The sequence below is a fragment of the Candidatus Nitrososphaera sp. 86-2 genome (assembly GCF_056726185.1).
Genome location: NZ_JBWZON010000001.1, coordinates 1,983,364 through 2,039,259 on the forward strand (window position 1 = coordinate 1,983,364; position 55,896 = coordinate 2,039,259).

Annotated in this window: 60 protein-coding genes (1 of these 60 only partly in view); 29 read left to right on the top strand and 31 right to left on the bottom strand. The window is 50.0% G+C overall.

From position 1 onward, the window contains the following. Both ACYOR7_RS11865 and ACYOR7_RS11870 read right to left on the bottom strand, forming a co-directional pair. Positions 1 to 266, bottom strand: partial view of a diaminopimelate decarboxylase family protein gene (locus ACYOR7_RS11865; RefSeq protein WP_479914049.1) — the 5' portion only. Its footprint begins 1,084 nt before the window's first position; the window shows 266 of its 1,350 coding nt (coding positions 1-266); its start codon is at positions 264 to 266; the stop codon falls past the left edge of the window. A gap of 241 nt (positions 267 to 507) precedes the next feature. Then, positions 508 to 2,679, bottom strand: a complete 2,172-nt coding sequence (locus ACYOR7_RS11870) for a CDC48 family AAA ATPase (protein ID WP_366137504.1) — start codon at positions 2,677 to 2,679, stop codon at positions 508 to 510. Between the two features lie 156 nt (positions 2,680 to 2,835). Between ACYOR7_RS11870 and ACYOR7_RS11875 the strand changes: the two genes are divergently transcribed. Both ACYOR7_RS11875 and pheA read left to right on the top strand, forming a co-directional pair. Beyond that, the gene (locus ACYOR7_RS11875; protein ID WP_294805335.1) at positions 2,836 to 3,441 is read left to right on the top strand and encodes an exosome complex RNA-binding protein Csl4; all 606 of its coding nucleotides are present in this window, start codon (positions 2,836 to 2,838) and stop codon (positions 3,439 to 3,441) included. Positions 3,442 to 3,450: 9 nt separating this feature from the next. Next, complete coding sequence (gene pheA / locus ACYOR7_RS11880) at positions 3,451 to 4,290, top strand: prephenate dehydratase (protein ID WP_294805333.1); 840 nt, start codon at positions 3,451 to 3,453, stop codon at positions 4,288 to 4,290. An 11-nt stretch (positions 4,291 to 4,301) separates the two neighbouring features. Here pheA and ACYOR7_RS11885 read toward each other — a convergent pair whose 3' ends face one another. Genes ACYOR7_RS11885 through folP form a run of 3 tightly spaced genes read right to left on the bottom strand, consistent with a single transcriptional unit; the run spans position 4,302 to position 7,091 of the window. Beyond that, positions 4,302 to 4,751 (bottom strand): hypothetical protein, encoded by a 450-nt coding sequence (locus ACYOR7_RS11885; protein WP_294805332.1) that lies wholly within the window; start codon positions 4,749 to 4,751, stop codon positions 4,302 to 4,304. Positions 4,752 to 4,754: 3 nt separating this feature from the next. Next, complete coding sequence (gene guaB, locus ACYOR7_RS11890) at positions 4,755 to 6,188, bottom strand: IMP dehydrogenase (protein WP_294805330.1); 1,434 nt, start codon at positions 6,186 to 6,188, stop codon at positions 4,755 to 4,757. A gap of 48 nt (positions 6,189 to 6,236) precedes the next feature. Then, positions 6,237 to 7,091: a dihydropteroate synthase gene (folP, locus tag ACYOR7_RS11895; protein ID WP_479914050.1), complete on the bottom strand. Its 855-nt coding sequence runs from the start codon at positions 7,089 to 7,091 to the stop codon at positions 6,237 to 6,239. 73 nt (positions 7,092 to 7,164) lie between these two features. On the opposite strand from folP, the gene ACYOR7_RS11900 reads away from it, so the two are divergent. Continuing rightward, on the top strand, positions 7,165 to 7,533 hold the full coding sequence (locus ACYOR7_RS11900) for a DUF6659 family protein (protein ID WP_479914051.1): 369 nt from the start codon (positions 7,165 to 7,167) through the stop codon (positions 7,531 to 7,533). Here the strand turns inward: ACYOR7_RS11900 and ACYOR7_RS11905 are convergent. Together ACYOR7_RS11905 and ACYOR7_RS11910 are read right to left on the bottom strand one after the other, a co-directional pair. Next, positions 7,514 to 8,545, bottom strand: a complete 1,032-nt coding sequence (locus ACYOR7_RS11905) for a zinc-binding dehydrogenase (protein WP_479914052.1) — start codon at positions 8,543 to 8,545, stop codon at positions 7,514 to 7,516. The two genes, ACYOR7_RS11900 and ACYOR7_RS11905, sit on opposite strands and share 20 nt — an antisense overlap. Next, positions 8,542 to 10,902 (bottom strand): valine--tRNA ligase, encoded by a 2,361-nt coding sequence (locus ACYOR7_RS11910; RefSeq protein ID WP_479914053.1) that lies wholly within the window; start codon positions 10,900 to 10,902, stop codon positions 8,542 to 8,544. The genes ACYOR7_RS11905 and ACYOR7_RS11910 overlap by 4 nt, the downstream gene beginning before the upstream one ends. A gap of 104 nt (positions 10,903 to 11,006) precedes the next feature. Between ACYOR7_RS11910 and ACYOR7_RS11915 the strand changes: the two genes are divergently transcribed. From ACYOR7_RS11915 to guaA, 4 genes are read left to right on the top strand one after another with little or no spacing between them, the layout of a single operon-like run. Next, positions 11,007 to 11,714, top strand: coding sequence for a 6-hydroxymethylpterin diphosphokinase MptE-like protein (locus tag ACYOR7_RS11915; RefSeq protein ID WP_294807383.1), 708 nt, complete (start codon positions 11,007 to 11,009; stop codon positions 11,712 to 11,714). A gap of 4 nt (positions 11,715 to 11,718) precedes the next feature. After that, positions 11,719 to 11,889, top strand: coding sequence for a hypothetical protein (locus ACYOR7_RS11920; protein WP_479914054.1), 171 nt, complete (start codon positions 11,719 to 11,721; stop codon positions 11,887 to 11,889). Between the two features lie 40 nt (positions 11,890 to 11,929). Further along, positions 11,930 to 12,571 (top strand): hypothetical protein, encoded by a 642-nt coding sequence (locus tag ACYOR7_RS11925; RefSeq protein WP_479914055.1) that lies wholly within the window; start codon positions 11,930 to 11,932, stop codon positions 12,569 to 12,571. A gap of 6 nt (positions 12,572 to 12,577) precedes the next feature. Beyond that, complete coding sequence (gene guaA, locus ACYOR7_RS11930) at positions 12,578 to 14,110, top strand: glutamine-hydrolyzing GMP synthase (RefSeq protein ID WP_479914056.1); 1,533 nt, start codon at positions 12,578 to 12,580, stop codon at positions 14,108 to 14,110. 338 nt (positions 14,111 to 14,448) lie between these two features. Here guaA and ACYOR7_RS11935 read toward each other — a convergent pair whose 3' ends face one another. From ACYOR7_RS11935 to ACYOR7_RS11950, 4 genes are all read right to left on the bottom strand, one after another. Beyond that, positions 14,449 to 15,042, bottom strand: coding sequence for a hypothetical protein (locus ACYOR7_RS11935; protein WP_294807374.1), 594 nt, complete (start codon positions 15,040 to 15,042; stop codon positions 14,449 to 14,451). Positions 15,043 to 15,271: 229 nt separating this feature from the next. Continuing rightward, complete coding sequence (locus ACYOR7_RS11940; RefSeq protein ID WP_479914057.1) at positions 15,272 to 15,820, bottom strand: hypothetical protein; 549 nt, start codon at positions 15,818 to 15,820, stop codon at positions 15,272 to 15,274. Between the two features lie 846 nt (positions 15,821 to 16,666). Continuing rightward, positions 16,667 to 18,082, bottom strand: coding sequence for a polysaccharide deacetylase family protein (locus ACYOR7_RS11945; RefSeq protein WP_294807369.1), 1,416 nt, complete (start codon positions 18,080 to 18,082; stop codon positions 16,667 to 16,669). 1,354 nt (positions 18,083 to 19,436) lie between these two features. After that, on the bottom strand, positions 19,437 to 19,967 hold the full coding sequence (locus ACYOR7_RS11950) for a helix-turn-helix domain-containing protein (protein WP_294807367.1): 531 nt from the start codon (positions 19,965 to 19,967) through the stop codon (positions 19,437 to 19,439). Between the two features lie 252 nt (positions 19,968 to 20,219). On the opposite strand from ACYOR7_RS11950, the gene ACYOR7_RS11955 reads away from it, so the two are divergent. Then, the gene (locus ACYOR7_RS11955; RefSeq protein ID WP_479914058.1) at positions 20,220 to 21,680 is read left to right on the top strand and encodes a hypothetical protein; all 1,461 of its coding nucleotides are present in this window, start codon (positions 20,220 to 20,222) and stop codon (positions 21,678 to 21,680) included. A 367-nt stretch (positions 21,681 to 22,047) separates the two neighbouring features. Here the strand turns inward: ACYOR7_RS11955 and ACYOR7_RS11960 are convergent, their stop codons facing one another. Continuing rightward, on the bottom strand, positions 22,048 to 23,388 hold the full coding sequence (locus ACYOR7_RS11960) for an Nramp family divalent metal transporter (RefSeq protein ID WP_479914059.1): 1,341 nt from the start codon (positions 23,386 to 23,388) through the stop codon (positions 22,048 to 22,050). A gap of 244 nt (positions 23,389 to 23,632) precedes the next feature. Between ACYOR7_RS11960 and ACYOR7_RS11965 the strand changes: the two genes are divergently transcribed. Next, positions 23,633 to 23,887 (top strand): hypothetical protein, encoded by a 255-nt coding sequence (locus ACYOR7_RS11965; RefSeq protein ID WP_479914060.1) that lies wholly within the window; start codon positions 23,633 to 23,635, stop codon positions 23,885 to 23,887. Positions 23,888 to 24,365: 478 nt separating this feature from the next. On the opposite strand, the gene ACYOR7_RS11970 is transcribed toward ACYOR7_RS11965, so the two are convergent. Then, positions 24,366 to 24,599 (bottom strand): Lrp/AsnC family transcriptional regulator, encoded by a 234-nt coding sequence (locus ACYOR7_RS11970; protein WP_479914061.1) that lies wholly within the window; start codon positions 24,597 to 24,599, stop codon positions 24,366 to 24,368. A 373-nt stretch (positions 24,600 to 24,972) separates the two neighbouring features. On the opposite strand from ACYOR7_RS11970, the gene ACYOR7_RS11975 reads away from it, so the two are divergent. Then, the gene (locus tag ACYOR7_RS11975) at positions 24,973 to 25,371 is read left to right on the top strand and encodes a hypothetical protein (protein ID WP_479914062.1); all 399 of its coding nucleotides are present in this window, start codon (positions 24,973 to 24,975) and stop codon (positions 25,369 to 25,371) included. Positions 25,372 to 27,912: 2,541 nt separating this feature from the next. On the opposite strand, the gene ACYOR7_RS11980 is transcribed toward ACYOR7_RS11975, so the two are convergent. Next, complete coding sequence (locus ACYOR7_RS11980; protein WP_479914063.1) at positions 27,913 to 29,022, bottom strand: hypothetical protein; 1,110 nt, start codon at positions 29,020 to 29,022, stop codon at positions 27,913 to 27,915. 260 nt (positions 29,023 to 29,282) lie between these two features. Here ACYOR7_RS11980 and ACYOR7_RS11985 point away from each other — a divergent pair, with 260 nt between their 5' ends. From ACYOR7_RS11985 to ACYOR7_RS11995, 3 genes are all read left to right on the top strand, one after another. Then, entirely contained in the window at positions 29,283 to 29,471 is a 189-nt protein-coding gene (locus ACYOR7_RS11985; RefSeq protein WP_479914064.1) for a hypothetical protein, read from the top strand. Between the two features lie 96 nt (positions 29,472 to 29,567). After that, on the top strand, positions 29,568 to 30,761 hold the full coding sequence (locus ACYOR7_RS11990; RefSeq protein WP_479914065.1) for a hypothetical protein: 1,194 nt from the start codon (positions 29,568 to 29,570) through the stop codon (positions 30,759 to 30,761). Positions 30,762 to 30,818: 57 nt separating this feature from the next. Further along, a complete protein-coding gene (locus ACYOR7_RS11995) occupies positions 30,819 to 31,244 on the top strand; it encodes a hypothetical protein (protein ID WP_479914066.1) in 426 nt (141 codons plus the stop codon). Between the two features lie 42 nt (positions 31,245 to 31,286). On the opposite strand, the gene ACYOR7_RS12000 is transcribed toward ACYOR7_RS11995, so the two are convergent. Next, the gene (locus tag ACYOR7_RS12000; protein ID WP_479914476.1) at positions 31,287 to 31,415 is read right to left on the bottom strand and encodes a hypothetical protein; all 129 of its coding nucleotides are present in this window, start codon (positions 31,413 to 31,415) and stop codon (positions 31,287 to 31,289) included. Positions 31,416 to 31,563: 148 nt separating this feature from the next. On the opposite strand from ACYOR7_RS12000, the gene ACYOR7_RS12005 reads away from it, so the two are divergent. Next, on the top strand, positions 31,564 to 31,848 hold the full coding sequence (locus ACYOR7_RS12005; protein WP_479914067.1) for a universal stress protein: 285 nt from the start codon (positions 31,564 to 31,566) through the stop codon (positions 31,846 to 31,848). Between the two features lie 755 nt (positions 31,849 to 32,603). Here ACYOR7_RS12005 and ACYOR7_RS12010 read toward each other — a convergent pair. Beyond that, positions 32,604 to 33,875 carry a J domain-containing protein gene (locus ACYOR7_RS12010; RefSeq protein WP_479914068.1) on the bottom strand — a complete coding sequence of 424 codons (1,272 nt, stop codon included), beginning with the start codon at positions 33,873 to 33,875 and terminating at the stop codon, positions 32,604 to 32,606. Positions 33,876 to 34,210: 335 nt separating this feature from the next. On the opposite strand from ACYOR7_RS12010, the gene ACYOR7_RS12015 reads away from it, so the two are divergent. The 3 genes from ACYOR7_RS12015 to ACYOR7_RS12025 all read left to right on the top strand — a co-directional run bounded on the left by ACYOR7_RS12015 (position 34,211) and on the right by ACYOR7_RS12025 (position 36,155). Further along, entirely contained in the window at positions 34,211 to 34,831 is a 621-nt protein-coding gene (locus tag ACYOR7_RS12015; RefSeq protein WP_479914069.1) for a hypothetical protein, read from the top strand. A gap of 188 nt (positions 34,832 to 35,019) precedes the next feature. After that, on the top strand, positions 35,020 to 35,211 hold the full coding sequence (locus tag ACYOR7_RS12020) for a hypothetical protein (RefSeq protein WP_479914070.1): 192 nt from the start codon (positions 35,020 to 35,022) through the stop codon (positions 35,209 to 35,211). Between the two features lie 422 nt (positions 35,212 to 35,633). Then, a complete protein-coding gene (locus ACYOR7_RS12025) occupies positions 35,634 to 36,155 on the top strand; it encodes a hypothetical protein (RefSeq protein WP_479914071.1) in 522 nt (173 codons plus the stop codon). Positions 36,156 to 36,347: 192 nt separating this feature from the next. Here ACYOR7_RS12025 and ACYOR7_RS12030 read toward each other — a convergent pair whose 3' ends face one another. The 5 genes from ACYOR7_RS12030 to ACYOR7_RS12050 form a co-directional block, all read right to left on the bottom strand. Then, entirely contained in the window at positions 36,348 to 36,719 is a 372-nt protein-coding gene (locus ACYOR7_RS12030; RefSeq protein WP_479914072.1) for a hypothetical protein, read from the bottom strand. A gap of 453 nt (positions 36,720 to 37,172) precedes the next feature. Next, complete coding sequence (locus tag ACYOR7_RS12035) at positions 37,173 to 37,982, bottom strand: hypothetical protein (protein WP_479914073.1); 810 nt, start codon at positions 37,980 to 37,982, stop codon at positions 37,173 to 37,175. A gap of 4 nt (positions 37,983 to 37,986) precedes the next feature. Then, positions 37,987 to 39,438: a hypothetical protein gene (locus ACYOR7_RS12040; protein WP_479914074.1), complete on the bottom strand. Its 1,452-nt coding sequence runs from the start codon at positions 39,436 to 39,438 to the stop codon at positions 37,987 to 37,989. 1,230 nt (positions 39,439 to 40,668) lie between these two features. Beyond that, positions 40,669 to 41,688, bottom strand: coding sequence for a hypothetical protein (locus ACYOR7_RS12045; RefSeq protein WP_479914075.1), 1,020 nt, complete (start codon positions 41,686 to 41,688; stop codon positions 40,669 to 40,671). A 315-nt stretch (positions 41,689 to 42,003) separates the two neighbouring features. After that, on the bottom strand, positions 42,004 to 42,462 hold the full coding sequence (locus tag ACYOR7_RS12050; RefSeq protein ID WP_479914076.1) for a hypothetical protein: 459 nt from the start codon (positions 42,460 to 42,462) through the stop codon (positions 42,004 to 42,006). Positions 42,463 to 42,919: 457 nt separating this feature from the next. Between ACYOR7_RS12050 and ACYOR7_RS12055 the strand changes: the two genes are divergently transcribed. Next, complete coding sequence (locus ACYOR7_RS12055) at positions 42,920 to 43,309, top strand: hypothetical protein (RefSeq protein ID WP_294808597.1); 390 nt, start codon at positions 42,920 to 42,922, stop codon at positions 43,307 to 43,309. A gap of 238 nt (positions 43,310 to 43,547) precedes the next feature. Beyond that, positions 43,548 to 43,928, top strand: a complete 381-nt coding sequence (locus ACYOR7_RS12060) for a hypothetical protein (protein ID WP_479914077.1) — start codon at positions 43,548 to 43,550, stop codon at positions 43,926 to 43,928. 413 nt (positions 43,929 to 44,341) lie between these two features. On the opposite strand, the gene ACYOR7_RS12065 is transcribed toward ACYOR7_RS12060, so the two are convergent. Then, positions 44,342 to 45,016, bottom strand: a complete 675-nt coding sequence (locus ACYOR7_RS12065) for a PepSY domain-containing protein (protein ID WP_479914078.1) — start codon at positions 45,014 to 45,016, stop codon at positions 44,342 to 44,344. Positions 45,017 to 45,416: 400 nt separating this feature from the next. Beyond that, positions 45,417 to 46,043: a hypothetical protein gene (locus tag ACYOR7_RS12070; RefSeq protein WP_479914079.1), complete on the bottom strand. Its 627-nt coding sequence runs from the start codon at positions 46,041 to 46,043 to the stop codon at positions 45,417 to 45,419. A gap of 87 nt (positions 46,044 to 46,130) precedes the next feature. Here ACYOR7_RS12070 and ACYOR7_RS12075 point away from each other — a divergent pair, with 87 nt between their 5' ends. Both ACYOR7_RS12075 and ACYOR7_RS12080 read left to right on the top strand, forming a co-directional pair. After that, on the top strand, positions 46,131 to 46,640 hold the full coding sequence (locus ACYOR7_RS12075; RefSeq protein WP_479914080.1) for a hypothetical protein: 510 nt from the start codon (positions 46,131 to 46,133) through the stop codon (positions 46,638 to 46,640). Between the two features lie 41 nt (positions 46,641 to 46,681). Then, the gene (locus tag ACYOR7_RS12080) at positions 46,682 to 46,843 is read left to right on the top strand and encodes a hypothetical protein (protein ID WP_294804633.1); all 162 of its coding nucleotides are present in this window, start codon (positions 46,682 to 46,684) and stop codon (positions 46,841 to 46,843) included. Here ACYOR7_RS12080 and ACYOR7_RS12085 read toward each other — a convergent pair. Continuing rightward, complete coding sequence (locus ACYOR7_RS12085; RefSeq protein ID WP_294804635.1) at positions 46,840 to 47,205, bottom strand: hypothetical protein; 366 nt, start codon at positions 47,203 to 47,205, stop codon at positions 46,840 to 46,842. The two genes, ACYOR7_RS12080 and ACYOR7_RS12085, sit on opposite strands and share 4 nt — an antisense overlap. Positions 47,206 to 47,267: 62 nt before the next feature. Between ACYOR7_RS12085 and ACYOR7_RS12090 the strand changes: the two genes are divergently transcribed. Together ACYOR7_RS12090 and ACYOR7_RS12095 are read left to right on the top strand one after the other, a co-directional pair. Next, the gene (locus ACYOR7_RS12090; RefSeq protein WP_294804637.1) at positions 47,268 to 47,648 is read left to right on the top strand and encodes a PPOX class F420-dependent oxidoreductase; all 381 of its coding nucleotides are present in this window, start codon (positions 47,268 to 47,270) and stop codon (positions 47,646 to 47,648) included. After that, a complete protein-coding gene (locus tag ACYOR7_RS12095; protein WP_479914081.1) occupies positions 47,649 to 47,966 on the top strand; it encodes a hypothetical protein in 318 nt (105 codons plus the stop codon). 300 nt (positions 47,967 to 48,266) lie between these two features. Here the strand turns inward: ACYOR7_RS12095 and ACYOR7_RS12100 are convergent, their stop codons facing one another. Both ACYOR7_RS12100 and ACYOR7_RS12105 read right to left on the bottom strand, forming a co-directional pair. Continuing rightward, positions 48,267 to 48,566 (bottom strand): hypothetical protein, encoded by a 300-nt coding sequence (locus ACYOR7_RS12100; RefSeq protein WP_294804641.1) that lies wholly within the window; start codon positions 48,564 to 48,566, stop codon positions 48,267 to 48,269. Next, complete coding sequence (locus ACYOR7_RS12105) at positions 48,563 to 48,817, bottom strand: hypothetical protein (RefSeq protein ID WP_294804643.1); 255 nt, start codon at positions 48,815 to 48,817, stop codon at positions 48,563 to 48,565. Before ACYOR7_RS12105 ends, ACYOR7_RS12100 begins: the two co-directional genes overlap by 4 nt. 56 nt (positions 48,818 to 48,873) lie before the next feature. On the opposite strand from ACYOR7_RS12105, the gene ACYOR7_RS12110 reads away from it, so the two are divergent. The 3 genes from ACYOR7_RS12110 to ACYOR7_RS12120 all read left to right on the top strand — a co-directional run bounded on the left by ACYOR7_RS12110 (position 48,874) and on the right by ACYOR7_RS12120 (position 51,595). Then, the gene (locus ACYOR7_RS12110) at positions 48,874 to 49,473 is read left to right on the top strand and encodes a hypothetical protein (protein ID WP_294804645.1); all 600 of its coding nucleotides are present in this window, start codon (positions 48,874 to 48,876) and stop codon (positions 49,471 to 49,473) included. A 28-nt stretch (positions 49,474 to 49,501) separates the two neighbouring features. Further along, complete coding sequence (locus tag ACYOR7_RS12115; RefSeq protein WP_294804647.1) at positions 49,502 to 50,569, top strand: hypothetical protein; 1,068 nt, start codon at positions 49,502 to 49,504, stop codon at positions 50,567 to 50,569. Positions 50,570 to 50,653: 84 nt separating this feature from the next. Next, entirely contained in the window at positions 50,654 to 51,595 is a 942-nt protein-coding gene (locus tag ACYOR7_RS12120) for a cation diffusion facilitator family transporter (RefSeq protein WP_294804648.1), read from the top strand. Positions 51,596 to 51,614: 19 nt separating this feature from the next. On the opposite strand, the gene ACYOR7_RS12125 is transcribed toward ACYOR7_RS12120, so the two are convergent. Continuing rightward, positions 51,615 to 51,806 (bottom strand): hypothetical protein, encoded by a 192-nt coding sequence (locus ACYOR7_RS12125; RefSeq protein WP_479914082.1) that lies wholly within the window; start codon positions 51,804 to 51,806, stop codon positions 51,615 to 51,617. Positions 51,807 to 51,897: 91 nt separating this feature from the next. On the opposite strand from ACYOR7_RS12125, the gene ACYOR7_RS12130 reads away from it, so the two are divergent. After that, positions 51,898 to 52,743: a DNA-methyltransferase gene (locus ACYOR7_RS12130; protein ID WP_294804652.1), complete on the top strand. Its 846-nt coding sequence runs from the start codon at positions 51,898 to 51,900 to the stop codon at positions 52,741 to 52,743. Here the strand turns inward: ACYOR7_RS12130 and cbiT are convergent. Genes cbiT through ACYOR7_RS12145 form a run of 3 tightly spaced genes read right to left on the bottom strand, consistent with a single transcriptional unit; the run spans position 52,727 to position 54,167 of the window. Then, positions 52,727 to 53,311, bottom strand: a complete 585-nt coding sequence (gene cbiT, locus ACYOR7_RS12135; protein ID WP_479914477.1) for a precorrin-6Y C5,15-methyltransferase (decarboxylating) subunit CbiT — start codon at positions 53,309 to 53,311, stop codon at positions 52,727 to 52,729. The genes ACYOR7_RS12130 and cbiT overlap by 17 nt on opposite strands. Before the next feature lie 31 nt (positions 53,312 to 53,342). Further along, positions 53,343 to 53,639, bottom strand: coding sequence for a hypothetical protein (locus ACYOR7_RS12140; protein ID WP_294804656.1), 297 nt, complete (start codon positions 53,637 to 53,639; stop codon positions 53,343 to 53,345). Between the two features lie 54 nt (positions 53,640 to 53,693). After that, positions 53,694 to 54,167, bottom strand: coding sequence for a hypothetical protein (locus tag ACYOR7_RS12145; protein ID WP_294804659.1), 474 nt, complete (start codon positions 54,165 to 54,167; stop codon positions 53,694 to 53,696). Between the two features lie 307 nt (positions 54,168 to 54,474). Between ACYOR7_RS12145 and ACYOR7_RS12150 the strand changes: the two genes are divergently transcribed. Together ACYOR7_RS12150 and ACYOR7_RS12155 are read left to right on the top strand one after the other, a co-directional pair. Then, positions 54,475 to 54,744, top strand: a complete 270-nt coding sequence (locus ACYOR7_RS12150) for a hypothetical protein (RefSeq protein ID WP_294804661.1) — start codon at positions 54,475 to 54,477, stop codon at positions 54,742 to 54,744. 72 nt (positions 54,745 to 54,816) lie between these two features. Beyond that, positions 54,817 to 55,098: a hypothetical protein gene (locus ACYOR7_RS12155; protein WP_294804663.1), complete on the top strand. Its 282-nt coding sequence runs from the start codon at positions 54,817 to 54,819 to the stop codon at positions 55,096 to 55,098. 63 nt (positions 55,099 to 55,161) lie between these two features. Here ACYOR7_RS12155 and ACYOR7_RS12160 read toward each other — a convergent pair whose 3' ends face one another. Then, entirely contained in the window at positions 55,162 to 55,782 is a 621-nt protein-coding gene (locus tag ACYOR7_RS12160; protein WP_294804665.1) for a hypothetical protein, read from the bottom strand. Positions 55,783 to 55,896: the final 114 nt, after the last annotated feature.

The window sequence follows — 55,896 nt, forward strand, 5'->3', positions numbered from 1 at the left end:
AACGTGAGCCCATCCTTCATGAAGGCGCGAACTATGGCTGGCGAAAAGTTGGCCTTGATAGAGTACGCGACTTTTACCGGGCCCTTGAACTTTGAATATGCTCTTTGGAGCTCGCGGGCTTTTGCGTGCAGCGTGTCCTCGTCTACTAGGTAGAGTGGAGTGCCATACTGCGCCACAAGGTTCTTTACGTCTAGTGGAGTTGCAAAACGGTTCAGCAGTGCGGAGGTTTGCTTTGGTACAAGTTGGATTTGGGTATTCTCTGCCAATTCTTGTTAATTCTATCATTATCAATAAACCATTACTTTAAAAACATTACCCCGAAATTTCGCCGGAAAAATCCGCGCCGGCGCGCCGGAAAATATTTTCTGGCAAAATTTTTTCGTGGCAAGCGTGATCCGCGCGGCAGGAATTTTTCGCGTGGCAAAAAAATATTTTTTCTGTGAAAAACAAAAATGAAAAAAGGAAAAAGAAAGGAAAAAGCTTGGGTGCGCCGCACTGACTGACTGATTAGCGGTAGTACGGCACCGTTACCTTTTCGCCGCCCACCTTGCTGTCGCGCTGCGTCTTTATCTTCTTGATGGCCTCTTCAAAGTGGCGCATCATCACGTGCGCTTCTGCAGCGTGCTTGGCAGCCTCTTCCGGCGTCGGGTATTTCGCCAGGTACTCGTGTAGCACGAGTGACACCGCGGTGTTGACCACCGAGCCCGTGTCGGCTCCGCTAAAGCCGTCCGTCAGCTCTGCTACCTTGGCAAGGTCCACGTCGGTGCCAATGGGCTTTTTCTTGGCGTGGATTTCCAGTATCTTGAGCCTCGTCGGCTTGTCTGGCATCGGCACGAACACTATCTTGTCGAACCTTCCGGGGCGCAACAGCGCCGGGTCGATGATGTCGGCCCTGTTCGTCGCCGCAATGACAACAACGCCGGAAAGCGCCTGTATGCCGTCAAGCTCTGTCAGCAATTGTGATACTACGCGCTCTGTGACCATGCTGTCGCCTCCCATTCCCCTCGTCGGGGCGATAGAGTCGATCTCGTCAAAGAACACGACGCAGGGCGCGGCCTGCCTTGCGCGCCGGAATATCTCGCGGATGCCACGCTCGGATTCTCCGACCCACTTGCTCAGCAGTTCCGGACCGCGGACGCTGATAAAGTTAGCCTCGGATTCCGTCGCCACAGCCTTTGCAAGCATGGTCTTGCCAGTGCCCGAGGGACCGTGCATCAGTATGCCCTTTGGCATGGTGTGTCCAAGCTTTGTGTACAGGTCGGGATAGCGCAGTGGCCATTCCACTGCCTCCTGAAGCTCGCGCTTGACCTCGTCGAGTCCGCCGATTGCAGTCCACGGGATGTCGGGCGATTCCAGGTAGACTTCTCTCATGGCAGAAGGCATTACCTCCTTGACTGCGTTCTCAAAGTCTGACATGGTCACGATGAGCTTGTTGAGCACGTCTGGCGAAAGCTTTTCGTCTTCTAGATTCAGCTCTGGCAGCAGCCTGCGGAGGCACTTCATCGCAGCCTCCTTGCACAGATATTCCAAGTCTGCGCCGACAAAGCCGTGCGTGATGCCGGCAATCTTGTCCTGGTCCACGTCGGTTTCAAGCGGCATGTTGCGGGTGTGTATCTGGAGTATCTCTAATCTTCCGCGCTTGTCTGGGACTTTGATCTCGATTTCCCTGTCGAATCTGCCGGGCCTCCTGAGCGCAGGATCAATTGCGTTTGGCCTGTTGGTTGCTGCGATTACAATTACTTTGCCCCTTGCCTCAAGGCCATCCATCAGCGACAGCAATTGCGACACAACACGCCTTTCGACCTCGCCGGTCACCTCTTCCCTCTTTGGAGCTATAGAGTCGATTTCGTCGATGAATATGATTGACGGCGCCTTTTCCTTTGCTTCCTTGAATATCTCTCGCAGTCTAGCCTCAGACTCGCCGTAGAACTTGCTCATGATCTCCGGGCCCGAGATGGAGATAAAGTGCGCGTTGCTCTCGTTTGCCACCGCCTTGGCAAGCAATGTTTTACCAGTGCCGGGTGGACCATAGAGCAGTACGCCTTTTGGCGCCTCGATGCCCAGTTTCTCGAATATCTCGGGGTGCCTGAGCGGAAGCTCTATCATCTCGCGGACCTTCTGGATCTCTTCCTTCAGGCCGCCAATGTCCTCGTACGTGACCTGTGGGACGCCCCTCATGGTCTCGCCTTTCTCAGCAATATGGAATATCGTCTTTTGAGTTACAAGTACTGCATCTGCTGCCGGCGTCACGCCGATCACCTGGAACGTCAGCCTGCCGCCAAAGTACGGCACCATCACGTTGTCGCCCTTGATGAGGGGCACGCTTTCAAGCGCGTCTGCGAGGTAGCGCTCGTCTATCGGAGGAATTGCCTCCAATGGCGCGACTATGACCTTCTCTGCGGGAACTGCCTTGATCTTCTTTACAGTCACGGTGTCACCAATGGCAATGCCGGCGTTATTCCTCACAAGGCCGTCGACGCGGATTATGCCCTTGCCTTCATCAGACGGGTAAAGCGGTAAGCATTTGGCAACCGTCCTGCGCTTGCCCCTTATCTCAATAACGTCGCCAGTTGATGCACCCAGAGAGTCCATAGAGTCGTAGTCGATCCTGGCTACTCCCCTGCCAACGTCTCGGGTATATGCTTCAAGAACCTTCAAGGATAGAGTATTCTGGCTCACACTAACACCTTGACGATACTGCTCTTTATACCTTTATTATCTTTCGCCCACCACTCTCTGTAAGAAACGCACAACCTTTCAAGCAGGGATTGTAAAATTTTTGCATGTTTTGCACCCATAAACAGTTATAACTTGCCCCGCGCAAGCTGCATCGAATTGAGCAAGGAGAATAATAACAATAGCAATAATAAAGTCATACTGCCAGGCGAGCAGGTCGCCTCCATCGAGGAGTTTGAGGGCGGCAAGAACACCTACCTGACAGAAGACGGCACGATAAGGTCGGCCGCAATAGGCACCAAGGCGCTGGACCTGAAAAGGCGCATAGTAAAGATAGAGCCCAAAAACGCGCCTATGATGCCCAAGATAGGCGACATACTGGTCGGCTATGTGGAGATGATATTTGCCAGCATGATATCCGTAAAGGTGCTGTACATAAACGGGACAAGGTCCAAGTCGGGGTTTGCGGCCATTGCGTCCATGAGGGTCGGGAGCAGCCGGGACAGGCGTGAAAGGCCGATTTTTCGCACCGGCGACATCATCCGGGGCAGGGTGATGAGCCTGCTAAACTCTACCGTGCACATGACCATTGCGGAAAGGGAGTTTGGCGTTCTTTACACCACCTGTTTCATGTGCGGTGGCGACACTGTCAAGGTGAACGACACGGTCAAGTGCATTGAGTGCGGCGCGTGGGAGCCCCGCAAGCTGACAAACGACTACGGCAAGGAGACGTTCAGGCAGATATTCAGAGCAGGCGGCAAGTAGGTAGACTCGATGGCTGCCGGCGCAAGCGTCGCCTTCCAGGGGGAACGCGGGGCATTCAGCGAGATGGCCGCACTCCAGTATTTCCCCGATGGCGCCAGGCTTGTACCGTGCAAGTCGTTTGCAGACGTTTTTTCCGCGGCCGAAAAGAAAAAGGTCGCCTTTGCGGTAATCCCGGTCGAGAACTCGATAGAGGGAAGCGTGCCTGAAGTATACGATTTGCTGCTGCAGACGCGGCTAAAGGCGACGGGCGAGGTCTACCACAGGGTGCGCCACTGCCTCATCGCCAACAAAGGCGCCAGCATCAAGGAAATAAAGCGCGCGTACTCGCACCCGCAGGCGCTGGGCCAGTGCAGGCAGTACCTGCAAGGGAAAGGGATAGAGCCCGTGCCGGCGTACGACACTGCCGGCTCTGTAAAGATGGTAAAGGAGATGGGTGCAATGGACGCGGCGGCTATAGCAAGCCGGCGCGCGGCCGAGCTGTACGGCATGGAGATACTGGAGGAGGGCATCGAGGACAGGAAGAGCAACTATACCCGCTTTCTCGTCCTTGCGCCGGCTGACAAGGGCATCAAGAAAAACGGCCAGCAACAGTACAAGACGTCCATCATATTTTCGGTCAAGCACGTGCCGGGCGCGCTCTTTGGCATCCTCGGCGAGTTTGCGATAAGGAACCTGAATCTGACAAAGATAGAGTCGCGGCCGACAAAAGAGACGCCGTGGGAGTACAACTTTTACGTCGACTTTGAGGGGCACGCTTCTGACGCGGCGGTAAAGCAGGTGCTAAAAGCAATGAAGGGCAAGACGTCGTACCTGAAAATCGTCGGCTCGTACAGAAAGGCCGAATTCTAACCTAACTTAACCTAGCGGCCCCGGAACCGAAGGGCAAGGCCGATTACTACGATTCCAGTCACCGCCAACATGAGCGCGCCTGTGAGCTCCAGCGAGCTGCCCTTGGTCTGCGCCGTGCCGGTTATCTGCACGTCCTGGCTTCCAGTGTTCAGCGTTGTTATCGTGTACTGGCCTGCCTTGGTCGCTGTGAGCTCGTACGTAAAGTTGGAAACGCCCTTCTGCGAAGCGATCACGCTATCGTCGGGATCTTTGACCTCAATGTTGAAGGTCGACCCTTTTACCTGCATCGACGCAGTATTGCCGACGTTCATATCCGGCGTCAGCTTGTCTGCAAGGCCCGGCTTTACCGTGCCGTCGAGGGACACGGCGACTGCCGTGTTTGCATAGATGCTTGCGGCAAGGCCGATGACGATAAAGGCCGCGCCGGCGCCAAGCATCGCGATAAACGTCTTGGCGGCCATCCGTTACATCACGTCGACGTCGTGGGGCTGGCTCTCGATAAATCCGGCGCCGGTTATCCGGATAAACTCGGCGTTTCTTTGCATTTCTGGGATGGACTTGGCGCCGCAGTAGCTCAGGCCGGAGCGCAGGCCGCCGGCGAGCTGGCGCACAATCTCAACCACGCTCCCCTTGTACGGAACCATGGCCTCGACTCCCTCCGGCACATAGTCGTTGAGGTCGTCGGAATCCACGACCTCCGGGCCCTCCTGGCGGTACTTGCGGCCGAGCGACGCCATGTAGGACGCCATGCCCCGGTACATCTTGTATTTCTTGCCGTTCTTGACGAGCGTCTTGCCGGGGCTCTCGTCGGTGCCCCCGAACATGCTTCCTATCATCGCGGACGATGCGCCAGCCGCCAGCGCCTTTGTAAGGTCGCCAGAAGTACGTATGCCGCCGTCAGATATGACCGGAATGTCGAATTCTCTTGCCGCCTTTACCGCGTCAATGACAGCGGTGAGCTGCGGCACGCCCGAGCCGGTAACGACCCTCGTGATGCAGATAGAGCCAGAGCCGACTCCGACCTTGACAGCGTCAACTCCTGCCTTGATGAGATCGCGAGCGCCGTCGCCCGTCGCCACGTTGCCTGCTATCAGGTCGCAGCTCGGAAAAGCCTTCTTTATCATGTGCACGGTGTTGAGCGCGTTCTCGCTGTGGCCGTGCGCAATGTCTACGACAATCGTGTCTGCGCCTGCCTCCAGCAGCGCCTCCGTGCGCTCTAGATAATCGCCTTTTACCCCGACTGCCGCGCCCACCAGGAGCTTGCCCTTCTTGTCCTTTGCCGCGTGCGGGTATTCGTCCATCTTTAAAATGTCCTTGCTTGTTATCAGGCCGGCAATCCTGCCCTTTTCGTCCACCAGCGGCAGTTTCTCTATGCGGTGCTTGTGCAGCATCTCTTTTGCCTGCTCTATGGTAGTGCCCGCCTTGGCTGTTATGACATCCTTGGTCATCAGCTCCGACACCTTGCGCTTCATGTTTTTCTCAAACGTAATGTCGCGCCTCGTGATGATCCCGGCGAGTTTTCCCCCGTCTTCCACGAGGAGCCCGGAAACGCCGTACTCGGCCATGTGCTTGTACAGCTCTGCCACGGTAGTGCTTGCCTTTACGGTGTACGGCTGCTCTATCACCACTGATTCGGACCTCTTGACCTTCAATACTTCGTCCACCTGATCCTCAATGGTCATGAAGCGATGAATGATCCCGATGCCGCCCTCCCGTGCAACTGCTATTGCCATGTGGGACTCTGTCACCGTGTCCATGTTGGCCGAAATGAGCGGTATGTTGAGGCTGATGTTGCGCGACAGCTTGGTCTTCAGATCCGTCTGCGACCTTGAAACTATAGGCGAGCGTTTAGGAACGAGAAGAACGTCGTCAAACGTCAGACCTTCTCTAAAATCCAAGTAATCCCTTGATGTCTAGTTGCCTAGAAGCATTATAAGCGTTACCAGCTAGCGCCGGAGAAGCTCCAGCACCGTCAGCGCCTGCACGGTCTCTCTTACGTTATGAGTCCGCACGAGGCTTGCGCCGTTTGTTGCTGCAATCACCTCGCACGCGACAGATGGGACCAGCCTTTCTTCCGCTTTTGGCAGGTTGAGGAGGTGTCCGAGAAACGACTTTCTTGAAACCGAGATGCAGACAGGCGCAAGCGCGGCAAGCTTGTCCAAGTTTGACAGCACTTGCAGATCTCGGGCATACCACGGCATGTCGGTCATTTTCGTGAAAAACGGGTTCTTGCCCTCGGCGCGGAAAAAGCCGATGGACGGGTCGACTATCATCGCTTCTTTTCCGACTCCGGCCTTTTCTGCCAGCGCGATGCTTTCCTTCAATGCCCGGACTGTGCCTGCAACCCTGCCTGAGGCAGATTTTTTGCTGTAAGCGCCGATTATCACTGGCAGGCCCGCGCTGGCAACGGCCTGCGCCATTCTTTTGTCGTATTTCAGACCCGTGACGTCGTTTATCGCGTCTGCGCCAAGTTTTGCGGCAGCTTCGGCGACCTCTGCCCTCGGCGTGTCCACTGAAATGGGCAGGTCACAGGCGGATCTTGCCGCCTCCATTGCGGTTTTCAGCCGCTCGATTTCTTGTTCAACTGAGATTATCGTGTCAAGGTACGGCGCAGTCGACATTGCCCCGATGTCGATTATGTGCGCGCCGGCGTCCTGCATCTCTTTTGCGGCCCGGGCAATTTCGTCAAAGCCTGTCCGGACGGAGCCCTTGAAGAACGACTCGGGGCTTGCATTGATTATGCCCATCACCTTGACATGGCGACCCTTGCCGCCTACTTCCACCTCGCCGACCCTTGCCAACAAGTCCAGTGCACCGGTCGTGCCTTAAAAGCTGTGGCAAAAGTTTGAAAAACAAGCTTCACTATACATCGCCATGGATTTTGCAAAGATTTGCGACCAGGTGTTTGCACTTGAAGACGACATCAGGTACGCCGGCGTCATTGACGACATGGGCGCGCTCGTGGCCGGTGGCATGAAAAAGGGCATCGACTCGCTGACAGACCAGTCAAACGAGGAGCTTTACCTTGCGCAGACTGCGCTCCGCAAGTCCATGAGGCAGAGGTTCGACGGCGCGCTTGGAAGGGCACGCTTTGCCTACGTAGAGAGGGACAGGGTCTCCATCCTGACGTTCTACATGGCAGGCCACACACTTGTCGTAACACTGGAGCCCAACATCGACTCGCACACGGCCATGGACATTGCCAAGGACACTCTGGACCTGCTCAACGGTGGCGGCAGTTAAGCAGGATCTTGCCGGCGTGCAGGCCCTTTTCCATCCTGTCCTGCGCCTGCGCCGCTTCCTTTAGCGGAAAGACGGAATCGATTACTGGCTTTATTTTCTTTGCCTGTACGAACTTTAGCAGCTGCAACAGCTGCGTCTTTGTACCCATCAGCGCGCCAGTCATTGTCACCTGCTTGCTGTAAAACATCCGCACGGGGACGGTCGCGTCATTTCCCGATGTCATGCCGCATACCGCCATCCTGCCGCCCGGCTTTAGCGACGCAATGCTCGCCTGCCAAGTCGCCGCGCCCACATGGTCGACGACAATGTCCACACCGCCGAGTTTCGTTACCTCATCGGCGGTGTCCTTTGTTTCATTCCTGTCTATCACGTGGTGGGCACCAAGCTTGCTTCCGAATTTCGCTTTTTCAGGCCCTGCCGCAGTCGTGATTATTGTCGAGACGCCGAGCTCGCGGGCAAGCTGGATGGTTGCCATGCCGACTCCGCTTGTCGCGCCGTAAACGAGGAGCGATTTTCCTTTTTTCGCGCCGTTTGCGGACAGCATGTTCCACGCCGTGAGGTACGAGACTGCAAGCGTCGCCGCGGTCTGAGAATCCATCCCTTTTCCAAGCCGGATAACGTTTCCTGCCGGCACTGCCACCTGCTCGGCGTACCCGCCGTCGTAATCGCTCGTCCCGCCAATGATTGCAAACTGGCTGCAGAGGTTTTCGCGTCCTGCGTTGCAGTGCGCGCATTTCCCGCAGCTGGCGCCGGGGTATACCATGACGCGCTCGCCGGCTTTGAAACCGGCGACACTTTTCTTTACGGTGCCGACGATGTCGCAGCCGCAGATATGCGGGAGCTTTATCTTTTTGCCAGTCGTGCCCGCCCTCGTCCAGATGTCGAGGTGGTTCACGCCGCAGTACTCTACTTCTATCACGACCTGCCCCCTCGCCGGCTCGGGTTCCGGGAAATCCTCGTATCTCAATACATCGACAGACCCGTGCTGGTAAAAGGGCACCGCCTTCATCATTTTGAGATCAGCTTGTGCATTGATGTAAGGTCTGCCGCAAACGGCGCCAGCTCTTCAGGCACTGCTATTTCAATCGGGTCCTTGAGCGACATTGGTTTTCCCGTCTCCTTTGACACGGTCTCTTTCTTTTTGTTCCACACCTGCGAGTTAAAGTCAGTTATCGCCTTTGTGTATTTTGCAAGTTCTGCGTCCTTGCCTTCTTTGGCGGCCGGCAGCTGCTGGTGGTGGATGCTGCTCTTTTTTTCTGAATACATCTTGCTCCACAGCTCCTCTGAGATGAACGGCGTCATCGGCGCAAGCAACAGCAGGATTGTGGAAAACACCCTGTGCAACGTGTAGAGCGCCGAGGCGTGGCCCTGCTGGTTGGAATCGTACGCTCTGCCCTTCACCATCTCGATATAGTGGGCGGCAAAGACGTTCCATGTAAAGTCGCGGATCGCGTTTGCAGGCACGAAAAAGTTATAGTCGTCATATCCGCGCCTGCATTCTTGTACGAGTTTTGCAAGCTCGGCAAGTATCCACCTGTCAGACGCCTCCAGCTTTTGCGGCTGCTCTTTCACAATGTCAAACGACGAGAGGAACCTGCCCACGTTCCACAGTTTCGACAGGAACTTTTGCGAGCCGGCAATGCGCTGCTCGGAGCAGCGGAAATCGTAGCCGAGGTTGGCCTCGCTTGCCGACCAGAACCGGAACGTGTCGGCGCCGTACTGCTGGATTACCGGGAACGGGTCGATGACGTTTCCTTTGCTCTTGCTCATCTTTTCTCCTTTTTCGTCGACGCCATAGCCCATTATCCACGCGTCGGTCCACGGCATCTTGCCCGTCAGCTGCACGCACCGGAGCATCGTGTAGTGGAGCCACGTCCTTATGATGTCCTTGGCCTGCGGCCTAAGCGCCATCGGGTACGCATAGTCAAACAGCTTTTTGTCCTTGCCGAACTTTGTCACATAGAGCGGGCTTATCGACGAGTCCATCCACGTGTCAAACGTGCGGTCCTCGCCCGTGAATTCCGCATGGCCGCACTTGGGGCACTTTTCAAAGGGTGGGCTTTCTTTCCAAGGCCGGTAGTATTTCCCCGGCTCTGGCAGGAGCGGTGACTTGCAAGAGTTGCAGTACCATATCGGTATCTCGGTGCCGTAAAAGCGCCTCCTGGACACCGGCCAGTCGATTGCGACAGAGTCTAGCCAGTTGAGCAGTATCTGCCTGTGCATCTCGGGGTGGAACTTTAACTGCATTGCAAGGTCGCGCAGCTGCGGCACATAGTCGAGCTGCTTTACATAATAGTCGTGCAGGGGAATGATTTCAATCGGCGTCTTGCTGCGTTCGCACAGGGGGGTCCGGTGCATGATGCTCTCTTCCTTTTCAACCAGGTTTGCGGCTTTCAGGTCCTCAATAACCTTTGTACGGGCCTGGTTGACGCGCAGGCCGGCGTACGCGCCGGCGGCCTCTGTCGTTATGCCGTTTTCGTTGAGCGCCACAATCTCCTTCAGGCCCAGTTCGCGGAACACCTGCACGTCGTTCTGGTCGCCATAGCTGCACACCATCACGGCGCCAGAGCCGAATTCCGGCCTTGCAGAGTGGTGCGTCTTGACTGGCACCTCCCTGTTGTATAGGGGCAAGACGACGCTCTTGTTCTGGTAGTCAAGGTAGCGCTCGTCCTCCGGGTTTACTATCACTGCCTGGCACGCAAAGAGAAGCTCTGGCCTGGTGGAGGCGATTATTATCTGGTCGTCGGAATTATTTGCGATCTTGAACTTCATGTGCACCAGCTTTGTAGGCAGGTCGTCGTGGATTATCTCGGCGTCTGCTATCGTGGTGCCGCAGTCGGGGCAATAGTTGTTGGGCCTGTTTGCCAGGTATACCAGCCCGCGCTTCCACAGTTCGATAAATGTGGCCTGCGTCAGGGCGCGGTACTCGTCAGAGTCGGTGCGGTAATAGTGAGAAAAGTCGCCGGAAAGCCCCATGTTCTTCATTATCTGCAGCATCTCTGCCTCCAGGTCGTCAAGCGCGCCCTTGCAAAGGTCGAGGAATTTCTGCCTGTCCATCTGGCGCATCCGAACCTTGTACTTTTTCTCGGTGTAGATCTCCACCGGCAGGCCGTTCCTGTCGATGCCTATGGGAAACAGCACGTTCTTGCCGGACATCCTTGCGGTCCGGGCTATCATGTCTATCTGGGCATAGTGCGCGGCAGCGCCAATGTGCCACGGCCTGCCCGACGGGTACGGGGGCGGCGTGTCTATTGCAAAAGCCGGCTTTTCGTTTATCTCAAAGCGGTACGTGTCCTCGTCCTGCCACCTCTTTAATATCGCGCTTTCAATCTCGTGGTTCCACGACTTGGTCTCTATCTTGGGTTCCATTGACCGGCCTGCCTAGGTGTGGCGCCCGATACCGTTATTAACGTTGAGGCGAGTCTGGCCAGACCAGAAAAGATATTAATATTAACGTCTGCGCAACCCATTCCGTGAAATTCGTCGACTGGTTCCCGTATTACCAAGGAATCCGCGCAGAGTTTGGCTACAGCACAGAGAAGGACCAGGAGGCGGCTAGGATGCTTTCTGGCATGATAAAGAGAAAGGCGCTAGAGCCCAAGGTCTTGCAGAAGAAAATCGCCGGCAAGAGCGTGCTCGTGCTTGGCGCGGGTCCGAGCCTGGCAGAAAACATCAAGATAATCAAAAAGAACAAGAGTTTTGTCAAGATAGCCGCAGACGGCGCGGTGCAGGCGCTTTTGGAGAACAAGATCAAGCCGGACATCGTAGTTACGGACCTTGACGGCGATTCCGCGTCACTGCAAAAGGCGGCCAAGTCTGGCGCGGTGATGGTGGTGCACGCCCACGGCGACAACACCGACATGCTGAAAAAGCTCGTGCCCAAGTTCAAGAAGGTTCTAGGCACGACGCAGGTGATGCCAGTCGACAATGTCTACAACTTTGGCGGTTTCACGGACGGCGACAGGTGCGTGTTTCTGGCAGAAGAGTTTGGCGCAAAAAAGATAGTGATGGTCGGCATGGACTTTGGCGGCATAAGCGCGTACAAGGACGTCAAGGACCCGGAGCTGAAAAAGCGCAAGATGCAGGCCGGAAAGCGCCTGCTGGAGACGCTTGCCAAGCAGTCGCGCTCGCAGCTGTTCCACGCCTCTGAAAAACCGGTCAAGGGCTTTTCTCCCTACTAGGGGCATGGTCAGCCAGAAAAAGGCAACAGGCATACTCGGCATAGCGTTTGCCGTGGCGGGGGGCATCGCGTGGTTCTTTGGCCAGCATATACCGGCCGCGATGCTGTGGGGAGTCGCCGTCCTGATAGTGCTGAAACTCAACAAGCGGCAGCAGCAGAAACAGAAAAGGCGGTAAGGCTATTATACCATTTAGGATCAAGAGGGCTTGCTATACAATGTCCGGCTATTCCGAAGATGACGTCAGGCGCGCGGCGGAGCTCCGCGAGTGGCTCATGAAGCAGATTTCAGACAAGCAGGAAGAGCTGGAGAGGCTGAGAGCCACGCTTTCCATCATCGACAGCGTTTTAAAGCAGGGCAGTTTCAGGGCCGCGGCTGCAATCGCAAGCGAGCCGGCAAGGCCGCAAGCGACATCTGCAAAGCAGGCGCCGACGACGACGGCAACAACAACCGCGCCACCTGCACCGGCTGCAACCAAGCAGGCAAGCTTTGACCCGGGCAGAGATGTCAGGCCGATAAAGAGGGCCAAAGACGATTTCGTGCTCGCAAACGCCGAAGTCACTGCAAATTCGATAACCATAGTGCCGGCGCCAGGGGTCGGCCTGAGCGTCAACACGCCCCCGTTTCGGTCGTTCTTCCTCGGCAGGATACTCGACGGCATGAAGACCAAGGACGCAGAGAGGGTTTCGCAGGGAGCTCTTGCGGAATCCGGCGTGATGAGCTACAAAGTTGACGAGGACGGAGGGGGCATGATAAAAAAGATAACGATAACAAACTATCGCGACAAGGAGCGCCTGGCAGAGATATTCAACACGTCCGCGTGGGTATTCACTAGGATGCTGGAAAAAGCTGGAAGCTGACAGAACATGGACAAGATAGTCGTCCTCGACTTTGGCTCGCAGTACAGCCACCTGATTTGCAGAAGGATAAGGGAGGCCAATGTCTACTGCGAGCTGTTGCCGTACAACACGCCGGTAAAGACTTTGAAGGAAATGGATCCAAAGGGCATCATTTTTTCTGGCGGGCCGGCAAGCGTATACGCCAAGGGTGCGCCCAAGCCGGACAGGCAGGTGTTTTCGATGGGCAAGCCGATACTGGGCATCTGCTACGGCCACCAGGTGCTGGTCGACAGCTTTGGCGGCAAAGTGAAAAGGGCGGCAAGCAGAGAGTACGGGCGCGCAGGTCTAAAGATAGACGACAATTCCGACCTTTTCAAGAATTTAGATAACAGCATAAACTGCTGGATGAGCCACGGCGATGCGGCGGAAGAGGTGCCGGACGGATTCAAGGTGATAGGCCACACCGAGAACTCGCAGTCTGCGGCAATAGGCAACCACGAAAGCAGGATGTACGGCATCCAGTTCCACCCAGAGGTGGTGCACACCGAGCGTGGCGTGCAGATATTGAAGAACTTTGCGCAGGAGATAAGCGGCGCAAAGCCCGAGTGGGACATGCAGAGTTTTATCGATACTACCGTTAAAGAGATCAGAGAGCAGGTGGGCAAAAAGCGGGTGCTTGCAGCGGTGAGCGGCGGCATCGACTCGACGACGGTCGCGGCGCTCATGCACAAGGCAATTGGAGAGCAGTTGTCTTGCGTGTTCATCAACCACGGCCTGCTCAGGCAGGGCGAGGAAGAGGAGGTGGTCAGGCTGTTCAAGGAGCACCTTGGTATCGACCTCATCTACGTCAACGCGGAAAAACGCTTTTTGTCAAGGCTGAAAGGCGTCACCGACCCGGAGAAAAAGCGCAAGATAATCGGCGACCAGTTTGCAAAAGAGTTTGTGACAGTCGCCAAAAAGCACGGGCCGTTCCAGTGGCTGGCGCAGGGGACGCTGTATCCAGACGTGATTGAAAGCGGCGTGTCAAAGGGCCCCGCCGCCGTGATAAAGACGCACCACAACGTTGGCGGCCTGCCAAAGTGGCTGAAATTGAAGATAATAGAGCCGTTGCGCTTTCTATACAAGGACGAGGTAAGAAAAGTGGCAAGGCTTCTTGAAGTGCCCGACGAGCTGCTAAAGAGGCACCCGTTCCCCGGGCCAGGCCTTGCTGTGCGGATAATCGGCGCGATAACCCCCGAAAAGACGAGGATCGCCAAGCACGCAAGCAGGATAGTAGAGGACGAGCTGAAAACAGCTGGATATTACGACAGGGTGTGGCAGGCTTATGCGGCAGTCGGCGACGACAGGGCTGTAGGCGTCCTTGGCGATGAGAGAGTGTACGGCCACGTCGTCATGGTGCGCGTAGTCGAGTCGATTGACGCCATGACCGCGGATTGGACACGCCTGCCGTACGAAGTGATAGAGCGTATAAGCAACAGGATAACAAACGAGGTCGAGGGGGCGACGTGGGTCACGTACGCGGTATCTAGCAAGCCACCGGCGACGATAGAGCCGCAATAAAAATAGGGATCCCCTTGCTTGAGCACGAAAATCCGACACTTTCGTAAAGTAAATGATCATTTTCCATGTGTATGCAAGCAGCGTGTTCATAGCATGACGCTCAAAGGAAAGAAGAACCATTAGAATGTCAAGCTGGGCAGAAGAGTTGCAAGTTTAGACGCTTTATTTTTCTAATGCATCTAATCTATCTGCCGATTCAAGTAATCTGTCCAAGCAATGGACAAAATCCCTCAGGGCGTTAAGGCCAAGACTCATTTCTCTGACCATTTGCACATTTACACTATATTTTTCAAGTATCAAATAAAGTTCATCCTCAGTAGTATCTTGGTAGTTCATTTTCAAGAGGGCCAATGAAAGTCCTTGCTGCCCTGCTGTTGCAACGTTTTTGTAATTTCAGAGTAGTCGGTATCAACTTCAATTACTATGGACTTGGGGTTGATGTCGATCTGCACTCGATGGCCAGTGTTGTGGATAATTTGCTGAACATATGCTTTCAAAAACACAGACCATTTAGCACCCATGTCATGTTGGATCATAATCTTGTTCTCCTTTATTGCTTGTTTATCATCAAGTGAATATGCCTTGCATAGAAAACCGGAAGCGCGAAACTCCCTTATGAGCAGTTCAATGGCCGACTCTAGTCCTGCGTCACCTTGCATAAGCAAAAGCGAATCGACATACGCATTGGCAGACTCGATTGCAATTTCTCCTAAAGTTTTTTCATCGATGGCATCAACAAGCTTACCAGCAATCGCTCGATGAATTGGCATGAATCCGGCTGCCGTGCAAGTTCGTTGCCATGTAATATGGTGCCGGAGGATTTTTTTTACGAGGGTGTTTACGCTAAGCCTCTCGTCATCGGCTTGGGCGCGCAAGGTCTCCAAATCGTCATTAGGAATGCGAAATGTGACACTTGTGCTTTTCTCGCTCAAAGGACGAATCAATGCGCCAGTTTATTGCAAATAAGAATTTCGTGTATCTTTCGACGTTAGTAATTTGCAAGAAATTATCTTGCATTGTGTTAAGACTTCCTGTACGTCAAATCACTGAGGGCTCTGCAGCCAGCTCTGATGGCATTTTCTTATCGTACTGCAAGCAGAATCAAAGTATTACTACAATGGAGAGGAATTGAAACCATGATAACAAAGGGGTCTTCTTCATTCATTGTTTAGCGCGCAATTCTACTAGGGGAATCCTGAATATCACAAGATTATCCGTTCTGTCAAAGGTTGTTTGCGACACGCCCATCTTCTGAAAAACCGCCTTGAGCATCGTAGACAGAAGTAAAGACCACTTTGCTCCCATCTCATGAGATATTGTGTACGTATGGGTATCATGAGAGATAGACTTTTGAAATGCGATTCCAGAAAACTTCATCCATAATCCAAGCACATCCAAGAATGCGGAAAGGCTATAGTCCCTCTTTAGAATTAAAGTCATATCCTTTACCCCAACATCTGCAAAGAGACGCCCTATCTCCTCAATATCATCCTCTGTTAGCTTGTCAAGCATCATCAAAAATACCATCTTGTGTACTGGGATCATACCCGCTTGTGTAGCAGATGCAGCCCATTGATAATGTGCCGCAAATATGCTCTGTGCTATGGAATTAACGCTAACTCCCTTCTCGTCCGCTTCATTTCGTAACTTGCTCAAGGTCTCTAGTTCAAGCCGAAACGTGATGTTTTCCTTATCAGCCCCATTGCCCATTAAAAAGAGTATCGTAGTGCAGTATAATAAAGTTTAATATTTTGCATTAAGAGTTCTTGCACTCTAATGCAACATCAGATATAACATATTTCTTACTGTGCAAGAGTTGCCTTCCAGATAAATTCTCTATTTTTTAGGTTTTTTCTCCAGCTACCAAGCTTTAGCGTTTACGACAGAGTTGCAGTTCTTCATGCATAAACAAGAGGATCCTATTTTTACAGAGCCGCAATCAAAAGCGAAAGCCTACCATTTGAGCGTGAAAACACCTCAAAACGCGTGGCCAGAATTGGGTCGAGACGGTATGGCTGTTACATGCCTAGGCAAGCAACCATACGTTTCTGTTTGGACGGCGAGCCGTTTGAGAAGAAATCATCTACCCAAGTGACGAAACCTGAATTCAAGATTGTATATTAGATATAATTCCATTTTAGGCCGAATGCGGGGTTCGATTTCATAAGCATAGAACAGGCTCAAGATGCAGATGGGTACCCCAATAACAGGTGAATCAGAGAATATGTGCTAATGACGCACATAAGCAATAGACTAGAATAGAATATTCTATCTTGCAGAGATCCTCGATTCAGCAGGGAGCTAGAGTTGTTGTCGTTGTGGATTGTATTCTTATCCGGCGCAATTCTTTGTTTGTACTCACATCAAATGATACCACAATAAAAAAAATTGGGATCCCGAAATTACGCTCGGAAATTCACTTATTGCCGTAAAGTTTAGGTCAAGTTTTGATACATTTTGCAGACATATGCAGGGATACGTGCGTGCATGCTTTTGTGTATGTGTGCACCCCTTTGCAGTAATGCCCGGGCAATTCACATACACACTATAAAATAATCATCGGCCAAACACATGCGCTATCAGATTGGTTAATCCAGAGAGCAGGCTCTGCATGGTGCCCCATAAAGACTGGTCGCCGGGAGAGTCGGGATTACCAGCCTGCCCATGTGTGCTCTCTCCTTTTATGTGCACTTCATCTGCATAGGTAGTACCGTCTCCACTGTCCGATGTAGTGGCACGAATAGCCAAGGCGGATCGGCTTGGGTTGTTGTCGATCATTCCATCTCTTGTTGTTGGCGATGCGGTCGCGATCGCAACTGCAGGCTTCGAGGTAGTGACGATGCGATCAGAGAGTAGAATGTGCTCTGATGTTGCGCTTCTTGTGCCTTCCTGCCTTGGTGTGTCCAGAATAGGTGGTTCCGCTGGCACCGCTATTGTTGCCGGCGCCGCTGCTACTGATGTCTCTGTGTTTTCTCCAAGTAATTTTACAACGCCACTAAATGACGTGATTGTCCTACCGTCAGTTGCAAGCTGTTTTATTAGACTCTTCAAGACCGCAATTTGTGTCGAGTTAACGGCGTCTTGTGCGATGAGCTTGCCACTACTGCTGCTGGTGCCGTCGGTGTCATCCTTGTAAATTGCAAAGTCTTGTGGGTGAAGCATAATTACTGCCCATCCATGGCTTGCAACGCTTGCGTCGATCTCTCCCTTTAGCTGAGTTAATGTTTTGCCGTTAGAGCCGACTGGTTTGTGCCTATCCATAAAAGTAACAGTCATCGGAATCGCCTTTATTCCGTGCGCTGAGTTAGATGATGAAGAAGAAGAAGATGAAAGGGTAGGATATGTCGGAGCAAGAAAGCCGCTGTCTGGATCGGTATCGGCAGACACGATTTCAAGGCCGATATCCTTCATGGCAACCAGGGTATTTTCGTTCAGTGAGTTATACGGTGTGATAAAGATGTTCGATTTGCTTCCATGGAGAGCCTCTAGTTTTGTGTTGGCGTCAACGAGTGTCTGCTCTTGTTCGCCAAGGGGCAGCTTTGCATAGTCGACATGGTTCCAGCCATGCAGTGCAAGTTCGTAAACTCCTGCATCTTTACCCTGCTCGATTTTCGCTACGATGGGCTCATCTCGACCGTAAAAATTCATTATTAATCCGGGTGTCACTTTGGTGTCGCTATCGGAAAATGTGTCTAGCGTTGCGAGCTGTACGTCATGTAGCCAGAAATCCTGGATGTCGTCGAGTCGGAAGACTACACAGTTGCAAGATGAGGAGGATTGAGGAGATGACGATGAAGAATAAGAAGCAGAAGACGGCGAGACAGCTGCTTGGGCCTGTTGAGCATGGACCGCGCCTGTAGAAGTAATTAAAATGGCAGTTACCAAGATAGCCGCACGAATACTGGAGACAATCCGCCTCTCGCAAAGGTTCTTTTCATTTTTGTCATTCCTGTTACCTGCGAAGCCAGTCATTGTGTGAACTTGTACCGAATATTGTCGTCCCTATCCAGTATAACTGAAGCTTAGCTAAGAAGATTCTATATTTGGCTACTATATGCATATTAGCGTAGACAATAGAATAATTTACTCATATTGTCGATCGTGTATCGGAATTGCTCAAACACGCAACAGCGCTGGTGGCTGCCAGCACCAAGACTATGAAACTTGTCTCTATGTAGCCAGGAGGCAAAAAGGTTTCTCGTCTTCAACAAAAGGATTCTTCTAATCCAACGACTTCATCGACAAGGAGTAAAAATAGTATCCCCCTTTTCACGCTCATTTTTGTGCCGCGTGACTAGGTTATAATGCATATTATGACTAGTTGGAAAGTGCTTAAAGCTCAGTCTTAATGCATTCAATACGTAGGTCATAATGACGCTCAAGGGCGAGAAGAACCATTGCAACGTGAAACTGTTCAGAGGGTACGCATGCTCAATAAGGCGGAGGATAACAAGATGGTGTTGTGCGGAGGGACTGACGTTTCCACAGGAAGGGCGGAGGTCGAAGAATAGCTTGTCAGCCACCTACCAAGCTTTACGCATTACGGTGGGCCTGCAGATTTTCTTGCCTAGGAAGGAGAGGATCCTATTTTTTTTCTCTACAATGAGTAGAAGGAGCTAGCCGTAGGAAAGTGCCGTTACAGATTTTTCTGATTATGTGCCGCGCTTCCGTTCTGTCGTAAGACTAGGACGCGGAATTCAGTTTCCTAGAAATAGAATCAAGATGAGCAATGAATCGATCTCGCTGGCGGTTTACATCCAGATCGTCAGGGTTCTCTTCAATGATTGACATGATACGTGCGCGCTCTTGTTTTATCAAGTCCATCAGCAGAGAGATGTCTTTCGATGTAATATCTGGTCGCCTTTCCTTTGCGCCAAACATATGCCAATGCTGATTTTATTTCGTTGTAGTGCTTAACCTTTTCTCACAATTTTAGAGAGGAAGTTATATAAGTCGAATGGTTCGATAGCTCTTATCATTGTTTGGTAAGTTCGTTGCAAGAAGATCTTTTAACCAAATGAATAGGATAATATCATGAAGGCACCTTTTCTGCTCATGTACGCGAAACTATGGGCCAACGAAGAATTATCCGGGATAGTTAGAAAAGGAATGATTGTCTACCTATGAAAGTTAGATTATTTTTTGAGGATTCGTTGCCTCAAAAATTCCACGAAAGTATAAACGAATTCGTAACAGGCAATAAGGTAGAAGTAATAGATATCAAGTTTTCGACAGTAAAACTAGACAATGTTATACGGCTATATGCCTTGGTCATGTATGAAGAAGCAAAATAAGAGTCAGAAACTGTTGGCAGAAAAAAGGTATGTCAGGCAAATGCCCTCTTTATTGCATCTCGATATATTCTGTACGTTGCTCCTTCGAGCCCCGATTCAAGATCTTGCTTAGGATACTCCCGTGCGCAGATAACTAGTGCGCGAGATACCCTGTCTGAAAGATCATTCATGACTTCTTGTGTCGAAGGTATTGAGAAATGAGCATCCCTAAATAGAATGGCAGAGACTATGCCTCTAGTGCGCTCCAAGCTCACGGGGTAAAAGTAACGCGCAATGTTCTTTGGCAGTGCATCCAGATCATAAACAAAAAGATAGGCAGCTGGTGCGAAAAACTTCTGCACTACTCTGTGCCTCTCTGCTTCTCTTCTCACTATCGTCACCAACTTTTTTGACCTGAGTAGTTTCATGTGGTAGTTTAGCGAAGAAGTGGCCAGGCCAAGTTCGCTTGCCAGTTTGGCCTGAGTCATCGGTTTCCCACGCAATAACTCAAGTATGGCTCGTCTCATAGGATCCACCAACACTTTAGCGACACTCGGGTCATCAACCACATATACAACTTTCATAGTATGTAAAACATCTTGATGTTGCCGGTTAAAAGAGATTTTGGAGCATTAACCGGTCAAATCAATCATATTTGATGTATCGAACCGCTAGATTTATCTAGCGTCAAGGTGCAAAAGCATGTAGTGAGCGCGGAGCCTAAGAAATCTCATTATTTGTCATGGAAGAAGAGCCTGCAAAAGAGTTGCTATAATAATCATCATTGCAAATCAACGTTTCGAAGTACCGCCTTGAAATCTTTCTCACTTGTAGCAATGTTGATTGGTTCTATGGGTGTTCTTGTTCTAAGCACTACTACGCTGCAAAAGGCGTTTGCAGACGGCCTTACGCAGGAGAATCTTCCCCCTGCGACATTTGGAAACAAACAAGCCGCGCTTTTTGTCAAGATTAACCCGCCCATTTTGACGACAGAATCCAAGCAGGATGCCTTCCTGCAGTTCCGGCTGTTTGACGCCAAGACCAACGAGACCATAAAGTACCCGAATCTCTTGATAGCCATATACAAGGGCCTTGATCCGAATGCCAAACCGCTGCTACAAGACTTCTTTGTGAGCCAAAATGGATTGCTGACTCTTAAAGTAAAGCCGCAGCCAGGCGACGTCCAGGTTCAGGGAAACAAAGATGCATTCACCAACGCTTGGCAGGCTGACCCAGGAGGTACGGTAAATGTAAGCGGACCAGTGCTGCTAGACGGTGGACTGTACCGAATCCATGTCGAGGTCCATGGCATCGACTATCCTCAGAACCTATTTGCAGATAAGGACGTCAAGACGTTCGAGACCGCCCTCTCTGTGGGCGACGTGTTCAGCCAGAACGTCCAGTCTGCAGAAGGCAAGACCTATCCGATGTCGATAATCTCGTACTACGACAAGGTGGAAGACTTCAAGTTCAACGCCAATCAAAGGACCTATTCCTGGGCCATGCCCTTTAACTGGAATATTTCAAGGATACAGAATGCTCCAAACATGTTCGTGCATGAAGAGGTAAGGGTGCCCAAGGCGTGGGCGGGCGTAGGAGACGCAAACACGTTTGACGCCAAGGTCAACGGCAAGCCTATAGCCGGCAGGATGCTGGCAATCGACCCGTTCTCTGACGAGAACAACCTCATACTGCACTTTCTGATAAACAAGAACGACATACTGGACATGGCCAGGAACGACCCTCCTGCCGATGGAAAGATGGCATTTGCATTCTCTCCCCAATCAGCTGCCTCCTCAGGCCAGCAGACGTCGGGCGAAATATCCACCGACACGGGCGGCGTGCACGTGCTCCTGAACTGGACTCCTGATCAGCTAAAGGCGGGTGCTGAGACAAAACTCAACATGCAGTTTGTCGACGCGTTTGCCGGCACCAACATCACCGACGACGTAAAGTACGACATCAAGGTATTTGACGAAAATGGAAAACAGGTGTTTGCAAAGACGGACCAAACAGCCAAGGGAGGCGCAGGCGAGATGACCGGATTGAACTTCCCAGCCGACAAGACCTACCGCATTGAAGTTGCGGTCAAAGCTCTGGTAAAGGAGGGGCAGTCTCCAGACCTTACTAGAAACGGAGTTGCAAGAGGAGTAGTGGTAGTGCCAGAGTTTCCTGCTTCTGCAAGTACATTTCTAGCTATAGGAACTGCGGTAGGAATACTTGTGATTGTCCAGAGGAGGTTTGGAACGATATTTGGTAGTGGTGCTAAAAGAAGAGGTGACTTTACCGGCAAATAATGTCTCATCAAATGCCAGTCGTCAATGATGTAGGAGGTGGTGAGCGCCAATGACATCATCATCAAGAGGACGAAGAACAAAACGCAGATCATCATCGAAAAGAGGAGACAACAACATGAAAAAATATCCGTGTGGCTGTGTCATTCAAACAAGCGAACGCTGTGATGCATTCTTTGTTTCTCTATGCGACTATCACAGAGGAGAGATGAATACTGCGTCTGCTTCGTTAGAACAGATCGAATACAAGATGCAAGAGGACGAGATTAACACTAAATCCTGTCCCAAAACAGTTTAAACGAAAAAAAGTGCGCATGAATTTTGATGCGCACGTTTTTACACTCTTCCACTTCTAGGGGTTATGGGACTCTCAAAACAGCATGTCTATTATGAAATAGGAGTTGAATGCAAGTATAATGACTACAAAGACTACAGCTAGTAATGTGGTAATATTGCGGTTTACAAATTCTCCCATCAATTTGTTGTTGCTTGTAAGCAGTACAAGCGGAATCATTGGAAGCGGTATCATCAGGCTGAGAATCACCTGGCTATATATCAAAATATTCAATGGGTCGAGGCCAACAAGAATGGCTATCGTTGTCGGCACGACATTTACGAAACGTATGATAAAACGCCTAAGCCAGATGTTTGTCTTTCTTCCAAGCAATCCTTCCATCACTGCCTGCCCTGCCAGAGTTCCCGTAACAGAGGATGCGATCCCCGAAGAGAGAAGGGTCACGACAAAGACTACTGCGGCTCCAGCACCAAATAGCGGAATCAATGTCCTAAATGCTTCCGATATGGACGATATCTGTGAATTATTAGGATAAAATGCTGCGGCAGACATTACCATGATTGCCGCATTGACCATCCCTGCAACAGCCAACAGCACAATGTTTTCCACAAGGTGCAACCTTCTTGCTTTTCGTTTTTCTTCAATTGACTTTTCCACCACACGATTCTTTGTGAGCCATGAGTGTATGAAAAGTGCATGTGGCATCACGGTCGCTCCAATTACTCCTACTGCAAGCAACATAGCGTTATGATTTGCCAGTGTTGGAATAAACGAATGGTATGCAATCGCAGACAAATCTGGAGTCGTTACAAAAAATATCTCGTACACGTACCCAAAGGCGATTACCGATACCCAAATCAAAAACAGCTGTTCGAGAACTCGGAATCTACGGGAAGTTAGCGCCAGTATTATCACGACGTCAAGTGCGCCAAATATCGCTGCATATATCATTGGCACTCCAAACAAGAGGTTAAGGGCAATAACTGTGCCCAGATATTCAGCCAAATCTGTAGCGGCTGTTGCTGCTTCTGCAGCTATCCAGTAGGGGATGACAAAAATTCTCCTATTTCCAAACTTCTCTCGTATCACTTCCGTTAACGATTGTCCAGTTGCAATTCCTATCTTTCCCGAAAGATACTGAAGAAGCATGGCCATACCACTTGCAAGCCAAACAACCCATAGCAGGCTATAGCCCAGCGATGCCCCTGCCTGAATGTCGGTGCCATAGTTTCCAGGGTCCATATACGCCATGCTGACGATAAGTGCAGGTCCCATGTATGATAGAAATTTGGCAATACCGCTATTGCCGTAGGTAGCTCTCGCTTTTAACAGAACTTGCTTAATTCCGGCGGCAGAAGGAAAACCTCCGTAATGGCTACCATTATCATTATCTTTACTTTCATCAATATTTGACAAGAATCTGCTGATTAAAGTAAGTTAGCATTGGCTATAAAATTTGCCTTAGGGCAACTTTAGATGAAGAGGATGAGATTTGATGTTTTTAAGAAGTAAAAAGAGAATGTGCATATTTTTGAGCGTGAAAACACATCCAACTTCCCTGACCAGAATCAGGTCAGTTGTCTTGGAGGAAACCGGGTTGATTGCCGCATCTTTTTAAGACAGGAGCGATGTTGAATTTTTCAACATTATGGCACACGTATTGGCAAAACTAAGAGATGTAAAATTTGAGGATGTCAAAAGCATGCTTAAGGCAGAAGTGCTCAAGCATGGCGAACAGGGTTTGTATCTAAAGCACATTTGGCGCAATGCGGATGATTCTAATGAAGTGCTGTTCATTTTTCAAACTAATGACTTGAGCCGGGCACGCAAATATGTCGAATCTATTCACGCGCAAGCGCTCAAAGAAAACCCTGACGCCAATTTGCCTCAGATGACATATTTGGACGACAAGTAATAATGAGAACAAGCGATGAAAAAGTCCCCTCCTTCCTTTGCGTACAAGAATAGTCCAAAACATGTGACCAGAACGAGTCAAAAATCGTCAATTCAACTTTTGCAGCACTCGTGTTTGTTTTCACATTTGCAACAATCCGGCTCCTTTAGGCACTGTGGACAAATCACAGTCCCACAGCCTACGCATCTGTTATCAGGTACTGTGCATGCCCAATGTTTGCATTCTGTCGCCAATACGTCTGTGATAATATCACGCTACAAACTATTAGAACTTCTCTGTCTCCTGACCAGATTTGGAGATGGACATCGGCTGTGTCGTTTTTGCACTAGCCAAAAAAAGGGTTGTAAACGAAATAGAACAAGAGGAATTCTGCAACAGATAGCTGGCTGGATGGTAACTTATCAGATAAAGGTAATTCTCTTACTGAAGCCGGATTTGTGCGGCTCATTTGGGAGCACCATTCCTACTACTACCACTATTACTTTACATTATATACAATTGCAGTCAATACTGCAAAAACACCAGAGATCGTACCTATGTTTCGGACTATGCTTCGCAACTCGTCTTGGGAATCGGCTGTGACTTTCAATATTGCATCATACGGTCCGCTAGTTTCATGTGATTCTATGACGCCTTTGATGCCTTTGATGCTCTGCAAAGTGTTTTTCACCGATTGGTAATCGCATTTTATCAGACACAGAGCGAACGTCATTTGCTACATAACATTGAGATATTCGATGATAAAGACTCTTTCGTTTCTTTATACGAGAACAAGATTTCAGTTAATTTCTACAATTATTGTTGCAGCGGGCAAAATCACCTGATGAAGGTAAAGATACAGAGACGTGCAGAGCGCACCGTGTCTTTGTGCAAGTGTCGAATTTTTGTGCTCAAACAGGAAAGAATCCTTTTCTTTAAGCATCTGAGAGTTTTTGGGAGGCTGCCAGAGTTCAATGTTATTATAGGAAGATTAGTTGAGAATCAATTTCATTCCAGTTGTGCTTGGAGCACTATATGCCTGAAACAAGACAAACGGCAACTAGAATATCACTTTAATATTTTTGTGTGAATTGTACATTCCCAAAGTGTCAATATCAACTTCCTCTCGACCAATGGGCGTAACTATACTTGCAATCCTGACGATCCTGAGTGGAATTGCCATGCTTCTTGCAGGGTTGGGAATAGCAGCTCTTGGAACAGTTCTAATCTTTCTGGCCCCCTTGGGAATATTCTTTGGCGGCATCCTGATAATACTTGGAATTGTGTCCTTTATTGTTGCAGGAGGACTCCTTCAAGGAAGAGGATGGGCATGGACTGGCACATTGGTTATATCCATCATCAGCATAATAATAGGAATCGCGTCCCTGGCCGCAGGAAATGGGGGAAGCATCATAAGTGTGATAATATCCGGAGTGGTCATCTACTACCTCTACAGGCCGTATGTAATGGCATTCTTTGGCAAATCCACTACACGAATAGCATAGGGACAAACCGAACAAGAACACACTCCTATTTTAATTGCCAATCTCAATTGACCTAGGGCCGCTTGCTGCATGAGTGTCGAGAACGTTGCCCTTTAAGCATTTTTCATGCCGGTATTCGGCAAGAAAGGAAAAGAAATTCAACGCTCTTCTTGCCAATTCGCTTGGAATGTGTCGTTTCCTGCTGGCCTACCGTCCGTCTGGAACAGGTAACTCTATCTGGTCAAAGTAAAATCCAAAAATCACCATGGTAGCGAGGACTTGATCGAAGGTGATGGTAGCCAGTGCCCTATGATATTGACAGAGAATTTTTTGGCATTCTTGTGGTGTTAGCACTGCTGCATCTCCATGAAGATTCTTCATTACAAACTTGTGAAAAGATTTGGTAAATGTCACACTGTTCTTCTCAGCTCGTACTTCTGCCACATTGGTTCGTATCAGTATTTTTATCAATCCGTTTTCGACCCATAACATGGGATTTGTGGTCAGAATACTGCCTAATAACCATATTTTATATCACTTACCTATGAAAGATCTAGAACATCATGGAGCGAATAAGTCATTTTACGGATTAAATGCGGTTAATCGTTCTATCTTTTTTTAATGTGCCATTGCTTTTTTTCCAACAAATCTAGGTCAAAAAGTTCTCTGCATTGAGCGCACTTCCACCACCACTACTCTCGACCCTCTCCCTCTGACCTCTGCAACCACCTCAGAGCTGCCTGTATGACAAAAGGTTCCACATGGAAAATCGACAGACTTCAGGGAATAGCCATCCCTTCATTACTCTTGACAGAAAGCCATTCATTCGGTATTGTATTTGCGATAGTCAGCACCTTACTACGGACAAAGCTACATAATAGTAAGAAGAACTGCATTATTCATTGAAGAAAGGCTTTATCAGGGCAAACAGTGGGCCGTGCTTGAACAAAGTGACGAGCAATTAAGTTCACAATTAACTTTTGCAATTACAAAACGTTTACCTTGATTTATGCTCAAAGTCGAATTTGTCGTTTTGGCATTGCGAGTGCGGTAAACGTCAGACTGCTTTGGGGTAAGTCGTGACGAAATGACAAAATCGTTTCTGAATACAATTTTGCTTAGAATTTGGAATAATGCCACAATCACGGTAATGTGATAATGCAATGCAATATACTGCTTTTCGTGATTGCAAGCAGCAACGTGGTATCGTATTGTATTAGTTATAGAATAATGTGCAGACACGCATTAATACTTCTTACTCAATTTAGATTTGCGCGGGTCAGCAGAACGGCAGTTTTACGATCGGGGATATGTGTGCATGTTGTTCGACTTGCCTAGGTGCGAATAAAGCTGGCTCGCGCAATTTAATATGAATAATTAAACTAGCCCCTACCGCGGCCGTTATAGCACAGGTAGCAGAATATACAGAGACACAGCCACCGATAGATGCTAGTTAGTCTTTCAGAGAGTTTGTTGTTTGACTTGATCAGGCACGACTGATTTCATGCCTGAAAGAGTAAGTGATCTAAGTAGTTGCGGATAGACCTTTCTCGTACTGGTTATACGATAAAATTGCATGAGATACCCATAAAAAAGAATTCTATATGTGTATATTCGCAGCGCGAGTAATTCATTTCATATCATAGCATAGTTTGGCAGCAATGAGCAATAATTACAAGGGTAAGTTTGGCCCTCGTCGTCGAAACAACAAGGCGGCGAGGGCTTACAAGACACTAAACGCTCAGGTGCGTTAGGGCACGCACCTGACGAAGTATTATAGAACATTTTTTCTATAACGATAAACTGGTCAAAAATAAATATTGCGTAGAGAATTGTTTTTATCGAAAAGCCCCTACTTGCCAATCAAACAAGTAGGGGCATGTACGTTCTTTTGTGCGCGCGTGTGTTCGTGCCCCCGGGCAAGTCCAACCCGTATCGAGTACGGTAAGAGATTATACGATTGTCGAAATAAAATGAGTTTACAATGCGTGTAATTGATGTTGCTACACGCAAATTAGTTCCAAGATGCAGCTACAGTTACCAGCTCTTCTGAGCTAATATGATTTCTTTATTAGTAAGATACTTTTCATAATTTTAATTATAATCGTCTGTATGTGTACATTGTACACTTATTCGCCGATAAGCAAGTCTTAAGAATAATATTGTTAGTTAGTCAAATATCAGGTATGAGTGCAAACGTGCCTGAGCAAGTCCGGTAATAGCAACAGCACAACCAACCCCAATAGAGAAGCTTGCCTCTGCCGCACATAGGTCTAATCGCGGCAGAGGCAAAAATCTCGCCTTACAAAGGTTGATTTTTTTGCACTGCTCACCCTGTATACATTATAGATCAGGCCTCTGATATGCGGAAAAAGGCGTTGATGTCCTCGACGACTTCCACAGTGGAGGCGACAACAGCACAGACTTGATGATAAAATGATAAGCCGCAGAGTTAACAGTACAGAGCAGCATACACTGATAATTTGGCGGCTGGCCGACTAGATATTCCTTCACAGTATCACTAGCCGCCCGCCGAAGAGCTACCGGTACAAAAATAAAGTTCTAAGGCACAACAAGTATGCGTCTATCCAATAATCTCCCTTTGCATACCACACACTCGGCTCCGTGTTTAGCTTCTTCCTCCATTTTGTATTTTTGCCAAAAGTACTTCCCCTGCTTATCCAATTCGGCCTTCTTCAAAATTTTTTTTCCATCATCATCCATATCGACGCACAAATGGTAAACTCCTGGTGGAAGATTCATTTCTACTGCCCACATGTAGCTCTGCCCCGGCTTTAGATCAACTCTGCTCGCCATTCTGCCTGGATGATTATCGTCTTGCGGAAACTGCGGAGCCATCTTTGAATCGTAAATTTCCCAGATTTGTTGTCCTTGGTGTAGATGTCTATAATTTCCTCCTTTCCATGTTTCGCCCTTGATATTTGTGGTCATGATTCTGACCTTGTCGCCACGCTTGCACTCAACACGGTCGATAGCCCATTCAGTCGGAACATAGCCTCGCCTCTTTTCAGGACTTATGAAAAAGAAGTAAAAGACTCCCTCGCCGATAGCTGAACTGGTAAGCAGGACTACCAGAGCTACATTTAGGGACTTGGAGTCGTTCCATGTCGCGTTATTATCGAATATGTACGGTAGCAGAAGAAAGACTGCGAGGGCTATTATGGCGACTTCAAAGAAATAGTAGAGAATCCGGATTTGGCCGCCAAGCCTTTCGACTTCATACCTAACCGAAATAGAGTCACTTAACTCAAAGTTGATGAATCTCTCAATCACCTTTGCCCGGATTGCTGCCCCGCGCTGTAGACCTTGGTAGTTGCCATCCAACCATCTTAGAGCCAGAACCAAGACCAGAGTTACCGCCAGGATGGCAATCTTTACAGGATATGCAAAACCCGATTTGGTTAGGTCGGGAGCGCCTCCGTTTGTGGTTCTTGTCTCATTTTTGACGAGCACGTGCGTGGCATTATACTCCACGGTGTTAACTATTTCTGGCCCCACCTGAATGGAGGGAAGTAGAAGTCCCTGTATTGCCAGCAAACCCGTGATCAGTGTAAAACCATACTTTCTGAGATCGTGAAGCTTTTCATCAAAGTATCCCAGCATCTTGCGAGCTTCTGCCCATTCCTCCTGAAGAGCCGTGCCGTTGCTCATGGGCTTTTCGGACACGAATTGTCATATTTAGGGCATTAGAAAAAGCTTCTTCTTATAGAAGCAAATGCGATATTGCATGAGTCGAACATCGCCTATCGAGTGGGCAGCGGGGTATGCAAGGTGACAGAATGTCAGGCGATACCCATCCCTCCTTAAGGACGAGGTGAACAAGGTAGATTATTCTTTTTCTTACACTGCGGAAGTGTTTCAACTGGAGCCCTAAAATGTCAGGTGTGTCACATCAGGGACTTTGCTGCCACATGGCAGGACAGGTTGTCACGCCTATGTCAGATAAAATCGATAATTTTTCGATAATCGATGCTGAAACACACGGCTCATCTCGTGCAATGCAGCTCGCATTTTCAGCATTATTTCGGATGTATTCAATGAAGACCCGGCCGGCATGTGACCTGCCTGACAGGTTTATGACAATCCTCAAGATAATATAGGAGTAAGTGACACCAGCTACTATCCTGTAAGAAACTCATAGAAATATTCCATATACAGTAATGATTAAAAGGGCGACCAGATTTTTTTTACATGGCGTGGTCAAAAAGTTTTCACCCGAGTCCGACGACCTCATCAGGTCGCTATGGTATCAGGGCATCCCAAGGCCAGAGATCGAGAAGCAGGCAGTTACAAGCGCAGGGCACATCAGCGATGTGGTAGCAGAGGAGAAACGTCTCGTAGGTGAGGATAACGTGGACGCCCTGAGACGGCTCGCCATTGAGGTTGGCAAGGCAAAGCATACGACTGTTGACTTCATGAGGGCTATCAGGTTTCTGAATGCATGCGACGGGCGGGGAATGGATGACGAGAAGGTTATTGAATGCATACCCCGCATCGACGAGGCCTGCAAGAGGAGCGGCATCAGTATCCAAGACCTTCCAGTTGACATTGAGAGCAGGGTCGCCAAGGCAAAGGAGCTGGACGCAAGGTTAGAGGAGGGTAAAATGGCTGCAGCAGAGGCAGACAAGCGTAGAGAGGAGGCCCTCAAGAAGGCAAGACAGACTGACGAGTCACTTGCCAGCTGCCAGGAAACCAGGGATTTCCTTGCGTCCAATGGTCTGGCGGTTGATAGCCCCGAGAGGCTAAAAAACGCGCTTTTGAATGCGGCAGAGGCTAATTATGATATGGAAACGATTGTGACAGAGATTTCAGAGAATGGGTCTCTGAGGAAGGGCAACGCCTCCCTTGTCACAGAGAATGCCGAGATTGAGAGGCGCAAGGAAGAGAATGCCAAAGTGCTCGAGCAGCAAAAGTCAGAGATGGCCAGAAATGCAGAAGTGTTTGATAAGCTCGACAAGCTGGAGGACATGGGGCTTGGGCTTCCTGAACTGACGACCATAGCTACAACGGTGTCTGATGTCGCCGTCAAGAATGGGATGGACGACTCGACGGCAGTAAGGAAATTCATAGACGACCTCAAGAGCGGCGACTATGACAGAAAGGTAGGATTTGCCGTAAAGGCCGACGGGCTGCAAAAGCTATGCGAAGAGCGCAAGGAAATGCTCGACCAGCTCAAGATGGATTATGCTGCAGACAAGCAGGCAGTACAAGCATTACGGGTGCTCTATTCAGCCGGTGTAAAGAACCACGAGATCGTTGCACTAAAGACCATCGTAGTCAAGAGCAGTTCTTCGACAATAGCCGAGCTTGAAGATGACATTACAATGTATGGCGATCTCAAAACTGCCATTAGCGAGGGTGAAAAACGCAACAAGGAACTAGAGACGTAGAATCTAGCCCTCGAGAAAAGGAATGAACTGTGGAAGCGTGAGAACGAGGCCCAGAGGATGGCGTGTGAAGAGTTCCGAGCGTCATTCAAGAAGAATACTGAGGAGATGACTGGTGTGTTCACGACTGCCAAAGAGGGGCTTGAATCAGCATTTGCTGGCTCGATGCAGGCCATGGAGCAGGCAAGAAAAGACGTTGGAGAAAAGGTAATGACAGTAGGAAACAGCATCGAGGGCCTTAATGAAGTAGTGACAAGGGAGTCAGAAAAGATCAAGAAAGACCAGGACCTACTACGTTACGAGCCCCTTGTAAAGGCGGGGCGGGGCGAGATAGTATCAAAGAGGGCGGCAATAGCATCGCTGGAATCAGCCATACTTGCTGTAAGGCCCATGCTGACAGACCCGTCACTCGAGGGCGTTAGAGACCGTCTCGACGTAGTAGTGGACAGAATGAATCATGCCCTAAAGTATGGAATGATCAGTTGAGGGCATGCTGTTCCGACCTCTGTATCCTTGCGAGAGACCCCCTTATTCAGCTTGTCCACTACCGAATATCCTCGGTGCGTTTTTTCCCTGCTCTGTTAGCACAACGTCGCTCCTTCTTCCCTTTGACTTGACATCTACAAAGTGCCACTGCATCTCTAGGGGCCCCAGGATGGTTCGGAGGCGGCTGTGAGGCGCGCTTCAGTACAAAGCTATCAGATTGATACTGATCTACGTTGTCGTCAGAATCTCTGCGCCGTTTGGCTTTGATCGTCCAATGCGCTCTGTGCAAACTGGCAGAATTATAACGATGTCTCGGTATATGACAGAACTTTATGAAGCAATAGAAGTAGACGCAAAGATGATGTTGGCGGGTAAAAAGAAGCGTCTGGTTTCTTCGTTATCTGGCCTAATCGTTGAAACCACAGTCCTACATGGAAAGCCGGCTGATAAGATAATAAATTATGCAAAAAATGAGAAAATTGATGTTATCATCATTGGGAGCAAAGGCCGCGGTTCAAGACTCTCCAGACTGACGAATACACTAGGCAGCGTGTCACGAGCCGTAAGTGAGAGCGCAAGTTGCCCAGTCATCATCGTTCCATAGTGACACTTACAATTCTTTTGCAATTAACTGGCGATAGCGATAGTCTATCCAGCTGGATATTAATGATCATTATGAAAAAAAGAGAAAGAAGAAAAACTGACAGACTATCTCCCGAATTTGCAGTTCCACGCACAGAATCTCTGTGTTTCGTGATTATAGTCTGCTGCCCAACTTGCCTACCTAGTATGGAGGAGTGAAGGTGTCGACCTGGCATCCAAAGTACTTTGCAGTAGTTGTATCGTGCTTTGCTTCGCCGGGTAACCAGTATACGCATTGCTTTTTGGTTTCGTCATAATAGCAGTGGTAGTTGGACTTTGTTCCGTGGTCATCCCAGAATGCACACCAATGCAGGGATATAGGAGCCGATGGAGTCTCCTGCGCTAAGGCAATCGCGGGTGCGACTGCGAACGCAGAAATTCCTAACCCTAACGCGATAAGGGTTGTCACAATTCTTGTTTTTTTGGATACATCCGATAACATTGTCAGTCTCAGGCAATTCTGGATTATTTATGTTGACAAGGTATTATCGAACTATTGTTTGAAATATTATATAGGCTTATAATTTCAAAACAGGAGAATTTTTGGTAAGAGTACAGTGAAATAATATTCTCTCGAAGAGATTAGGAACCCTGATTATAGCTTTGACAATCCGGTCAGCATTTGCAATTCATTGCCACTCCATAAAAAAAGAGTCTTCCCCTCCCACTTTCCTCGTGAAAACACATCAAAATATGTGTAGCCAGAATTGGGTCAAACTAACCAATCGCGCGGCGTAGGAACATCCTTGCATAACTGTCGGCCGCTCGCTCTTCTCTCTCGTTGCGTGCATAATAGCCGGTTATTTGGTCAGGTATTAACTGATAATCAAGATTGTCTCTTGCACCGTAGCAGCTTACTAAATGATGATAGAATTCGTGCAGTATGACTACCATCGTCGTTCCTTCGGGTTTAAAGTATGCAGTCATTGCTTCTCCATAGTAAACAGCCAGAGCATCCTTGCACACCATATCGTTAACAGGAAATCTGTGCTGAAATACCATCTTCATCGATGGAACGCCGTAGACTTTTGACAACATATCAATGGCCTCTTGTGCCGACTTTGTTCTGCAGACTGTCGTAAACGCTGAGCATATTTCCAACGGAGGCAGCCTCAAATCACTGACTAGCTTGACTGGCTGAAACATTGTTGCGGGCTCCGCAATTTCAGCCGGAGGTTCAACAGTCCCTGATAGTTCTGCTCTGATAATCGCATTGATAGCCTCCTTCATCTTTGTGTAGAATTCGACCGTGATTTCCTGCTGGACATTATGGTATCTAGCACCATGCATGTAGATGTAAGGAAGGCCGTTTATGATGGTGAAACTGATGGAGCTGTAACAGTACATTGAAACGTTTGTTTGCCCGCGGTTCCAAAACCTAGCATCAAAATGTGCTCGCAGTTTTGGACTGCCTGATACTTCCAAGTCCTTCAAACCTTCCTTTGGATTGATTATACCGAATAGCGCTTTGAACAGCCTTTCAAATGCCACATCTGTAAAGACAGAGTACTGCCTGTGAAGGTCGCCACTGTGTATCCAGATTGATGGTACAGTAACGCTGTTTTCAAAAACAATGGCCTCGTCAGTGTTTGCAATACTGATTGCGACTGCGTCGTCTGATTCGTAACCTTCTGTGAAGGCTCCCTCAAGCTCCACTTTGACCTTGTTCTGTTTGGTGTTTGCCAAGGCCGGTATCGTAGAGTCATAGTGTCGTCTTTTGCCTTCATCGAGAAGTGTATCGTAGGCCATCTGAATGACTCTAAAAATTGCTATCGCCTCCTCTGATTTGTTGCGGTCCGGATGATACTGGAGCGCGAGTCTGCGATATGCACGTTTAATCTCGTCTTTGCTAGCGTTAAAGGTCACTCCGAGGATGGAATAGCAGTCATAGTTGCTCAGGTCAGAAGTGTTGTTCTTTGGAGGCTCACTCAGCTTACCATCTTCTGGTTTCTTATTTTCCTTGTCGCTTGAACCTCTCCACCAGCGCATGTTTCTTGCCTATCTGCTTCGAGTCCAACTAGAACAGAGCTCTAATAAAAACAACATCCTCCTTCTGCAGAATTGTGCCAAGACCTATTGATAGCGGCATTAGACCCGATGACCAGAATTGGGCCAACTATTAATTGACTTTTGACGGCAATCCACGCCTCATAAATAATCGAAGGGAAGTGGATGGCAACTCCTTTATACCATGATATCGAAGCTAAATTGCTGTCTAAGTAGCCAACGCTGGAGGCGCTGTTCTTTTGCGAATGGCTCATTTTTGTGAGGCGCCTTCTCCGCTCTCGGAAGGGTGGCATTAACTTGCAAGTTGGGAATCAAAAATGGGAAAGAGCTATTGGGGCAAGGATAATGAAAAAGAGAATAACGCTAGAAAACAATCACGCGAGGATGAAAGTTCATCTGGAATCGCAGAGTCTGAAGTAGAATCCTTTAGGGAAGTCAATGACAAAGAACTGGGAAGCAATAGTAGCCGCCGGCCGATACGGCTAGATGCAACCGATCTCACATTAGCAGAACTCTTGATTTCTGGTCACACTACGAAGGAAAGCGCCAAAATCCTAGAAAAGCCTGTTAGCACAATTCAGAGAAGAGGGAGATTACTAATTCAACGCGGAGTGCTGAAACCGACCTTTGAATTGGGCTTTTCAAGACTGGGAATAAAAAAAGGATTCTTGCATATCTATCTGAATGATGGGGACTTGTCCGTTACAGTAGACAAGCTGCTTGCCCGTGACGGGGTTTTTTCTGTAGGTGTCCATCTTGGCAATTCTGATATTGTTGGGTTGTTTGCATTCAATGATAGCCGACAAGTTCTGGATTTGATAGAATGGGCGAAACATCAAGCTGGAGTAGAACAGATAGTGTGGTCTGAAGAAGTATACGCAAGAAACACCAGACCAAAATTGGCAAAGATTATCGGCCAAAGAGTAAAAATGCGATAATATGAAAATCTAATCGCTAAGCATCAATTTTGCACCAAACGCGCCAAATGCTATGCAGAATAGTTAATGAGCCTGCAGACCTGATACCGACAGCGGCTATGCCATACTCTGCCATCGAGCAGTGATTCGACCGTTATAGGCGAACTTTATAAGCGAATAGCCTATGGAGAGCATGGGTAAAGAGCAAGATGGCCCAAAAGTTTGTTTGCGACCTTTGTGGAAAGAAACTGTACCATAAAGCAGCTCTTGAGGAGCATTACAAAGACCATAGCCCCAAGACTGCGATAAGGCATGGCGAGGAAAGTCCGGAGGAAGGGTACCACGAGACTGCAATCGATCAGGCGGCAAAAACATATTCCATTACGAACAATCTGTTCTAAATTTACTCTTACATCTTTTAGAAAAGTCGGTTAATGGAAATTTTTTCCTTCGCCAAGATCCCGAGGTAGGTCGTCAAACCAACTTGGCAATTGGATTAATGATATAGAAATGAAATGTTTAGATTGTTAACGGTCATTGTCATAGATTTGCGGCTCCATAAAAAAGGAATATCCCCTTCTCGAATTTGAAAACTCGCCAATTTGAACGACCAGAATTGGGTCAAAATAAACGAAGGCTCCTTTTTGCAAAAAAGTTCTCATCTCAGAGAACGAGAAACGCAAGAACTCTTTAGATTTTCAACATCTTGGCATGGGTGTTAGACATGTTCGTGCAATATTATATCGCGCTTGTTGGAGCAGCTATGGCAGCATCGTTCTCGTTGTCACCTTTGTTAGCCTCAGCCACGAACGACTACTTTACCATGGAAAACGCAGAAGTGCAGGTAGACGAAAGTACAGTTGACGCAAGGCTGAAAACAGGTGGCATTATTCCGCAAGACGGCCAAAGCGCTTATGGTTACGGAATTCTGACAGGTGTAGGAAATGAAGGAATCATAGTGTCCACCACTCATGCAGGTGTGCTTGACAGCGAATTGCAGACTAACGCAAATGACCCGGTATGGCACAACCACTTTGTAAAGCTAGGCAAGAATGTGTCGGGCCGTTGCGGAGATAATCTGGAGGTGGTAGACATTACTCTGGAATCTCCAGGAGAAATAAAAGTGAGGGAGAGCAGGCTCATCCTTGACGATATTCCGTTCTTGTTTGACGGAACAAGCGCCATGACAAAAGAATCCCTTACGCTAGCTCCTGGTGCGAGCCCTCAGCAGATCGTGTCCTTCATGATGGCCCCCAAGTTCGATGGAAATACACTCAAGGCAGTCTGCATAACAAACATCACCCCTGCAGAAGATGTCGAAATCGAAAGTGAAGAGGAGAACTAGGCAAAAAAAAACTCGCTCTACATTTCTTTTTGCCAATTTGAACTCAGGACATCTTTTATTTCTCTCTCGATGGACCGAGCACCCTCGTAAAACTCGGCACATTGACTTTTCTAATCTATTATGGACATATTACTCAGAGGCATCAAAATAGCAGGAGGTATGTGCGCGCGCCATTACGGGCTGAGAAAAACATCAGGCGACATCGGCCGTTGTAACTTTCTCCTTGTTCTTCTCAGCGTCAACTGACGCATATTCTTGCGGCGTTCTTGTATCATGGATCTTGTCATAGTTTGGTTCATAGCCTGCACAGCACCCATGCGGCGCTATGACATCAGACACTTTTCCCAATACATCGGGTCCGTTATCTTCTACAAGTATGCATTTCCCGCCATCAGCATTTATCCAGTAAATACAATTGTAGCAAAAGTGTCCTTCATGCAGATTAGAGTCCGCAAAAGCGTCGTATTCTACATACGAAGCTTTTAACTTGCTAAATTTCTTGAATTTCGTTAGGTTGTCTACAGCGCCGACGGCTTCCTTAATTTTCTGGCCGATATCTGGCATTTCCCTTTTATCGCGCCTCCTCTTTATTTGGGTCCCACAGTGTACAGACTCCGTGCGGCACTATTATGCCAGATTCTTTTCCGTTTACATCGGGGCCAGAATCTTCGACTATGGCACAATGGTTGCCGTTTTTGATAAAGTAGACGCAATTGTAGCAAAAGTATCCTGTATGCAAGTCAGCGTTCTTGAATACATCGAGCTCAAGATATCCTGAGGAAGCCTTTGATAGTTTTGGATATCTCATATCGGTTGGGATCAGTTGTTGTTCAGGCTGCGTCGCCATACCTTAGATACATAGCAAATAATAAAACAGTTGAGGCATTAACTGCAGGTCTATAAAAAAGAGGAGAATTCTCCATGCTTTATGCCTAGAGACACATTAAACTATGTGACCAGAATTGAGTCAGATTTAGGGCGCAGGGTTCGCCAAGAAATGAGATGCCAAAGATCGGTTCATGTGCCACTTGGCATGAGCCTGTACCTGCGAACGATATTCTTCTTCTCACCCTTTCTCTGGACAAGCGTAGTAGTCGCCGCCCCTTCCCTGCGCGCTATTCTGGAGGACCGGTCATCAGGCTTGGTCAATTCTATCTTTATCCTGGAGGGGGTTTTGAACGTGAATATCATTCCTTGCGATGGATCAATCCTGATCCTGTTTGGGCTAATCTGGTTCTGCCCATTGCATTCGATCTTGACAGGGGGAAGGTTCATTCGAGTCTTGCCTAATTCAGGATAATTCACCACGAGTTCTGCCTTGGCATTGTTCATAGTATTTGTGACCGAGTAAGTACCGGGCCGGATAACCGTGACAGACAACATGTCCTCGTCTTTTAGCTCTAGGTTGTCAAATACCTTGATCTGGTTTCCTTGTTTCTCAATTTTGTAGACTTGAACCGCATAGCCGCCGGGCCCCGCAGAAACATGGAACACCGCATAGCCGCCAGCCACCAAGACGAACCGATCAGAGGTCAAGGATTTTAGATCTATATTGACCTGAGTGGCAATGTTGACTGGTCCGGAAGCGCCTGCTGCTCCGGTCTTTTCTCCAGTTGAGAAGGAAGATGATGGGGATGATGACGCCTTTGGGGAAGTATTCTCAACCACTGCAATCGTAAATCGGCGCAAAACCGTCTGCCCTCTTAGCGCAATGCCTTCGTATTCGCCGGCTTGTGAAAACCTGTGCACGACGGTGCACATCATCGAAAGCGACCCGCTGTCCATGTTTACCTGGCTGAAGAGGTGGCGGTTGATGTTTAGCTTCATGCCGCTAGTTCCCCACATCTCCTTCTACAATCAATTCGTTGCCACCGGTATTAACCCTGATGCCCAGGAACTCTATTGGAATCTTTACGGGAATCAAGGGAGCGACGGGATTGGCAGGCGTTGGGACAGGGTTTGCAGGAAGAACCTCCACAGGGTCCTCAAGCTCAAAGAGCGTTATGGCGATGTACTGGCTTATCGCGTCTATGAGTGCTTGGAATATCCCCAGGTTGCCAATCAGGTCCAAGATGAATTCGCCTACATCGTCGGGAATGTCCAGGACGGTCCGAATAATCCCCTCTATCCCTCCCAGGACAAAGTCGATAAAGTCTATTGCCCAGCCAGGGAGGCCCAGCGATGCCAAGAGATTGTCGATTGCATCGACTATGAGGTTGTGGAATAGGTCTCCGACGGTGTCTGCGATGTCGATTATGTCCAGGTCGATTGGGAGCGTCGGCACCATTGTAATCTGCCACCTGTTTGACAGGCCGCCAGAGCCAACCCCGTAAAACACCTTTGGAATCGCGCTAAACGTGATTTCAGAGGTTATCACTCCACTCAGATCAAGAGGTATGGAAATGTCTGGGCTTCCGTCGAACAGATCCAGCGAGGGTGCCCTGACCAGACACCCTCCAAAAGGATTAGGGATGATGCAAAAGCCCCCTATTGTAACCGTGGGGATGTCGATGCCGATGTCCACATGAAGAGTGTCCCACTTGACATCCAGCTCGCTTACCACGATTGATCCATTGCTGCGCAAGTCAATCGTGCCGCCTTCTAGATGCGCGGCGACTGCATAAGAAGCAGTAAAGATGCCCCAGCTGCCAGTGTCGGAAATGTTAAACTTGAAACCCTTTATCAGAGCCCCATAGATTTTCTTGAAGGCTTGTTCAGATACTGCTGCTGTCAGGTCAAAAGTTCCGGTGCGAGTGCGGGGCCGGACGGCACGGGTTATCGTTCCTCCGCCGCCGCTGCCGCCGCCCCCACCACCTCCGCCGCCAGAAGGCGAAACTACTATGTCAAGATCGACCTTGTCCAGGTTGATGAACGTCTTGAGCTGATCATCCTCTATCGCAGGGTTATTGGGAACGGTTGTCGACGCCGAAACTTGGATGTCGCCTGAAATCTGAACGTCATCGCTGCTGCCACTTGAGCTTGGAATGTCAAACAAGCCAAACGCCAGGTTTGATGCGAATTCAGCTATAGGAGGAAAGATTCCATGGTTGAGAACCAGCCTTGCATAACATTCAATTGCATTCTCTAGACCTTCAGGCTTTAGGTCTACTATCTCTATGCCGTCCACGCGGGGCTCGATTCTCTGGTTTCCGACAACCCCGGTTATTTTGCAGCCTGCAGTGGCAAACAGGTCAAGGCAGAAACATTCTAGCCGCGTTGTCGGCAAAGTCACGGGGTAGTTGTTTTTATCCCGGCCCGGCGAAAGGACGCCGGGAGTAGGCACATCTCTTTTATCATGCAGCAAGTCGGCAACAGCTACATCTGATTTCGTCGATACTGCACGCCGTTGTGCTCTGGCCAGGACGGCGCTATCAAAAGAAGATGATGATGTCGGCAGCCTTCCAGGCAGCACTATGTCTTTTGATGGGCAACCAATTCCCGCACAGACTCTAAAGTGCACTGCTAGGCGCTGATTTGCAAGTGGATTGAGTTCTGGCGGGAGGGTGAAAACATTTCCGTTGAAGAAATCCATTTCCCCCTTGGAAAGCTGGACCCCAAAATTTAGCCCCAAGTCGGTTGGACCGACGGAGCCAGGGGGAAAACCGCTCAGGCCAATAACAGGAAGTGGATCAAGGACTGTAACGAGAGGATTCTGATTTCCAATCACTTCAGGTGCAGCATCAATGCGTTCGCAAAGCAATTGGGGATTCGATGCTACCAAGGACGTGCCATAATTGAAGAGAGAAGGCCGCTGGCGCATGATGTGTTTAATCACCCTATTAATGCCCATATCGTGTATTGCAGCGAAAATATCGCAATTACTCGTAAAAGACATTGCCATGTGTCCGAATCAGGAGTTTTTAACCATTATGCATGAAAGTTCTTTCAAGATTATCCAATTCGACCTGCATATTCTAATTCGTGGTGAATTCGTCCCTTCTCTTTGCATTATTTCAAGAGGTCTGGAAAGGAATGAGCCAACTATGATTACGCCCTTACGGCGCCAATTCCCACATTCTTGTACATGTTTGTCCGGTCCACTCCCGGATGAAAGGCAAAGTCCTAGTTACAAAATAAACAAGATCACAAAATCGACGAGATCGTCAGGCCCTCTCCTTGGCAGCATCCGGGTTGTCCTTTAAGACAGAATTGCTCAGGCCGCACACTGTGCATTTGTAGATTATCGTGTTTTCAAGCTCGCGGTCGGCCTTCATTTCTGCCCCGCAGCACGGGCATCTCAACAACTTGCAATGACAGTTTTTATCATCTTGGAATATAAAGCTAAATCATCATCATGTCAGCCCATTAGTGATCTTCATCTTTCTGTTTTTATCTATACCAGAGAAGCAGATGTAGCAATGATAGCAGCTTGAAGCACCTTGCTTGCAATGTCGACTGCACCTTCGTCATCCTGCAAATTGTTTTTGATGTTTCATGCTGACAGCATAGCTTTGCAAGTCGAGATTAGTGACAAAACTGGGAAATAAAAAAGAGGAGAAGGGGCTACGTCTTCTTAGTAGCCTTCTTCAAAGTCCTCGCTTGCAGTAAAGTCGTCACACTTGTAGAACGCGCCGTTAAAGTCGTAGTAGACGCTTCCCATGTAAAAGTCGTCGCACTGGTACTCGTTGCCGTCGTCGTCATAGTAGAACTTGCCTTCCTCGTCCCACTGGTGGTCCTCAAAGTGCTCATCGTAGAACTTGAAGGTCTTGGTGCTGTCACTGTTGTCATAGTCCTCGTTGTCGTAGTGGACGTAGTAGTTCGTACCGCCTCTGTAGTCGCTGCTGTAGTGGTTGTGTATGACGATCTTTACGGTATTATAGTAGCTGTCATCGTGGTGGTACTTGAACTTCTTTTTCCAGTGTGCGCTGTAGTAGTACCCGTCGTTGCCGTCATCGTGGAACTTCTCCTTGTACTTGAAATGCTTCGGGCCATAGTATTTGTCATCGTCGCTGTTGTAGTGCCTCTTGTACTTGCTGTCATAGTCGTCGCCGTTGTTGTCGTTGCTATAGTTCTTCTTGTGCCCATGGTCGCCATTGTCATCGTCTTTATTCCAGTGCTTCTTCCCATGGTCGTCATCGCTGCTGTAATCGTCGTTGCTGTTGTTCTTCCAATGCTTCTTGTCTTCAGAGTCGCTATCGTCACTGCTGCCTCCATTGCCGCCGTTACCTCCATTTCCACCGTTGCCTATTAGGAGCCCTGCGTCACCGCCATTTCCTCCATCGCCTCCGTTGCCGCCATTTCCTCCATTGCCACCATCTCCGGAACCATGGCTGTCGCCGCCGTCCCCTCCATCGCCACCGTTACCTCCGTTTCCACCGTCGCCGCCATTACCGACAACATTGCCGAGAATCTCGTTTACTAATCCGCCATTTCCTCCATCGCCTCCGTTGCCGCCATTTCCACCGTTCCCGCCGTTTCCGGCAGCAAACGCGTTGGCAGGTGCGCCAAAGGCGTATGATGCTATTGCGGCACCCAGTATCAGCATCGATAAGAATGCCGTTTTGTTTTTGTTGATGTTGTTGTTATTCGACATCTCGCGTTAGCATATCGCCAATGTTTTAAAGCATTGAGAAGTCGAAACTTATAATGTGATTATAACCATTAATCCTAGAGAGAAACTTTAGGCCATTGTGCAAAATCTGTTGTATATACGAGTGCCAGCGTGTCTGGCTTGAGCGAGGGCGGCATATTGCGCCGCTGTCTATATTCAACCGGCAAATGCGTTGTCGAGCCTAAAAAATGTCTGTCTGGAACCCTTTTGGCGCGGCTCAAGGTTGCAAGAAAAAAACGAGCGGCGCTCTGACGGACGTGAAGCATCGCGGGCGTACAGAAAGAAAAAGGGAGTCAGTTAGCTGGTTAAACTCGCTCCATCCTGTCCGTCTTGGCCGTCCTCTCCATCCTGTCCATCTTGGCCGTTCACCGCGGCCTGCTCATTGCTAGGAATGGGAAGGCCAAAGTCGTTGCACTTGAACAGGCTGTCGTTTACTTGGTAGTATATGGTGCCGTTGTACACCTTGTCGCATGTCAGCTCGGTTCCGTTCGAATCAAAATATGAAAGCGCAGTCCCGTTCCATGTGTGTTCAGGGTCGTGCCTGTCAAAGAATTTTAGTTTTTCAGGAGCAACATCAGATGCGGTCTTGTTCCCGCCAGAACCGCCGATGCCTTTCTTGCCACCCTCGCCGCCCTGGCCTCCCTCGGCAAGTGCCGGAGCCGATGCGACAAAGACGAACGATGATGCTAGTGCGGCACCAACTATCAAAAATGACAGCAGCAATGCCGCCTTGTTTTGTGTTATTTTTTTAGACATCGTGCAAGAAGGATGCCGTAATTTAAAAGCCTTGAGAAAACAGGTCTAATAATAATTTCATGTAACTTTGACATCTGGAGAAAAAGGAGTATTTTTTGATTGAATTCAAGGCGCAAAGGCAGGATCATCAAAGATGAAGGGCCTATCCGCGTGATGTCGGATGTGTCTAACTGGACAGGCCCTTCATTCCTTCTTGCGACGACGACTGCGTATCTGCGCATACTGGGTATGTACAGTAACGATCTGTGTATGCCTACTGCATAAATAAATGGCTAAACAATGTTAATGGAGAAATGTCATATTCTGTCTTTCTTCCCCCTGCACCCCATAGGATAGTAACCGACTCGCATTATGCAACGAATTAAAGTATAGCGACTAACCTAGATTTTCAACCTAAGGATTTCCCTTTCCATAGTTAATCAAGTCCTTAAAACCATAGGGTTGAGACTGTTGAATGATGTCAAGTCTAACGAAGAACAAGATGGCGTTAACCGCCGCGCTCTTGGCTTTGGGCTTTGCAGTCGCAACATCGGCACTCGTAATGCCGACTGCTGCCTTTGCCAGCTCGAGCTACGACGACAACAACAACTGTGACGACAACAATGATGACTACTATTCGTCAAGCTACAGCCACGACGACAACAATTGCTCCTGCGACAACGGTGACGATGACCATGATAGCGACTACTACTCGACCAGCTATGGCAGTGACGACAAGAGTGATGACAACGGGGACAGCTGCTCCTGCGACAACGGTGACTCTGGTCACGATGACTACTACTGGTCAAGCTACAGCCACGACGACAGCTGCGACGATGACAACGGTGACGACAGCAGCGACTACTAGAACAGCAGCATAGAGAGCATGAACTTTGAGGTGCGATGGTTCTGAATCATCGTGCCTCTTCTATCTTTTTTCTGGGGCACCGCATCAGGTGTGATTGACTGTTATTCAAAAGCCGTTTTGCAGGAAGGGGCGCCGTAAAAAAAAGAAATCCTAGCTGGGCGCAAAATCCCGAATCAGATTCAAGCGTCTTGCGCAAGAATTCAATAATATAATGACACAGCCATATTAGACGAAGACGATGACTGTACCGGGACCACCGTCGCCATCGTTCTTCTTCTTTATCTTGGCGATGTTCCTTGTTCTGACAATATCTGTCACGACCGGTGCCCACCCTGTTTTTGGCCAAGTTGCATCCAATGCTACTGCTGCTTCAACAGCGACAGGCCCGACGCCGGAGCAGCTCCAGGAATGTAAAGTGTTAGGGATAGAGCCGCAGAAATGCTCAGAGATAAAGATACTCAGGACGCGTCAAATATGCATAGGCCCATGTCTGCCCTCCTCTTCCGCAGGAGTTGACGAGAGCGGGCGTTTCTCCCAGCTTTTCCCGATATTTGCAGGAATCGCCGCGTGCGCAGGCGCAGTCATTTTCGTAAAGAAGATAAGCAACAGCAACAAGTAGGGCAGGCCATGAAACGACAAGGTGCGCGGCGGGGCGCGATTGCACGATGATTTGCAGGATGCACACGAAATGATGCCGGAGCATGACTCGCTAGCGAGCCATTTTTAATAGTACGTCCTGCCCAACCACGATGCCATGTAGATGGACAGGACGAAAGATGGTTTCTATGACGAGGTTTTTGTCAAGTCGTCTTTCGCCTGATGACTACGCACCTAATAGATGGAGAACCTGTCCAATAAAAAATACTTCAAAGATGTAATGGGGGCGTTTTTTATGCAGTATTTGCATGTAAACAAGGTCTTGGCAATAGCGCCTGCAAAAAGCGTCCGGAAATAAAAAGGAAAAAAGGGAGAGAAGCTCATTGTAAGAGCTTCCGTCTACGTTTCTACATGGTTTCGTTGTACCCTACTGCATCAACCGTTGTCTTCTTCTTCGTTTCCGCCGCTACTGCTGCTTCCTCCGCCCATCTCAATTCCAGAGCTTTCCATGAACGAGTTGCCCACGGGTATTCCTGGAGAGGCGTAGAGCACGCTTCCGTCGCCTGGATCAACGATTATGTGATAGAGGTTGTGGTTGGCAACATCCACCACTGTAACCGTGTACGCTAGGTAGCCCTGAACCACGTCCAGCTGGGTGTCAAGCGCTGTGCCGTTGGTGACTTGGGTGAGTGCTATCTGCGTGGCGTTGGCCTCTGGCACTGCCAGTATGTCTGGATTAATGTCGCCTGCTGTCTGGTTGGCATTGACTTTGATTGTTCCCGTTATCGTAGTGGCTTCCGGGCCGGCTGCGGTAGCGTTGTCTGATGGAGCGGTTGCTGTGCCGTTTTCGGATGGAGTAGTTGCTGTACTGTTGTCTGCTTGGTCAGTTGCTGTGCCGTTGTCTGATGGAGCGGTCATGGTACTGTTGTCAGATGGAGTAGTTGCTGTACTGTTGTCTGCTTGGTCAGTCAGGGTGTTGTCCCCGTTTTCGTCCTCGCCGGGTGTAGTCTGTGCGAAAGCAACGAATGGCACTACTGCCATCGATGCGACCGCCATGACTGCAATCAGCAGGACAGGAACTAGCAACTGCTTTCCTGTTAGACTTGTCATCGTTGAATTGCGACAGCCATGATTCTTAAGACTTGAGGAGAAGAAACAGAGGATCAAATTATTTGTAATATTCATATGAAAAATGTCAAGAAATTATTTTTGCCCGGTAGGGGATATATTGTTCTGATTCTTTCAGGTTTTTTGCAAATCCCAGGCTTTTCTTTTGATGCCGCGAGGCAGACTTTTTTGCCAAGGCTTTTGCGCAGGCTTTTAATCCTGATTTTGCCGCTTTGCTCGGGCGCAAGAGAAAAGCTTGCGAGATGCTTATCTATTGATGCAGCTTGTCGCAGCCTGCTTTGCAGGCGATATATTTGCGCTCTCCGCGTCGATTTGCATAGCTTCTTCTCCTAACGAGGTGCAGAGAGATTTTACCAGCATTTGACAAAAAATAGTAGCTGGATCAGCTACGCCTGCGCCTTTCGTCTTCGGTCCTTTGCCTTGCTTCCCTAGACAATGACGATGACGCCTGCCCGAACGTCTCGACAAATCCTGCAGCTATTCTAGCCATCTCTCTCGCGTTGTCTCTTGCGTGGTTCATAGTAGTCCTTGCGGCTTCAATGTTTGCAAACATCATGTTATTCGCCATCCTCGTGGTGGCCAAAGTGACGTCTGCAAAGCTGCCTGCCATCCTCGTGTACAGGTCTGCCATCGCCTGGGGCGACGCCGGCATACCCCACCACCATGACGACTGACGCACGTTCTGCATCCAGTTTGACTGGATGGAACTGATCGCCTGCCTCTGGGAATCGAGGTAGCTTTCGGCAATATCCCTCGTCGCGTCTATCGATTGATTCTGGTAATCGTTCACAACTTGGTTGTATCTTGGAATCTCTTTCCTTGCCTCGTCAATAGCCTCACGGATATTCTGCTTGGTCTCGTCGATGGACCGGGCCACTGCCTCTTGCTGCTCTTGCAGTTCCTGCTGCTGCGGGCTACTACTACCACCGCCGCCGCTCCTGCTGCTCTCTGCGGCAGTTCCCCCTCCTCTTTTTTCTGGCTCTTCTTTTTCATCTTTTCTAGAAGCCATATCTCTTTTCATGAAATGAACCGCATCATGAAACAAAAGGGTTTTGAAACGACAAGGTTTTAGCAAGAGTGGCGCTGACCCTCTTGCATGGGCAACAGTAGCATCAGCCTGTCTGTTACTCCTTCGCTGAGGGACGCGCTTTTGGACCTGTATTTCCGGGAAACCTGCGACCAGCAGGGCTGGGCGTACGTTGCTGCGCCCAAGGACATCTCGTTCAGAGAAAAAAACACCCTTGCCTTCAGCAAGGGTCAGCGCAAGGTCCAGATCAAGGTGCACGAGCAGCTGGTGCAGGAGATAGAAAAGACGGCACCTGTCTTTGACTACCTTGCGTGCAAGGTCGGCAAGCAAGAGGGCATGGTGGTCGCAAGCCCGCTTGCGCTTTGCTGGGTAAAGACTAGGGGCGGCAAGGAGTTTACGGACGGCCAGCTCGACGCAATGGGCAGGATAAAGCTGCCAGTTGCAGTGTTTCGCGTCCGAGACGTGCTTGTGCCGCCGACCAAGATAGAGACGAAATGGGAAGCAAAGAGCGGCAAGGAATGGCTCGACGAGATCGACGACAGGCGGGAGGAGGCCGAGTCCGACGATGACTATCTCTAGCAAGCCTTAATATGACAACAATCATCCACGCCAAGTAGTATATGCAAGGAATCCAGAAAGCAAAATGCGCTTCATGCGGAATCATGTTCATGTCTGAAAACAACGCCAAGACGTGTCCAGAGTGCTCCAGCCACGGCATGGGCGGCGGTAGCCACGATCACGGCAGCATGGGCGGATGCGGCTGCGGCGGCCACCACCACTAGTTTTTTCCCTGCGCCGCCACTACCGCCGCAAAAGAGTCTAGGAACCCCTGCGCGTACAGGTTAGCGTGTCTCTCGGTGCCCCGGTGGGGCCCTCCCTGCGACCTGAGGTGATGGTAGAATTCGTGCAAGATAACGAACGGGTTGTAAAATATGTCCGAGTTCATAGCATAGATCTTTCTCTCTTTCGGGACGTATACCGCGTACACGGTCCTCCTCTTTCCCTTGATGGTCCCGACTGCGATCTCGGGAGGCTTGACCCTGTAGAATTCGCCCAGTAGTTTCAGGGCCTCCTCGGTCCTCTTGTTCAGGATCATGTACACTATCCTTGCCTGCATCATCCTGTCGGGTCCTGCCGCCGGCATATGGCTTCTGTATAGAAAAGGGCGACTGAAAAGGTTAATTCCCGCAAAGTCCAACCGGAATCGTGGGAGCAGCAGACCTATCGCAGTTCGAAGGCAAGCAGTGCATCAACCTAGAGACCTACAGGAAAACCGGCCAGCCGGTGGCGACCCCTGTGTGGTTCACTATAGACGGCAACAGGCTGTTTGTCGTGACAAAGAGCGATACAGGCAAGGTCAAGCGCCTGCGCAACAACGAGGCGGTCAGGGTGATGCCGTGTGGGATGCGCGGCGAGCCAAAGGGCGAGTGGGTGGGCGCAAAGGCGCGTTTTGCAACGCCGGAAGAAACAGAGACGGCGCTAAAGCAGAGGAGCAAGAAGTACGGCTTTAAGGCCAAGATAGCAGGGTTTTTCTCGTCCGGCAGGGGCGAGCTCGTTGCGATATCGATAGCGCCAGAAGGAGCATAATTGATGATAAGGGTGGACATTTCGCGCCTGTGCGCAGATCTAAAGCCGGCAATCCTCGGCGCGCTTTCGGCCGACGACGGCGATGTTGTAATCGTTCACGAGGACGACATAGGGAAGGTCAAGCAGGTTTTGGAGAAAAAGCTGCCGGAAGACTATGTGGTTGCCGAGAACACGGAGGACCCCAAAGAGCTTGCGGTCCTGAAAAAGGGCGACCTTGAGCAGCTCAGCCTCTACTTTTGCAGTTTTTGCGCGATGGTCTTTGGGTCAGAGACAGAGCGCAACCTGCACCAGCGGGTCCACTATTTTGGGTTCGGCTGATGACGTATAGCAGACCTATAACACGATTTACAGAAATTCGATGTTATCATAAATTTTAATTACTGATCTTTATAAGAGAACTAGAAAATTATAACTTCTATACAAACAGAAGATTTTAATACTAAAAATTCCATATTACTGATGATGACAAAAGTCGTGCCGACAACCATTGCTTGACGATGGCGCTTGGCGGCACATGAAAAGAAAAAAAACAAAACTGCATCGGAAGGTACAAAAACCGCGACTTTGACGGCATGGGCTGTAACAAAGGTCGTTGATGCAGGATCGCCAAGCGCCTCATCATCCCTCTTTCAGTTCTATCTCTTTCACGCCAACGTCCATGACCATATAGAATTTCCCGGCTGCCTCGATGATGTCGCCTGCCGCTATCGTTGCGTGCGGCCTCTTTTCCTTCAGCGGGTGGCCAAACGGTTTTTCGCTCTCCCGGAAGCGCAGCCAAATCCTGCCGGTGGTAATGATGTTTTTCAGCTCGTGCTCCCACACGAGGTCGTAGATGGTCGAAAGAGCCTGCTGACTTATCCTTGCGTCGAGAAGCTCGACGCCTACGGCTTCCCTGCAGAAATAGACACGGACCTTCATTCCTTTTGCTTCACTCGCGGCGCGCGAAAGTCGCCTATGTCAAAACCTTTTTCGCGCAGGTATTTCAGCGCCAGCTTGTAGACTATTTCGTCGTGGCCCGCCGCTTCAAGCACGCGCGACCACTGCACCGCGCCTGACTGCGCTATCTCGCCTTCAAGGATGCCGGCGACGCCCCTTGCCTCCTGCCGGCACTGCTCAAACGTCTTGCCGTTGCGGTAGGCGTGTGTGCGAGAGTCGCAGGCGTCATCCATGCATGAGCAATCCCTGACAAGAAATTTAAACGGTGCATCCGCTAATGCACGCTGTCTTGAACAACAAGGGCACAGTCATCGCAGGCGTTGCCATTGGAGCGGCAGTCGCCTACTTTGCTGTAACGGTGCTCGTCCTGCCCGGCGCGTACGTCCCGGCGCTGACGCCTCCGAAGCCAGAGCCGGTAGTAACTGACGTCTCTGTTTCCAATAGCACGATAGAGCTTGGCCAGAGTTTTGCGCTGCGGGTCAACGCCACGAACCAAGGCGACCACGCCGACAGGCAGATAGTGTCCGTCGCGTTTCCAAACGCAACAAGCACTAATGGCGTCGTGACCATGCAGGAGGAAAACTTCAAGCAGTCAGCCGCTTTTATCGCGGTAGGAACTCCCGTAGGTTCAGGGTATGCAGGCACAGCCCAGAAGGTAAATGCGCAGTACCCGTCTGTCGAAATATACAGCAGCCCGTGGCAAAAGGGCGAGTCGTTTAACATGGTGCTGTCAGTCAAGCCTGCGCAGGAGGGCAGGTTCGTGTTTTTCGTAAAGGCAGTCGGCTTTCCGCACAACGGCGACCAAGCGCACTGGCCTTCTAGCGGGACGCTTGACCAGCAGAACGAGTACGTAGGCGTCTACTCCGTCAACGTGGTGACAAAGGCTTAAAATTGTACATGCATGAATATTACAGGCATTGAACTATTTCCAGCGCGGGACGCTCATCTCCGAGCCGACGCAGAGGCTCTCTGCTGGATACATCATCCTCACGCTCGGAGTCCTCATGGCGATATCCGGAGGCACGTGGGACGTCACTAACCACCTGCTGAACAAGCCCGAGACGTTCTTCTCTCCTCCCCATGCGGTTCTCTACTCGGGCGCGGGGACGGCTGTATTTGGTGCCGTGCTGGTGCTATCGGCTTCCCGCGCCGCCAAAAAAACAGACTGGCCAGCCAGGCTTGCAATCGCGGGGGTCACGCTCTTGCTGGTCGCCGGCCCGGTGGATTTCTGGTGGCACTCGCTCTTTGGCCTTGACGGTCTGCTCAGCCCGCCCCACGCCGTCCTTGTAAGTGGCATGGTGACAAGCGGAATCGGCGCCATGATAGGCATCATCTATGCGTGGCCAAAGGTGGAGAGCAAATCGCTTCCAAGGGCCCTTCTGGTGCTCGGCATGCTGCCCGTCTGGCTTGCAGCTGCCGGCTCTATCGACATGTTCTCACTCCCGTTCTCCGACACTGGCTTTTTCCATTTCAACCCGCAGCCGTGGGCAGGCGCGCTGGTAGCCATGCTCGGCTTTCCGCTGATAACTGCCGCAATCATCGTCGCAACGTCCAGCCTTGCGAACAGGAGGTTTGGCGTCGTTTCCGCGCTTGCCGGCGCGTTCGTGTTTGTCTGCGCGCTGACGTCCATAGTCCCCAACGAGGCTCTCTGGCCCACCATCCCGTTCTACATATCCATAATGATCCCACTCGTCGCGGCGGACGCCATGCTGTCGCACTGGAAGTCAAAAGGCGCGATATTTGCGGCAGGGATGATCGCGGGCCTTGCGTTTTTCGTGCTCTATTATCCGCTGATAACGCACACCTTTAACAAGATAGTAATGCCGGAAAGGGCCGTGTGGGCAAGCCTCACAGGGCTCATATACTTTGACATGGTGCCGGCGGTGTTCCCGCTGGTGGCAGTCCCGGCCGCGGCAATGGGTGTCTTTGGAGCGATAATAGGGCAGAGGATGGCTACAAGGGCAGAGCTTGCGCTCTTGAAATAATAATAGACAGTACTCCCTATTTCTCCGAGCCGCGGTACACATACATACACACCTGCAGGCAAAAAAAACAGTGAAAAATCTGCAATGACACAGGAGGAAAGGAGGAACAAGCTGGCGCTGGAGCGGATGAAAAAGCTCAAGATAGTGCTTGTGCTGACTTCTGGCTACCTCGCTGCCGAAGTTGTCGGGGGCCTTCTCACCAACAGCCTAGCGCTGCTAGCAGACGCGGGCCACATGCTCACCGACGTCGGCGGCCTGACCCTTGCGCTCTTTGCCATCAGCTACGCCCGCAGGCCGGCCACCCCGCAGAGGACGTACGGCTTTTACAGGATGGAGATACTTGCCTCGCTTGCAAACGGCGTGGTGCTGGTGCTCTTGTCGGTGTACATCCTGTACGAAGCCTACAGGCGCATATTTGAGCCTCCAGAAGTCCAGAGTTTATCGATGACCATAGTGGCCGCTATCGGCCTTGCAGTCAACCTGGCAGGGATGCGGCTGATTGGTGGTCGCCACAATCACGGCGCTCACGAGCATGAGCACGACCACGAGGAAGAAGAGAAGGAAGAAGAAAAAAGCCTGAACATCGAAGGGGCGCGCCTGGAGCTCCTTTCTGACACGCTGGGGTCGATTGGCGTGATTGCCGCTGGCGCGGTAATAATGGCGACGGGGTTCCGCCTTGCAGACCCGATAGTAAGCATCGGCCTTGCCGTGTTCATACTCCCAAGGACGTGGTCGCTTCTCAAAAAGTCGGTCCACATCCTGATGGAAGGAGTGCCGAGCAACATATCGTACGAGGAAGTAAAGAGCGCGATACTCCAAGTGAGAGGAGTGACGGGGATATTTGACATGCACATATGGACAATAACGTCGGGCATCAATGCCCTATCTGCTCACGTAGTCGTGATAGACATTGGCAGGTCAAGCGCGATACTGCAAGAGATAAACTCGCTGCTTGAAAAGCGCTTTCGGATAACCCACGCCACAATCCAGATAGAGAGTTACCATTCCGAATCGGGCGCGCCCTGACTTATTGTTGTTTTTTGTACTAATCAAACACGTGCAGGCCGCCGACCATCGACATCAACACCACGACGACTATGATTATCAGCCCGATGACGAGCCCGACTGCGATGAGCGACATGTCGTCCATCTGGATCTGGCTTAACAAGGCGGAGCTCTGCGGTGTGTCAAAAAGCGACTGTATGAATGCCGGATTGACAAAAACAGGCGCTGGCATGGATTTGGTAGCTCTACGCTTTACTTAAGGCTTACGTCCTTTGCCGATTCTGGGCATCGCTTAAATGCATGGCAGGAACCTTGCAGGTTGTATGCACGGCAACGGCCCGTACAGGGTGCTGCACTATGGCAACAGCAGTTCTGCCACCCTGTACCTCAAGGACTGCATCGCGGGCTTCAACGACGACGTCAGAGAGGGGTCGGTCGACGTCGTAGTCACGTCGCCTCCGTACAACATCGGGGTCGGCTACAACTCGTACCGCGATACCTTGCCCCGCGAAAAGTACCTCGCTTGGATGGAGCAGGTCGGAATCGCAGTCAAGAGGGCGCTTGCCGACGACGGCTCGTTCTTTCTCAATATCGGCAACAGGCCGAAGGACCAGTGGATAGCGTGGGACGTCGCCTCTGTCATGCGCAGGCACTTTGCCCTGCAGAACGTGATAACATGGGTCAAGTCGATTGCGATAGGCAAGGCAGACGCAGGCGACTATCCCGGGATTACCGGCGACATTGCGGTAGGCCACTTCAAGCCCGTCGCAAGCGAGCGCTTTCTCAACGACTGCTACGAGTACATTTTCCATTTCACAAAGACCGGCGAGACAAAACTGGACAAGCTGGCAGTAGGGATACCGTACCAGGACAAGAGCAACATCGGCAGGTGGAAAAAAGCCAAGCAGGACAGGCGAGACCGGGGAAACACGTGGTTCATCCCGTACGAGACGATACAGAGTAGAAAGGATAGGCCGCATCCTGCCACGTTTCCGGTAAAGCTGCCGGAAATGTGCATCATGCTGCACGGCCGCGCCGGGCTCGTGGCAGACCCCTTTACAGGCATCGGCTCGACGGCGCTAGCCGCAAAAAAGCTCGGCATTTCGTTTATCGGCTTTGAGATAGACAGGAGCTACCTCGACGAGGCGATAGCTAGGTTGCTTTCGTAGCCGAGATCATCATCACGGGGTTTCGCGCAAGCATCATCGTTCCTGTCGTAACCTTGCGCGCCTTTGCAATCGTCACCTGCGTCACGTCGACATCCTTCAACCCCAGCTCGCCGACTGCGGCAAGGGCCTGGTACATCGTCTCTATCAATATCGTGTCAATAACTATTCTGCCTCCCTTTTTCAGCCTGTCCACTGACAGCTGTATCACCTGCTTTGCGTCGCCCCAGGTGCCCCCCACTATGACGGCGTCAACCTGCGGGAGCGTCGGGAGCACGTCCTGCGCCTTTCCGAGGATCACCTGCGCTGCAGTCCCAAATTTTACAAGGTTCTTTTTTGTCAGCTCGACAGCGTTATTATCGAAATCAATCGCATACACCTGCCCCCCTGTCTGCAGGCACAATTCCACGGTGATGCTGCCGCTGCCGCACCCCACGTCGATGGCGGAATACCCTTCTTTCAATCTGAGCTTGCTTATCGCAAGGGCACGCACATCCTCCTTTGTTATCGGGACGTCCTCCATGCGCTCGAAAAGCTCGTCAGGGATGCCGGGCGTGCTATAGTCCCACAACAATACGGACGGCGTTACGGAAACCCGCTATTTATTTGAGGAGGGTGGACTGGTGCAGTGCCGTGTAGACGATGACCATGGCCAGTATGTTCATGAAGATAAAAGGCACGATGCCGTCGTAGCCGGCCTTTTTCTGCAATTCCTTTGGAAAGCCCTTTGAAAGCGTCCTGCTGATTACTAACGAGATGAGGAAAAACGCGATTGCGATGCCAAGCGCCATTCCAATCGCCGTGCTTTGGTCCGTGCCAGGTGCTATTGCAAATCCGGCTATCGCGCCGCCGATTATGCCCAGCACGATGCGCATATAGTATACCTTCTCTAACGCCACGTTCGGGATTGGTTGACTGCGGCCGGTAAAATGCCTTGCGGCGGGCTGGCGGGTCTAACCCCAGCCCATCTTGTGCTTGTAGTAGCTGGCAAGCTTGGCGTGCTTCATGCGCTCGCCAGAGTTCTCGGCCTTGTCCATCTTGCGCAGGTGTGTGCGGAACTGGTAGAGGTCGCACATGCACACGCCGGTCACCGGCTTGTACTTTACCCTAGACACCTCGTGCTTTTTGTGGCTGGCATACATTATCGCCAGTTTTGGCACGAGCTTGCTTGCGACTATGCCGCCGATTGCGACATAAAGCGCTGGACCGGTCGCAAAGGCGTGGTACGGGTTGACGCCGGCGGACTGGAAATACAGAAGTGGCCCCAGAATAGACGCAAGCACGCCGCCAAAGGTGGCGACCGCAGAGACCCTCGACATCCTGTCGTACTGGGCAGTCTCTTGCTCGAACTGGTCGATCAGCTTTTCGTATTTTTCGTCTAGCTTGGCCTTCTCTTCCTCTGTGGAAAGTGCCGCTGAAATCTCCATTTGATTTCTGTGCTGCAAACTCGCTAATTAAGTTTGTTTTAGAGAGGATTTCCACGTTATTTTTCAGCGAGGAATTTTTTCAGAAATGCATTTTGCAAGAAAAATATCATTATTATGTAATTACTTGATCATCGCAATCTGAGTACTGCAGCAAAACATCTCGCAAATTACAAACTTTTTGCTTTTAATTGCAAGTGCTTGCGCGCCTCAAGCTGGCTGTGATATAATTATTTGATTTTATGATAATATCGAATTGCACAATTTATCGTGTGAATATTAATATTTCGTACATTTTTTTCAACTATCTATGGAAGAGAGCCGTCGCCGCTCGAAACAGACGCTGAAATTCTCTGCACAGAGGCTGGACAATATGACGCCCGAGCTTCTGGCAAAATCAATGTGGATGAGCACCGGCATGGCAATGATATTTTCGCTTCCACCTCTCGGCTTGTTTATCGGCTTGTATGAGGCTGAAATGCACATTGGCATCGCGGCAGGGATCGGCTTTGGAGTCCACTTTGCGACGCTTGCTTTCTCCAGAAAAATAGCTGCTGGCCTGTCCAAGCTGTTCGACTGAGCAACAGCGCTAGAATTTTTGACACCCACGGTTTACTTGCCGGACGAAATTTCATAAGGGAAGAAATCACAATTGAGCAGGATATACGAGATCCACAGGTACAGGAGCGACGAGTTCCAGTACGTCGTGGCAAGGACCAACAAGCATTCTGAAGACTATGTGAAGGCGGACGTGGAAAAGATGAACTCGCTTTTGTCGCCGGAGATGCGGACGGAAGGCATCAGGTACGTGTTTGCGCTTGGCACTGTTGACGGCATGAACAAAAAGACGGGCGAGCGGACGGCGAAAAAGAAGGAGAAGCAACAGCAGGCGGCGGCAAGCGAGCAGGTGCAGATTTCTTCCCCTGCGATATGACCATCGTTGTCGCTTAATTTCTGCAGCTTCTCATCCCGTCTGTTTCCGTACATTATGCTCTCATCAAGGATTCCTGAAACTCGGCCTGATAAAGACGAGTTTTCTTTCGATTATCATCTTTTCCCAATCGACTGCGGCAAATGCAACGACAGACAGCAACCCCAGAGAATCAAGAGCCAGGATCCCGACCAGGTGGTCAGAAAACAAGCCCAGAAACGGCTTGAAGGCCATCGCGGTTACGGAAATCAGGACGGCGTAGGATACAACCCTCCCTATCCAGAACCCAAGGAATATGCTGAACGTCCTTGCCTTCATCATCCCGTACCCTATGAAGAGCATGTTGCTCGGGAGGGGCCCCAGCGCGAAAATCAGTGACAGGATGAAATACGCATATTTTTTGCCGGCGAGGTATTTTTCGATTGCGTCCAGGCTGTTTTTCCTCTTTTGCCCCATGAACCTTCGCATCTTGGAACTTGCGAGCATTAGCGCAAAGCGTCCTGCCGCAGACGCGGTGGCGCCGACCAGCGCCAGGTACAACGGGTTGAAAGAAGGAAAAGCCGAGTATATCGATGCCAGAACAATCCAGCTTGGAGGCATCATCACCGGGACGACGTTGATGCCAAACACCAGCAAAAGGATTCCGGCATATGACCAAGTCTCTACGATTGAATCAATCGTCAGCACTCTGCCGCTCTCTCCCTTTCTTGAAAATGTTTGCAGCAACTAGAACAACAATATCGTGAGAGCAGCGCGCAAAAGCTGCTACGTTTAGTAGCATATGAGATTAATTCGCTTCTC

What these genes read in the sequence shown, in the direction of transcription:
- pheA (WP_294805333.1), top strand. Translation starts at nt 3,451, where the DNA reads ATGGCTGCCGGCGCAAGCGTCGCCTTCCAGGGGGAACGCGGGGCATTC.
- ACYOR7_RS11885 (WP_294805332.1), bottom strand. Translation starts at nt 4,751, where the DNA reads ATGGCCGCCAAGACGTTTATCGCGATGCTTGGCGCCGGCGCGGCCTTT.
- ACYOR7_RS11900 (WP_479914051.1), top strand. Translation starts at nt 7,165, where the DNA reads ATGGATTTTGCAAAGATTTGCGACCAGGTGTTTGCACTTGAAGACGAC.
- ACYOR7_RS11905 (WP_479914052.1), bottom strand. Translation starts at nt 8,545, where the DNA reads ATGATGAAGGCGGTGCCCTTTTACCAGCACGGGTCTGTCGATGTATTG.
- ACYOR7_RS11910 (WP_479914053.1), bottom strand. Translation starts at nt 10,902, where the DNA reads ATGGAACCCAAGATAGAGACCAAGTCGTGGAACCACGAGATTGAAAGC.
- ACYOR7_RS11920 (WP_479914054.1), top strand. Translation starts at nt 11,719, where the DNA reads ATGGTCAGCCAGAAAAAGGCAACAGGCATACTCGGCATAGCGTTTGCC.
- ACYOR7_RS11925 (WP_479914055.1), top strand. Translation starts at nt 11,930, where the DNA reads ATGTCCGGCTATTCCGAAGATGACGTCAGGCGCGCGGCGGAGCTCCGC.
- guaA (WP_479914056.1), top strand. Translation starts at nt 12,578, where the DNA reads ATGGACAAGATAGTCGTCCTCGACTTTGGCTCGCAGTACAGCCACCTG.
- ACYOR7_RS11940 (WP_479914057.1), bottom strand. Translation starts at nt 15,820, where the DNA reads ATGGGCAATGGGGCTGATAAGGAAAACATCACGTTTCGGCTTGAACTA.
- ACYOR7_RS11945 (WP_294807369.1), bottom strand. Translation starts at nt 18,082, where the DNA reads ATGACTGGCTTCGCAGGTAACAGGAATGACAAAAATGAAAAGAACCTT.
- ACYOR7_RS11950 (WP_294807367.1), bottom strand. Translation starts at nt 19,967, where the DNA reads ATGAAAGTTGTATATGTGGTTGATGACCCGAGTGTCGCTAAAGTGTTG.
- ACYOR7_RS11955 (WP_479914058.1), top strand. Translation starts at nt 20,220, where the DNA reads ATGTTGATTGGTTCTATGGGTGTTCTTGTTCTAAGCACTACTACGCTG.
- ACYOR7_RS11970 (WP_479914061.1), bottom strand. Translation starts at nt 24,599, where the DNA reads ATGACGTTCGCTCTGTGTCTGATAAAATGCGATTACCAATCGGTGAAA.
- ACYOR7_RS11980 (WP_479914063.1), bottom strand. Translation starts at nt 29,022, where the DNA reads ATGAGCAACGGCACGGCTCTTCAGGAGGAATGGGCAGAAGCTCGCAAG.
- ACYOR7_RS11985 (WP_479914064.1), top strand. Translation starts at nt 29,283, where the DNA reads ATGGCAGGACAGGTTGTCACGCCTATGTCAGATAAAATCGATAATTTT.
- ACYOR7_RS11995 (WP_479914066.1), top strand. Translation starts at nt 30,819, where the DNA reads ATGGCGTGTGAAGAGTTCCGAGCGTCATTCAAGAAGAATACTGAGGAG.
- ACYOR7_RS12005 (WP_479914067.1), top strand. Translation starts at nt 31,564, where the DNA reads ATGACAGAACTTTATGAAGCAATAGAAGTAGACGCAAAGATGATGTTG.
- ACYOR7_RS12010 (WP_479914068.1), bottom strand. Translation starts at nt 33,875, where the DNA reads ATGCGCTGGTGGAGAGGTTCAAGCGACAAGGAAAATAAGAAACCAGAA.
- ACYOR7_RS12015 (WP_479914069.1), top strand. Translation starts at nt 34,211, where the DNA reads ATGGGAAAGAGCTATTGGGGCAAGGATAATGAAAAAGAGAATAACGCT.
- ACYOR7_RS12020 (WP_479914070.1), top strand. Translation starts at nt 35,020, where the DNA reads ATGGCCCAAAAGTTTGTTTGCGACCTTTGTGGAAAGAAACTGTACCAT.
- ACYOR7_RS12025 (WP_479914071.1), top strand. Translation starts at nt 35,634, where the DNA reads ATGGAAAACGCAGAAGTGCAGGTAGACGAAAGTACAGTTGACGCAAGG.
- ACYOR7_RS12030 (WP_479914072.1), bottom strand. Translation starts at nt 36,719, where the DNA reads ATGCCAGATATCGGCCAGAAAATTAAGGAAGCCGTCGGCGCTGTAGAC.
- ACYOR7_RS12035 (WP_479914073.1), bottom strand. Translation starts at nt 37,982, where the DNA reads ATGAAGCTAAACATCAACCGCCACCTCTTCAGCCAGGTAAACATGGAC.
- ACYOR7_RS12045 (WP_479914075.1), bottom strand. Translation starts at nt 41,688, where the DNA reads ATGTCGAATAACAACAACATCAACAAAAACAAAACGGCATTCTTATCG.
- ACYOR7_RS12050 (WP_479914076.1), bottom strand. Translation starts at nt 42,462, where the DNA reads ATGTCTAAAAAAATAACACAAAACAAGGCGGCATTGCTGCTGTCATTT.
- ACYOR7_RS12055 (WP_294808597.1), top strand. Translation starts at nt 42,920, where the DNA reads ATGTCAAGTCTAACGAAGAACAAGATGGCGTTAACCGCCGCGCTCTTG.
- ACYOR7_RS12060 (WP_479914077.1), top strand. Translation starts at nt 43,548, where the DNA reads ATGACTGTACCGGGACCACCGTCGCCATCGTTCTTCTTCTTTATCTTG.
- ACYOR7_RS12065 (WP_479914078.1), bottom strand. Translation starts at nt 45,016, where the DNA reads ATGACAAGTCTAACAGGAAAGCAGTTGCTAGTTCCTGTCCTGCTGATT.
- ACYOR7_RS12070 (WP_479914079.1), bottom strand. Translation starts at nt 46,043, where the DNA reads ATGGCTTCTAGAAAAGATGAAAAAGAAGAGCCAGAAAAAAGAGGAGGG.
- ACYOR7_RS12075 (WP_479914080.1), top strand. Translation starts at nt 46,131, where the DNA reads ATGGGCAACAGTAGCATCAGCCTGTCTGTTACTCCTTCGCTGAGGGAC.
- ACYOR7_RS12080 (WP_294804633.1), top strand. Translation starts at nt 46,682, where the DNA reads ATGCAAGGAATCCAGAAAGCAAAATGCGCTTCATGCGGAATCATGTTC.
- ACYOR7_RS12085 (WP_294804635.1), bottom strand. Translation starts at nt 47,205, where the DNA reads ATGCCGGCGGCAGGACCCGACAGGATGATGCAGGCAAGGATAGTGTAC.
- ACYOR7_RS12100 (WP_294804641.1), bottom strand. Translation starts at nt 48,566, where the DNA reads ATGAAGGTCCGTGTCTATTTCTGCAGGGAAGCCGTAGGCGTCGAGCTT.
- ACYOR7_RS12105 (WP_294804643.1), bottom strand. Translation starts at nt 48,817, where the DNA reads ATGGATGACGCCTGCGACTCTCGCACACACGCCTACCGCAACGGCAAG.
- ACYOR7_RS12120 (WP_294804648.1), top strand. Translation starts at nt 50,654, where the DNA reads ATGACACAGGAGGAAAGGAGGAACAAGCTGGCGCTGGAGCGGATGAAA.
- ACYOR7_RS12125 (WP_479914082.1), bottom strand. Translation starts at nt 51,806, where the DNA reads ATGCCAGCGCCTGTTTTTGTCAATCCGGCATTCATACAGTCGCTTTTT.
- ACYOR7_RS12130 (WP_294804652.1), top strand. Translation starts at nt 51,898, where the DNA reads ATGCACGGCAACGGCCCGTACAGGGTGCTGCACTATGGCAACAGCAGT.
- ACYOR7_RS12145 (WP_294804659.1), bottom strand. Translation starts at nt 54,167, where the DNA reads ATGGAGATTTCAGCGGCACTTTCCACAGAGGAAGAGAAGGCCAAGCTA.
- ACYOR7_RS12150 (WP_294804661.1), top strand. Translation starts at nt 54,475, where the DNA reads ATGGAAGAGAGCCGTCGCCGCTCGAAACAGACGCTGAAATTCTCTGCA.